Source organism: Streptomyces atratus, assembly GCF_014648655.1.
Taxonomy (GTDB): domain Bacteria; phylum Actinomycetota; class Actinomycetes; order Streptomycetales; family Streptomycetaceae; genus Streptomyces; species Streptomyces atratus.
Map to the genome: position 1 here is coordinate 227,808 of NZ_BMRN01000002.1, position 57,671 is coordinate 285,478.

Sequence of the window (57,671 nt, forward strand, 5' to 3'; positions counted from 1 at the left end):
GCACGGTGCGCCGCTGGAGGGGGTCACCGGCGGCCCGATCTGCCAGAGTGCCGCCGCGCAGTTCGAGGAGAACCGGCTCTCGGCCGTGGAGGCACGGATACAGCTCGATATCGCGATCGACGGATACGCCCAGGCTGTCAGCGAGTTGAAGATGCTCGCCTACCTCGCCCCCTGGCGGGAGCGGCTGTTCGAGCTGCTGATGGTGTGCCTCTACCGCCTCGGTCGTCAGGCCGAGGCCATACAGACCTACAACCAGCTGCGCAGCCGTCTGGTCGAGGAGTTCGGGATGGAACCCTCGCCGAGCGTCAAGAGCTGCATGATGGCGATCCTCAACCAGGACCCGGCGCTCGGCGGCGCCGAACGGCTCGTGGTGGCACGTACTCCGCTGGCCGGTTCCGCGGTCGCGTCCTGACCCGCAGTCCCGGCGCGCCGCTCCCCGCCCCACCCCCACGCATCCCGGAAGCGATTGTCGATGACGGAGGATTTTCTCGTGACGAAGCCCGACCGGTCCCCTTCGCCGAATGCGCCGAAGACGGAACTCGACGAAGTGCGCGATCTGATTCTGCGATACCCCGGAGTCGCCCGTGTGCGACTGGACCACACGTCCGCGGGCCGGCTGACTGCGTGCATCCAGGGCTGGGAAAATGCGAATGACCTGTCACCCGCCGGGCCGCTGAGCGAACTCGCCGAGATCAATCCGCACGAGACACGCTTTCTCTACGACGAGATATTCTCCGCCGAATCCTACTTACAGGGCGGCATCACCCTGCGCGAGGACGCGGTCGTCTTCGACGTGGGCGCGAACATCGGAATGTTCAGCCTCTTCGTCGGGGCCCGCTGCCCTTCGGCCAGTGTCTTCGCGTACGAGCCGGTGCCCGATGTCTTCGATGTGCTGCGCCGCAACGTCGAGCGGCACGGAGTGTCAGCACGGCTGCTCCCCTTCGGGCTGTCCGACCGGGAGCAGGAGATCGTCTTCAACTTCTACCCGGGCATCTCGATCATGTCGTGCCGCAGTGACTACGCGGACCTGGACAACGAGGTCGATCTGATCAAGCAGTACGTCGTGAACACCCGGGAGGCCGGTGCCGCGGGCCGGGACGATCATCTGGCCCAGGTGGAGGCCCTGGTCTCCAAGGACTTCGAACTCACCGAGCGGCGCTGCCGGCTGCGGCCGCTCTCCGATGTGATCGAGGAGACCGGAGTGACGCGCATCGATCTGCTGAAGATCGATGTGCAGCGGGCCGAGCTGGATGTCCTGCGGGGCGTCGCAGACCGTCACTGGCCCTTGATCCAGCAGATCAGCATGGAGGTCCACGACGAGAAGGGCACCCCGACCGAAGGCCGGGTGCAACTCGTGCGGGACCTGCTGACCGCGAACGGTTTCCGGGCCACCGTGGCCGAGGAGGACCTGCTGCGTGGCACCGGCCGGTACGCCGTGCAGGCGGTGCGCCCCGAGTACGCGGACGATCCCCGCCCGGTGGTGGCCTCGGCCGAGTCCGGCAGGCCGCGCCTCGACCCCCGGGCCATCGCCGACTGGCTGGCCGCACGCCTGCCTGCCGGACGCCTTCCGGACGAGGTCGTGCTGGTCGACGCCCTGCCCCCGCAGAGCTGAGCGACCGGGCCGCCGCCCGCACAGCTGAAAGACCCCCGGGCCTGCGGGCCAGGGGGTCTTCCGCGCGGCGAGAGGGCAATCCGTCAGGCGGTGGCCTCCCCGGGCACCGCATCCAGCAGGGCGTCCAGTTCCGCCAGTGCCAGGTCTGCCGCCGCGGCGGCGGCAGCGCTGTCCGGGTCGCCGGCCAGGCCGAAGAACGAGTTCAGCAGCTGGCCTTCGGCGGCCTCCAACTGCTCCGGTGTCGGTCCCATGACAAGCTCCCGGGTCTCGGAACGGATCGGTTTGCTTACTCCGTACGTCACGAAGGGACGGCGGGCCGCACCGGGCAGGTGCGGCGCGTCCTCAAATGGCGTTGGCCGCCTTGAAGATGTGAAGAAGCCCGCTCAACCGGGCCTCGCCCTGGAAGGCCACGTACTCCGGCAGCACCAGCGGTGCCCACTTCTGCTTGTACGCCAGCTGTGTCTGAGCCGGGTACACGGCGGCGCCGTTGGCCAGCATCCACCGCATGAACCAGGCGAAACCCCTGCTGGATCCGGGTACTTCGTACTCCTCGGCAAGCCCGGTGAACGGGGTGAAGCCGAAGTGCAGCCAGTCGGCCCCCTCGGCGACGAAGGTGTCGATGGCCGTCCTGTTGATGGCCTCCATGATGCCCGGCACCTTGTCCGGAAGACGGCGGCTGAGGTCGTGCAGCCAGCCGCTGCGACTGCCGTGGGCGGGGGAGTAGGAGATGTACCCGACGGGCTTGCCGTCGATCCGGCCCACGAAGAGCCGGCGCAACGCCTGTGCCTCGCCGCCCAGTTCACCCACCAGGAACTCCAGCGGCTTGGCGTGCTCGCCCTTGCTGCCCAGCCAGGCGCGGTCGACCTCCGCCACCGCCTCCGCGCACTCCGCCAGCGGGCTCTCCGTCACGGTGAGCCCGGCCCGGAACGAGCGGGCGATCTTGTTCCGCAGCTGCATGAAGCGCGTGCCGCGCAGGCTGAAGTCGGCCAGGTCGATGGCGTACGAGGCGCCCACCTGGTTCACGGTGAAGCCCTGTTCGGCGTACAGGCCGGTCTCCGCCCGCTGGAGCTGGACCGACACGACCAGGCGCTCCTGGGCCGCGGCGAAATCCAGAAAGCCCTTCAGTAGCCGGCCTGCGGCCTCCGGGGGAGAAATGGGGCCGCCGAACTGCACCAGATACGGTCCGGAGGTCCGGTACACGATCACTCCGGGCAGCCCCGGCAGCGAGAAGCGGGCATTTCCGCTGCTGAGGGCCAGGAATCCGCTGGGATTGTCGCTGAACTCCGCCACCGCGCGGAGCGTGTTGTCGAAGTCGGTGCTGTCTGCCGTGACACTGGAAGTCATCCTGCACGCCCCACGAGAATAGACGGGTAATGCGGTCTGCCGCCGCGCAGCGGGAAATCAGAAAGATCCGGCCCTGCTCCTGATGGAGTGCAGGGCCGGATCCATTGCTGCGTGCTGCGGAGAGGGCAGGATTCGAACCTGCGTGGACCGTTGCGGGCCCGACCTTGCTTGCGCGCGGTCCCCGATAAACCACTCCGGGCACCTCTCCGTGTTCCCGGTCCGGTTTCCCGTCCCGTTCACAAGTAAGAGTCTGCCAGAGGGGCCTGACATGGCTCTGACGCCCCGCTGATGGTGTGCCGGGCCGGGCGGACCCGGCCCGGCGCACCATCACATGCGCCGCAGGCCCACGTACTGGAGCGCACCCATGGCCGCCACCACCAGGCCCTGGAACACGATCCATCCGTCGCCGATGTTCGTCGCGGTCAGCGCGTCCACGGCGACCGTCGCGACGCTGGCCACGGCCCAGGTCACGTTCAGGGTGATGATGGCGAGGACAGCGCCGCGGTTGATGTTCTCCTGGCGGGAGACGACCAGCACCCACAGGGCGTACACGGTGAGGAACACACCCACCGGGTACTGCACCGAGAGGTTCACGCCGAGGAACGAGTCGAGGACCGTGGCGAGCACGAGATATCCGATGCCGTTCGCACCGGTGAGGATCACGTCCGCCACGAGGGCGAAGCGGAGAAGGCCGTCGGAACGGGCGGCGCCCGTCACCGGGACCGTACCCGCGTTCTGGGACGACGTCATGAGGTCTTCCTTTCGTTGTCGTGCTGCTGATGACCTGGAGGTGGGGGCTGAGTGGCCCCGGAGGTACTCCCCGTATCGGGGGACACCGGGGCGGGCGAACCGAGGAGGAACCGGGTCTCGGTATTCGCCGGCAGGAATGATTCGAGCGCGATACCGCCCAGTGGACCGGAGGGGAGATCGGAGAACAGGGTGCCGGGGCGCTCGCCGAACGAGGTGACGATGTGGAAGAACGTCAGCAGGTGCCCCTCCCGGTACAGCTCGATGGGCAGAAGCAGCCGGTCCGCTTCCCCGGAGCCGTCGAATTCGGCATCCGCCGATCCGGAGAATTCCGCGTCCCGCCCCGATGGAAGGTCGGCTATGGACACTTCCAATTCCCGGAGGCGTTCGTCCCCTGTGATTGCGCTCCAGCGCCGCAGCATGCGCATGACGTGGTATCTCACCTGAGCGAGATTGGTCAGATGCGGCGCCAGCCCGTCCGGGTGAAGAATGATGCGGAGAAAATTGGCGGGCGCCAGGAGATGACCGGCGACCTCACTCATCAGTGTTTCCATCGTGTGATTGAGGGCCACGATGTTCCAGCAGCTGTCGGTGACCATGGCCGGATATGGCTCATGACCGGTCAGCACCTTCTCCAGAACCGGGCGGGCATCATCCGGCAGCGGGGGAACGCTGTCGTACCAGCGCAGCCTCCCCGCCGCGGTCGCGCGGTCGACGAGCTGCTGCCGGTGCGCAGGCGGCAGCCCGAGGGCCTGGGCGATGTGGAGAACCGTCTCGGCATCGGGCGTCTGCTCGCTGGCCTCGATTCTCCTCAGATGGTTGAGGGAAAAGCCGGCCCGCTCGGCAAGTACCTGCTTGCTGAGCGATCTCTGGCGCCGCAGGTCACGCAGGAGCAGCCCCAGGACTCCGTCGTCTTCTGTGGAACGCATGCCCATGCGGGGACGGTAATGACCGGCACGGGGCCACCTCAATTACCTCCCAGGTAATGCTCGTAGGGGCTGCACCGGCTCGCGGGACGTGTCGGGGCCCGCCCGCCCCAGCCGGAAAAGGGGAGCCGCGAAAGCAGCTCCCCTTTTCCGGCCTCACCATGTCAACGCGTACCGTCCGCGGTCCTCTCGGTACCGACCGCCTGGGCGATCATCCGTTCCATCGGAACGGCGCCCACCCGCCCCGAGACCAGGAACGCGAACACCATCGTCGCGACCATGATCACCGTGCCGAGCCACACCATCGTCCCGACCGGCACGGTGTACGCCCCCACGGTCCGCACCACGCACTCACCCAGCAGCGCCGCACCCCACACCGTCGAGAACCGCATCTCCGCCCGCCGGAACGCCGCCGACCGAGCCGAGAGCCGCTGCCAGGCGCTGTCCTTGGCGGCATCGCCCTTGGTCAGCCACGGCCGCACCCCCGCGCTCATCATCGGCTGTCCCTTCAGCGCGGTCACCAGAATGACGATCCCGATGATGCTGCTCACCCCGCTGTCCTTGGCGAGCATCAGCCGCGGGTCACCGACCACCAGACTCGTCAGCAGCCCGACCGCGTTGACCGTCACCATCAGTGCCGCCAGCCCGTTGAGCCGGCGCTTCTGGACGACACCCCACACGGTGCGCACGGCCGGCACCACGCTGCTCCAGGCCAGCGCGGCGAAAGTACCCATGCCCGCCGCCTTCAACGCGTAGTACGAGACGAGCGGCACCCCCACATCCACGAGCAGCGGCATCACGCTGTCCAGCAGCGCCTTGCGCGGAGCGAACGGGGCGGCGGCGACCGGAGCATCTGCGACAGGGGCGGTGGCTGTGGCGGCCGGGCTGGTCATGACGGGTTCCTCTCCCGTATCGGCGGGCGCCTTCGCGGCCCCGCTCTCGATACGTACAGACTGGCCGCCGGAGCCCGGTGCCCGGCAGAGCCGCGTGTACCGAGGTCCGTATGACGAATGTCAGTCCCTGCCGGTGACAGCGGCTGCTCACCGATCGAGGGAGGCCGGGGGCTCCGACGCACCCGAAACTCGCTCGCCGCGCCGGTCGTACCGGTGCTGTGATGAGGCCATGACCGCCCCGACCAGGCCACAGCACGAGATCCGCGCCCAGTACACGGATACGACCGTCACCGTCTACCAGGCGTACGCCCCGTTCATCGGCCTTCCGGCCGCACGCGACGGGCGCTTCCCGGAAGTCTGGAAGCGCGACCGCATGACATGGATCAAGCCGAGCTTCCTGTGGATGATGTACCGCTGTGGCTGGGCCACGAAGGAGGGCCAGGAGACCGTTTTGGCCGTCGAGATCACCCGTGAGGGCTTCGACTGGGCCCTGGCGAACTCCGAACTCTCGCATTACGTGAGGGGAGTTCACCCCGACCGCGCCGCCTGGCAGCGCAACCTGCGCCGGAGCCCGGCCCGTGTCCAGTGGGACCCCGAGCGCGACCTCCGCCTCAACCGGCTGCCTTACCGTTCCCTCCAGCTCGGGCTCTGCGGTGAAGCGGCGCGGCGATACGCGGACGAGTGGACGGTGTCGATCCGTGACGTCACCCCGCTCGCCCGGCAGATCCACGAACGGGTGCGGGCCGGGCGGCTCGACGACGCGGCGGAACTCCTGCCGCGGGAGTCCCCGTACCCGCCGTCCGGCGCCGCGCTCCCGGCGGGGGCGACAGCCTGACCCGTAACCCGGGCAAAAGAGTTAATACCCCATAAGGAACATGCCTGGCGTTACGCTCCGCGCATGACCCACCACGCCATCCTCCTGGCGGCATCCGGCCTGAAGATCGACTGGGCCAGGATGCCGACGTACAACACAATCATGGCGGTGGCCGCCGGTGTCGGGCTGTTGCTCGTGGTGGCGCTGGGGCGTCAGCTCCTTGCGCCCGAGCGCATCATCACCCCCGACGGCTGGGTGCTGGCGTTCGGGGCCGTCGGCTTCATTCTTGTCACCACCGGCCTCCATATGACCCTGACCTGGCCGCTCGCCGGACAGGGCTTCCCGTTCGACAACGTCATCTTCGGCGAGCCGGCACTCGCCTTCGGCGTCTTTCTGCTGGCCGCGTCCTTCTACCTCTGGAAACGCGGCGCCGAACTCAACAGCGCCGACCGCATCGTCCGCACGGCCCGCGTCGCCTCGCCCATCTCCGTCTTCGTGTTCGGCCTCGGGCTCGCCTGCTTCGGGATCGCCGCCGCGGGCTGGAAATACACCCTCTTCGCCGCGCCGCCCGAGGAACCCGTCTCCGGAGAATTCGCGAAGTGGCCGATGGTGGAAGCGAGCTTCATGTCCGGGCTGTACGTCCTCGTGGGCATCGGCGCACTCCTGTTCCCGTTCGCGCTGCACCGGCCCAAGAGCTGGATGGCTCCGGTCATCGGAGTCGTCTGGGGTCTGGCCGGACTGGCGTTCCTGTTCTTCGGAGGCCTCAACTACTTCACCCACATCGGCCTCATCGTCAACACGATGTGAGTCACTCAGGACCGCGGTGGGCCCGGTCGGACGGCCGGGCCCACCGGGTCCCCCCACCCCGTGACGGCCACCACCTCGCGCGCGATGTCCGTCACCTTCCGCCCGTCCGTCGCCACCCGGACCGTGTCCGCCGGTGAATGCTCGTCCAGGAGACGGGCCTTGCGGACACTGTTCGCCACCTCACGGTCCAGTTCCGAGCCGATCTCGCGTCCCGAGAGCCGGCCGTACGTCGTGGCGTCGGAGGCGGTGAGCAGGACGCGGACGATCCGCACGTCCGCACCCATCGCACGCTCGAACATCGCCGCCGACTCCGGCAGCACACTCACCGTGTTCGTGTAGATCAGGCGCCGGCAGCCGAGTTCCGCGAAGTTGGACCAGACCGCCGTCAGATTGCGCTCGGTGATCCCCGCGCGGTGCGGATCGCCCTCCGGCGCCGGATGGACCTGGCCCATCAGATCGCCCTCCACGACCGCGTGCGCCGCCTCCACGGCCTGCAGTTGCGCCGAGACCTCCCAGGCCACGGTCGACTTGCCGACGCCCGCGCGCCCGCCGATGAGCAGTACCTCTGCGTGATTCATGTCGGCAGGGTGCCAGCCCACTAGGGCTCCCACGATCCGATTGCGCGGCCGTGTCGAACGCGCCCGCCCGAACGGCACGGCATACCGCGCATGGAGTACGGCGGGGGAGTGCCGTACACCGCAAGAAGGCCGGAGAGTTCCCCCTGGCGGCTGCCTGCGCACGGCGACTGTCGGCTTAGGGTCGTGAACCATGGAGACCCCTATTGCGCGTACGTCCCGGTGGCGGCGACCGCTGCCCCGTAAACGCGGCCGGTGGGCCGCGGGCCTCGCGGCGCTCGTCGTGCTGGCCGGTGCGGGCACCTGGACCGCAACTGCCGACGACGGCGGGGCCGCCGTGCACCGCCAGGACCGGATGATGCGCGTGGACGGCGTGTCCATCGACACCTCGTACTTCGCCACCGGGGGGACGCAGCGCAGGCCCGCCGTGCTGATCGGGCACGGATTCGGCGGCAGCAAGAACGACGTACGGGCGCAGGCCGAACAACTGGCCGGTGCCGGGTACGCCGTGCTGACCTGGTCCGCCCGCGGGTTCGGGAAGTCGGGCGGGGAGATCGCACTCAACGCCCCCGACCGCGAGGTCAAGGACGTGTCCCGGCTGATCGACTGGCTGGCGGACCGGCCCGAGGTGGAGCTCGACGCCAAGGGCGACCCCCGGGTCGGGGTCACCGGGGCCTCCTACGGCGGAGCCGTCTCGCTCCTCGCCGCCGGGTACGACAAGCGCGTCGATGCCATCGCACCGCAGATCACCTACTGGAACCTGGCCGACGCCCTCTTCCCCGACGGGGTCTTCAAGAAGCTCTGGGCCGGAATCTTCGTCACCACCGGTGGCGGCTGCCAGAAGTTCGAGAAGCGGCTCTGCGACATGTACGAACGGGTCGCCGTCAGCGGGAAGCCGGATGCCGCCGCCCGAGCGCTGCTGACCGAGCGTTCCCCGAGCGCCGTCGCCGACCGGATCAAGGTGCCCGCGCTCATCGTGCAGGGGCAGTCCGACTCGCTCTTCCCGCTCGGCCAGGCCGACGGCATGGCCGAGGCGATAAGCGGCAACGGCGCGCCGGTCGCCGTCGACTGGATCGCCGGTGGGCACGACGGCGGTGACCTGGAGACCGACCGGGTGCGGCAACGGATCGACGGATGGTTCGACCGGTATCTGAAGGGCGACAAGGGCGCCGACACCGGGCCCGGCTTTCGCGTCACCCGGACCGGAGGTATCGACTCCACCGACGGGGCCGCCCTCACGCGCGGGGCGAGCAGCGATACGTATCCGGGGCTGAGCAGTGGAGGAGAAACGATCGACCTCGGGCGTCGGACGCAGTCGTTCCGTAACCCGGCCGGGGCCAACCCGCCCGCCATCTCGGCCGTTCCCGGCGTCGGCGGCGGGCTCTCCCAGCTGTCGTCCCTCGGCGTCGGCCTCTCGATCGACTTCCCGGGGCAGTACGCCCGCTTCGACTCGGCCCCGCTGGACAAGTCCCTGCGCGTCACCGGCTCACCGACCGCGCGTGTCGTCGTCGATGCGGAACGGGGCGACGCCGTGCTGTTCGGGAAGGTGTACGACGTGTCGCCGGACGGCAAGCAGCAGGTGCTGCCCTCCCAGCTGGTCGCACCCTTCCGGATCCCGCAGTCTCAGCAGGGCAAGGGCGTGCAGCTGACGCTCCCCGCCATCGACCACCAATTCGACGCAGGACACCGGCTCCGCCTGGTCCTCTCCGCCACCGACCTCGGCTACGCCTCACCGGCCGAGCCGACGACGTACAAGGTGACCGCAGACGGCCCGCTGAGCGTCCCCACCGCCCCCGCCCTGAAGACCGCAGCGGCCACCTTGCCCTGGTGGACCTGGGGGCTCCCGGCCGGCGCCGTCGTGATCGCCGCCGCGTTGCTTTTCACCGCCCGCCGCCGCACTGTGACCCCCGCACCCGATCCGACGCTCGCCGGTGTCCCTCTCCAGATCACCGGCCTGTCGAAGAAGTACGCCAGGTCCGCCGACCGGTACGCCGTGAAGGAACTGTCCTTCCGGGTCGAGAAGGGGCAGGTGCTCGGCCTCCTCGGACCCAACGGCGCGGGCAAGACCACCACCCTGCGCATGCTCATGGGGCTCATCACGCCCGACGACGGCGAGATCCGCGTCTTCGGGCAGGCCATCCGGCCGGGAGCGCCCGTGCTGTCCCGGGTCGGCTCGTTCGTCGAAGGAGCCGGCTTCCTGCCGCACCTGTCCGGGCGCGCCAACCTGGAGCTGTACTGGCAGGCCACCGGACGGCCCGCCGAGGACGCCCACATCGAGGAGGCCCTGGAGATCGCCGGGCTTGGTGAGGCACTGGCCCGCGCCGTCCGTACGTACTCGCAAGGCATGCGGCAACGGCTGGCCATCGCCCAGGCCATGCTCGGGATGCCGGACCTGCTCATCCTCGACGAACCGACCAACGGACTCGACCCGCCCCAGATCCGCGAGATGCGCGACGTGATGATCCGGTACGCGGCCGGGGGCCGGACCGTCATCGTCTCCAGCCACCTCCTCTCCGAGGTCGAACAGTCCTGCACCCACCTCGTGGTCATGGACCGCGGCCGGCTCGTCCAGACGGGCCCGGTCGCCGAGATCACCGGCTCCGGCGACATGCTGCTCGCCACCAGCGCGCAGGACATCGCCGAACCCCTCGTGGGGAAGGTCGCCGCACTGCCGGGGATCGGCTCGGCCGTCCGTACGGACGACGGCCGCGGACTGCTCGTACGGCTCGACGGCGCCACCTCGTCCGAGCTGATCGCCGAACTGGTGCGGCTGGACATGCCGTTGACCGGTGTCGGGCCGCACCGCCGCCTGGAGGACGCGTTCCTCACCCTGATCTCCGGAGGCTCCGCATGAGTGCCGCAGTCGATGCCACAGAAGCCGCCGAGGCCCCCGGCTACCGCGCCCGGCGCACCCTGCCGCTGCGTGTCGAGGCGGTACGTCAGCTGCGCAGGCGCCGCACCCTGCTCATGGGCGGGGTGCTGGCGGCGCTGCCGTTCATCCTGATCGCCGCGTTCGCGATCGGCGGCACGCCGTCCTCCCGGGGCGGCGGTGACCGGCTGACCCTGATGGACACCGCGACCGCGTCCGCCGCGAACTTCGCCGCGACATGTCTGTTCGTGTCCGCCGGTTTCCTGCTCGTCGTCCCGGTGGCGCTGTTCTGCGGGGACACCGTCGCCTCCGAGGCCAGTTGGTCCTCGCTGCGCTATCTGCTGGCGGCGCCCGTGCCACGGGCCAGGCTGCTGTGGAGCAAGCTCGTCGTGGCGCTCGGCTTCAGTCTGGCCGCGATGGTGCTGCTGCCGCTCGTGGCGCTGGCCGCGGGAGCCGCCGCGTACGGCTGGGGGCCGCTCGAACTTCCCACCGGCGGGGCGCTGGCGGCCTCGGACACCGTGCCGCGCCTCGCGCTCGTCGTCGCGTTCATCTTCGTCTCCCAACTGGTCACCGCCGGGCTGGCGTTCTGGCTGTCGACGAAGACCGACGCCCCGCTGGGCGCGGTCGGCGGGGCGGTCGGGCTGACCATTGTCGGCAATGTGCTGGACGCCGTCACCGCGCTCGGGTCCTGGCGCGAATTCCTGCCCGCGCACTGGCAGTTCGCCAGGGCTGACGCGCTCCAGCCCGATCTGGAATGGGGCGGCATGGCGAAGGGCGCGGCGATCTCGGTGACCTATGCCCTGATCCTGTTCGCCTTCGCCTTCCGGGGGTTCAGTCGTAAGGACATCGTGTCCTGAGCTTGACGTTCCGCCGATTTCCCGGCCTCCGTTGCCGCATCGAGATTCATCCGCAACGTCTTCGTCTGCTCCCCGGCACCGTCTCGCACGTCACATTCACAAGTGCTGACACGACGACGTTGGGGGCAGGGCATGGAACGCCGGACACGGAAGTACGTACGGACCTGGCGTGGGGCCCTCGGCGTGCTGCTGACGGGCGGGGTGCTGCTCACCGGGTGCTCGGGGGCATCCGACGGAACGGAGTACTCCTCCGCCGACCGCCGGGCCGCCCCGGCCCCCGCACCCGCCGCGTCGGGCGGTGCGGCCGACAACGACGGCGCGAAAGGTGCGGACGGCTCGAAGAAACAGGACGGGCTGCGGGAGTCCGCGCCGCCCGACTACCTGTCCACCTTCGCCCTGGACGTCGACACCGCCTCGTACGGGTATGCGCGCCGCACCCTCGCCGACGGCAACCTGCCGGAGCCGGCCACCGTGCGGCCCGAGGAGTTCGTCAACAGCTTCCGCCAGGGCTACCGGCGCCCGGCCGGCAACGGCTTCACCGTGAACGTCGACGGCGCCCGTGCCGGGGCCGACGGCTGGTCGCTGGTACGGGTCGGCCTGGCCGCCCGGGCGGCTCCCGCCCGTGACGAACGCCCGCCCGCCGCGCTCACCTTCGTCGTCGACATCTCCGGCTCGATGGCCGAACCGGGCCGCCTCGACCTGGTGAAGAGGTCCCTGGGCATCCTCACCGACGAACTCCGCGACGACGACTCGGTCTCCCTGGTCACCTTCAGCGACGAGGCTAAGACGCTGCTGCCGATGACCCGGCTGCGGGACCACCGCGGCAGGATCCGCGACCGGGTCGACTCCATGGAACCCACCGACTCCACGAACGTGGAAGCAGGCATCCGGCGCGGGTACGACGAGGCCGTCGACGGCCGGGTCAAGGGCGCCAACAACCGGGTCGTCCTGCTCTCCGACGCCCTCGCCAACACCGGGGAGACCGATGCCGAAGCCATCCTCGAACGCATCGACTCCGCCCGCCGCGAGTACGGCATCACCCTCTTCGGCGTCGGCGTCGGCAGCGACTACGGCGACGCGCTGATGGAACAGCTCACCAACAAGGGCGACGGCCACACCACGTACATCGCCGACGAGACCCAGGCCCGAAAGGTCTTCGTCGACCAGCTGCCCGCACACCTCGAACTGACGGCGCGCGACGCCAAGGCCCAGGTCGCCTTCGACCCGAAGACCGTCGAGAAGTTCAAGCTGATCGGTTACGAGGACCGGAAGGTCGCCGACGAGGACTTCCGCAACGACCGCGTCGACGGCGGCGAGGTCGGCCCCGGCCACACGGTGACGGCGCTCTACGCCGTACACCTCCGGGACGGCGCCTTCGGGCATGTGGCGACCGCGACCGTGCGCTGGCTGGACCCCAGGACCCGGGCCCCGCACGAGCAGACGGGGGCGGTCGGGACGGAAGCGATCGACGGTCCGCTGTGGGGCGGCGACAGCAAGCGGCTCCAAGTGACGGCGGTCGCCGCCTACTTCGCCGAGGCGCTGCGCGGGGGCCGGCTGCCGGGCGCGCCCGGACTCGGTGAACTCGCCTCACGGGCTGACACGTTGGCCTCCGGGACCGAGGACGATTCGGTACGGAAGCTGGCGACCGCGATCGGACGGGCCGACCGGCTCAAGGGCGGCGGGGACGACAACGGGTCCGGGGGCGCGCCGGAAGGCGAGATGGACTGACCGGGGGAGGCGTCGGGCCGCACCGGCATATGAAAGTGGGCTGTGCGGCCCGTCCGCCGACGCCATGATGTGCACCATGTCCTCCCTGTTGCCGACGCTCGCCGTGATCACGACCGGCCTCTATGCCGGCTTCCTGCTGACGTTCCTGATCGCGATCATGCCCGGCATCGCGGCACTGCCGGACGAACGGTTCACGGCCGCGATGCGCCGCTTCAACGAGAAGGTGCCCTCACCGGCCTTCCTGGTCCTCTTCCTCGGTGTGATCGCGCTCCCGGCCGCCGTGGTCGTGGGAGCCGACGGCGACGCGGACCGGGCGCTCGCAGTGGCGGCGCTGGTCTGCGCGGTCGGCAGCCACCTGATCACGATCACCGGGAACATCCCGCTGAACAAGGCACTCGCGTCGTCCGAGGGCGGCGGTGACAGCGCTGCCCGCGAGGCGTTCGAGTCCCGCTGGAACAACCTCCACCGGGTCCGGACGGCCCTGTCCCTCGCCGCGTTCGCGCTGCTGGCCGTGGCCGCCGGGTAGGGCGACGAGGTCGAGGTCGCTGCGGCCGGGCCGGTGGTCCCCCGGCGCGAGGGAGCCGTGCGCCCAGACCGCTTCAAGGGGCACGGCGCGACCGGCGTCGGCGATGAAGCGGTCCAGGAGGAGCCGGGTGGGCTGCGCCTCGTCGGCATGCATGGCACCGACTGCGGCACGGGTGCCGGGGCGCCGAAATGACGGACGACCGGATCAGGCCTCCGTACCGGGACCGAGGTGGAGGAGCTGTGACGGTCCGCCCGGGAACGCAACCCTCGGACGGGACCGCCGGTCTGAGTCTGCAAAGTGCCGGCGCGACGCATGATGTGCCCCCGCACTCCCGTACATCCCGGAAGCCCACCGAGCCCCGCACCCACCCCCCTCATCGCTCATCGAACGAAGGAGCCCACGTGGCAACCCGCGCTTTAGGAATATCCGTGGCCCTCGCCATCGCCGTGGCGGCCGCCGTGACCACCTTCCCCGCCGTGGCCCAGGCGTCGACGCCCGCCCCCGTGACAGCCTCCGCGACCCCTGCGGCGGCTGTGCCCGCCCCGACCCCGCGCCGCGACGACTTCAACGGGGACGGCTACCCGGACGTGGCGTTCACCGCGCCCGGTGCCACCGTCGGGGGCGCGGCGAAGGCCGGGTACGTGGGTGTGGTGTACGGCTCCAAGAGCGGTCTGAAGACCTCCACCAAGCAGGTCTTCACCCAGGACTCGCCCGGAATCCCGGACACCGCCGAGGCAGGGGACGCGTTCGGCAGCTCGATGGTCTCCGCCGACCTGGACCGGGACGGGTACAGCGACCTGGTGGTCGGCGCGCCGAAGGAGGCGATCGGCTCGTTCAAGTCGGCCGGTTCGCTCACCGTCATCTGGGGCGGCGCGCACGGGCTGTCGGGTGGCGCGACCCTCCTGACGGGCGACGAACTGTACGACGAGATCGGCGGCAAGGCCGCCGTCGGCGACTTCGACGGCGACGGCGCCCCGGACGTCGTCACCCTCGGGATGGGCAACACCCACATCCTGTCCGGCCCGTTCGAACGCGACGGCAGCGCGGCCGCTCCCGTCAGGGAGATCCTGGACATGGACGATCTGCGCCACCTGGACCTCGCCGCGGGCGACTTCAACGGTGACGGCCGCGACGACCTGGCCGGTGTCGTCCACGACGGCGACGAGTTCGACGCCCGGCGCATCCTCATCCGTAACGGCGGTGCCACCGGCCTCAGCGACAAGTACACCGTCGTCAACAGGCCGAATGGCTACCGCCTCCAGGGCGGCGAGACCATCGCGGCCGGCCACATCAACGGGGACAAGTACGCCGACCTCGTCGTGGGCCGCACGATCGAGGGCTACGACAGCGATCTGGACTATCCGCTCGCCCTGGGCGGCATGATCACCTACGTACCGGGCAGCGCCACCGGCCCGCGGGGCGACCGGGCCAAGGTCTTCAACCAGGACAGCGCCGGTGTCCCCGGTGTCGCCGAAGTGCACGACGGATTCGGCGCGTCGCTGTCGATCGGTGACATGAACGGTGACGGCTACGGCGACATCGCCGTCGGCGTGCCCTACGAGGACCTCGGCACGACGAAGAACGCGGGTTCGGTCCTGGTCCTCCCCGGCACCGCATCCGGTCCCACCGGGAAGGGCACCGTGGGCTTCAACCAGGACACGGCGAACGTCCCCGGGGCGGCCGAGGCGAACGACGGGTTCGGCGGCGCCGCCAAGCCGGTCGACGCCAACCGCGACGGCCGCACCGAACTGGTCGTCGGCGCCCCCGGCGAGAACGCGCACGCGGGCTCCCTGTGGGTCTTCCCGACCACGGCCTCCGGTGTGACGGCCAAGGGATCGTTCACGTTCGGCCACGGGACGCTGGGCACGGTGGCGACAGCCGCGGGGCTGGGTTCGTCGTTCAACCGCTGACACAGGTTCTCTGCCGCGCGTCACGATCACGGCCGGGGGTAGGGCCGGCCCTACCTCCGGGACTCGGGCAGCACGGATGTACCCGCCCCGAGACCGTCTCCTACGGTGAGGCCATGCGCCCTCGCACCGTGTGGCAGGCCCTGCCGACCGCCCGCTATCTGCTGACGTCCTGGCCCTGGAGGTCGGCCGGTTACCTGGTCAGCGGTGCTCTGGCCGGCGCGGCCGTCCTGGTGCTGATCGTGATCGGCGTGGCCGTGGGCGGTGCGCTGTCCCTCGCACTGATCGGACTGCCGCTGCTCGCCCTCCTCGCTCTGACCGGGATTCCGGTCGCGGCCCTGGAGCGGCGCAGGCTCCGCCTCATGGACCGCATCCCGGCCCCCGACCCGCACCGCCGGCCGGAGGAACCGGGGCTGTGGAGCTGGACGACGTGCCGGTTCCGGGAGCGGGCGACCTGGCGGGAACTCGGGTACGTGCTGCTGCTTGGCGTGGTCCTGTGGCCGCTCGACGCCCTCGCGGTGGGCGTCTGCACGGTCGTCCCGCTGGCGGTGGTGAGCACTCCCGTGGTGATGGAGGTGTACGGGGACGGCGCGGAGGCCCGGGTGGTGAAGCTGTGGACGGTCACGACGTGGCCCGAAGCCTTCGCGACCGCGGCGGGCGGACTCGTCACTCTGATGCTCGGCTGCTACTTCCTGGGCCTGCTGGCCGGAGCGAGGTCGGAGCTGACCCGCTACCTGCTCACAAACCGATCAGCCGAGCCGGACGCCCGGGTCGTGGAACTCACCCGTTCCCGGGTCAGGTTGGTCGATGCCTTCGAGGCGGAGCGCCGCCGTATCGAACGCGATCTGCACGACGGGGCCCAACAGCGCATTGTCGCGCTCACCATGATGCTCGGGCTGGCCCGTCTGGACACTCCGTCCGGCCCCCTGGCCGACCAACTGGCCCGGGCCCACGAAGAGGCCGGCAAGGCACTTTCGGAGCTGCGCGAGCTGATCCACGGCATCCATCCCCAGGTCCTCGCCGACTACGGCCTCCGGGCCGCAGTCGCCGACGCCGCCGATCGTTCCGTGATCCCCGTCGACCTGGACCTCGAACTGCCCGGCAGATTCCCCGAAGCCGTCGAGGCAGCCGCGTACTTCGTGGTCTGCGAGGCACTGGCCAACGTCGCCAGACACAGCGGCGCGCACCGCGTCGCAGTCAGCGGCGGCCACGCCGGAGGCCGGATGTTCCTGGAGATCCACGACGACGGACGGGGCGGTGCGAGCACATCCGGCGGCGGCAGCGGACTGACCGGCTTGGCCGACCGGGTGTCCGTACTGGATGGCAGACTTTCCCTGTCCAGTCCGGCCGGGGGCCCGACCCGATTGCGTGTGGAGATTCCTTGCGAGTGGACCGATCGCTCCGCGTAGTTCTGGCCGAGGACAGCGTGCTGCTGCGCGAGGGTCTCATCGGCCTGCTCACCCGCTTCGGCCACGAGGTGGTCGCGGCCGTCGGCGACGCGGAGGCGCTCACGGCGGCAGTGGCCGAGCACGGCCCGGACATCGTCGTGACCGATGTCCGGATGCCGCCCGGCTTCCAGGACGAGGGCCTGCACGCGGCGGTGAGGCTCCGCGAGAAGCAGCCCGCCCTCCCGGTACTGGTCCTGAGCCAGTACGTGCAACGTACGTACGCCGCAGACCTCCTCGACTCCGGGGACGGCTCGGGCGTCGGCTATCTGCTCAAGGACCGCGTCGGCCAGATCGAGGAGTTCACCGACGCCCTGCAGGAGGTCGCCGACGGCGGCACGGTCGTCGACCCGGAGGTCGTACGCCAACTCCTGCGCCGCCGCCGCGATCCACTGGAGCGCCTCACCGCCAGGGAGCGCGAGGTGCTCGCCCTGGTGGCCCAGGGCAGGTCCAACGGTTCGATCGCCCGTGACCTGGTGGTCTCCGAGGCCGCGGTGGGCAAGCACATCGGCAACATCCTTGCCAAGCTGGACCTCCCGCCGGCCGACGAGACACACCGCAGGGTGCTGGCCGTACTGGCCTTCCTGCGCGCGTAACCACAGGCTGTGGCGGCCGTGCTGAAGAACCTCGAAGAACGCGGCCCGGTCACCAGGTCGGCGCACCCGTGGCACCAGAAGATCCGGGAGACCCGGCTCACCGGCACCGGCCGCGAAACAGCACGCCTGGCCGACGAACGGGCCGTGCGCATCGAACACCGCCTCGCCGACGAGTTCACCCCCAGGAACGCGACACCCTGCGAGGGCTGCTCGCGCGCTGCGTCACAGCCATCGAGCAGGACTGAAATCAGCCCCGGCCGGCCAACCGGAGGGGCTGAACGGTGCTCGCGGAAAGCTGTGGCCGACAGGTCAGGTGTGTGCCGTTCGCCCACTCGGCAGGCCCGCGTGGTGCGGCAGCGAACCGGCATGTGCCAACGAAACGCCCGCGGCGTGACCCGAAGAAGCGGCGGTCGTGCGCGGCAGCGTCGTTACGCTGCCGAAGGAGGGCTGGGGCGAACTGCCCGTCCACACCGCCGAAACCGAAGTCGGCGGTCTTGGACCGACGACGGTCGGGCCCACGAGACCCGCGACCTCAAGGGCCGCGCCGCAGGCGACACCCGCCCGGTCCCCGCCGTAAAAAAGGTGAGGGGCGGGGCAACCCTGCCCCCGCCTCATGGGTCACACAGGCGTCACCTGTTTCACCTGTTTCACCTGTCTCCCATTGGTCCGGAAAGGGCCCCACTCTCTGTGATGACTCGTACCCGGCTGACCGCGCTGGCCGCGACGGCCGCCCTCGCCGCCGCCGGCGGCCTGATCACCGCCGCCCCGGCATCCGCGGCCGTCACCTGCACCTCTCCCGTCTGGAAGGCGCAGTACTTCGCCAACTCCACCTTCAGCGGCACGCCGAAGCTGACCGCCTGCGACTCCGCCATCGGCGAGAACTACGGGTACGGCGACCCGCCCGGCGTCACGCTGCCCAAGGACAACTTCTCCGTCCGCTGGTCCCTCACCCGGGACTTCGGCTCCGGCGGCCCCTTCCGGCTCTCCGCCGCGACGCAGGACGGCATGCGTGTCTACGTCGACGGCGTGCGGAAGATCGACCTGTGGAAGAACGTCTCCACCACCGCCCGCAAGACGGTCGACCTGGCCATCCCGGCGGGCAAGCACACGATCCGCGTGGACTACGTTGCCTGGACCGGCCTCGCCCACGCCGGGTTCACGTACGCCCCGCGTACCGAGGCCGCCGTCGACACGGTCAAGCCGCTCGCCCCGGCCGGCCTCACCGCCGCGTACAACCGGGACACCACGAAGACCACCCTGCGCTGGGCCGCGAACAAGGAGATGGACCTCGCCGGTTACCGCGTGTACCGCCGGCTGAGCACCACCCAGTGGGCGAAGGTCAGCGGCCCGTCGCTGCTCACCTCCCCGTCCTTCGGGGACGCGACGCCCGCCACGGGCCAGACCTTCCTGTACGAGGTCCGCGCCGTCGACAAGGCGGGCCGCGAGTCCGCCGGCAGCCTCGACGCCACCGTTGCGACCGCGGACCGCACGGGCCCGGCGGCGCCGACCGGTCTCACGGTCACTGGCGACGCGTGGTGGGCCACCCTGGCCTGGCAGGGGGTCGCCGACGCCGCGAAGTACGAGGTGTACGCCGCCTCCGCGGCCACCGGCCCGTTCGAGCTGCTGGGAACGACAACCACGACGTCGTACCGCACCGACGCACCCGTGAACACCGCCCGGTACTACCGGGTGCGGGCCCTCGACGCGCTCGGCAACCCGTCGGGGTACGCCGCCGTCACCGGCGACGGCCTCGACCGGACGCCGCCGAAGTCCCCGACCTCCCTCGGCTCCGTCGTCCGCGTCGGCTACACCGACGTGTACTGGAAGCAGCCCGACGGGTTCTATGAGGACTTCGACAACGGCGGGACCTACCGTGTCTACCGCTCGCCCGGCAAGACCCTCGACCCGGCCGCGCTCACCCGCGTGACCTGCGCCGAGGAGAGCGACGAGACCAGCACCGGCGGCATCTGCCGCGACCTGGACATGCCCGCGGGCACGTACGTGACGTACGCGGTCGCGGCGGTGGACCCGGCCGGCAACGAGTCGGCGCTCTCCGCCCCGCTCGTCGTCCGCACCGGCGACCGCGTCGCGCCCGGCCCCGTCACCGGCGTGAAGGCCACCCCGCGCGCCGACGGCGTGCTGGTGAGCTGGGCGGCCTCGACCGAGGACGACGTCGAACGCTACGACGCCTGGACCGGAGCCCGGCAGGCCGACGGCACGGTCAAATGGCTCGGCACCAGCGACTGCCGGGAGGGTACGAGTGACCCGCTCGCGGTCGTCTGCGGCGACCTGCCGGACGGCGAGACGTACGTGTACGCGGTCGTCGCCAGGGACCGCTGGGACAACGCGCTGCCCCCGAGCGACCCGAAGGTCACGGTTGTCGAGGCCACCGAGCTGGACGTCCGGCCGTCCGTGACGGTCCCCCGGGACTGGGACCTCGGCAGCATGAGCTGAGGCACCGTGATCGGCGGACCCGACGCGCACGGGCCGTCCATCAGCTGGCGGTGCGACAAGACGGCTGAGTGCGACACCGTCGCGGGCTACCGGGTCAGCAGGTGGAACGCGGCCACGAGGGCGTACCAGCCGCTGCACGCCGGACTGCTGTCGCCGGAGCCCCGCGCCTATACGGACACCACGGCCGCGCGGGGGACCACGCACTTCTACACGCTGGAGGCGGTGCGCGCCGACGGCAGCGTCGCGGGCACGCACATGTGGAGCTGCGTCTTCCAGGACCGCGTCCAGTCAGAGGCTCGCGCCGAAGTGGCTGCCCAAAGGCCAAGGCCGTGAAGTTACGGCTTGAGTGTGACAGTCCAGGCGGCTGTGATCTGTGGGTTTGCCGGACGTAGGAAGCGGAGCCCCGGTAGAACTGGCAGTCGATCAAGACAACCGTTCACTCACCGGAAGCTCTGCTGTCCGGACAGTCTGCCATCACGCGTGTCGTCACGGTGGCCGAAGGGCTCTATGCGCCGGGCCACCTGGGCGAGTTGACCGGGATCGTTCCGTTCGAGCTGGTCGATGCCGTGCTTGTCGAGTGCGGAACCGTCCAGCAGCGGCTGCGGAAACTGCCCGCACGGGTCGTGGTCGACCTGTCATCGACCTCGTCGGCGGGCTCCCCGTCGTGACCTGGGACGGGTCCCGCGCTTATACGTTCGCTACGCCGCCCTCGCTACGGTGCTGTGGCCTGCAAAAAGGCCCTCCCGAGGGAGGGCCTGATGTCGTACGGGCAGAGCGCCCCCGGCAGGACTCGAACCTGCGGCCAAGCGCTTAGAAGGCGCCTGCTCTATCCACTGAGCTACGGGGGCCGGGTGGTGGCCTCGGTGGCCTGGAGCCCTGGGGCCGGGCCGGTCGATGACCCGCCGGGACAAGGATAGGGCTCCGATCGCCTCGACCCGGTTGCTTCACCTGCGTGGCACGATGTGGAGGTTCGGTGAAGCGAACCGATAATCGCAGGTAGGTGGGATTCCCGCATCGCTTTTGACGCCTCGCGCCCCGGGTGTTGTGCACTCGTTATGCCTGCGCCCCACTCGTCCCCTCTGTCCCGACTCCGTCCCAGCGGGAGAACCGGCGCGCAGAGGTGGCTATACGCTTCAAAAAGGCGCCAAAATTGGGCATTCTTCGCATGTGGTGACCTTGGACGTACGGCCTCAGCTCATCGACGCACTTTCCGCCCTGCGCGACCGTGTCGCTGCCGTGCGTCTTCCACTTCCGCTGCCGGGGGCCGCGCGCGCCCGCCAGACCCGTAGCGAGCTGCTCGCCCAGCTCGACGACTATCTGCTTCCCCGGCTCAGAGATCCTGAAGCGCCCCTGCTCGCGGTCATCGGCGGGTCCACCGGGGCGGGGAAGTCGACGCTCGTCAATTCGCTGGTGGGGCGGCTGGTCAGCGAGGCCGGGGTGCTGCGCCCGACCACGCGGACGCCCGTGCTCGTCTGCCATCCGGATGATCACCACTGGTTCGCGGGGGTCCGTGTACTGCCGCAGCTCACCAGGGTCTGGCTGCCCCCGGAGGAGAACGGGGACCCCGGTCGGTGCGACGAGCTCGACGGGAGCGAGGAGGCGGACGGGATCGCGCTGCGTGTCGAGACCGCCACCGGGCTGCCGCGCGGGCTCGCGCTGCTCGACGCGCCCGATATCGACTCGCTCGTGGTGCGGAACCGGGTCCTGGCCGCCGAGCTGATCTGCGCCGCGGATGTGTGGGTGATGGTGACCACGGCCTCCCGGTACGCGGACGCCGTGCCGTGGCACCTGCTGCGTACCGCCAAGGAGTACGACGCCTCGCTCGTCACCGTCCTCGACCGGGTGCCGCACCAGGTGATCGCCGAGGTGTCCCGGCAGTACGGGGCGCTGCTCACCAAGGCGGGCCTCGGTGAGGTGCCGCGCTTCACCATTCCCGAGCTGCCCGAATCGGCCGGCGGCGGCAGCGGACTGCTGCCCACCACCGCGGTCGCCCCGCTGCGGGCCTGGCTAAGCCACCGCGCTCAGGACCCGGCGGCCCGTCAGCAGGCGGTCGGGCGCACGGCGGCCGGGGTCATCGACTCGCTGGACGTACGGATGCCCGCGCTGGCCGGGGCCGTCGCGGCACAGTACGCGGCGGCCGTGCGGCTGACCGGTGTGGTCGAGGACGCGTACCGCACGGAAGGCGCCCGGGTCCGGCGGCGGCTGCGCAACGGCGGCGTGCTCGCGGGGGACGCCCGGACCCGGTGGCGTGGGTACCCGATGTACAGCAACTCCGAGGAACTCCTCGAAGCGCTGGTGGAGAGTCTTGCCGCACTTCTGCAGTGCGCGGTGGCCGCAGCCGACGAACAGATCCGCACGACCTGGCAGCGCGATCCCGCGGCCGGGGTGTTCGGCTTCGAGGATGTCGGCCGGGAGGCCGGGGGATGGGGGCCCGCCGAGGACATCCGGGGCCGGATCGCCATGGCCGTACGGCGGTGGTGGCGGGTGCTGGAGGAACTGGCCGAGGAAGAGGTGCGCCGGCTCGAACGCAACTCCGCACCCGACGCCGAGACAGTGGTGGCGCTCCTGGCCGCCGCACTGCTCGGCGGTCGCCGTACCCGCGGCGCCGGGGAACAACTCGCCGAACGGATCGGGGCCCAGGGTGCGCTGCGGCTGCGCGACAAGGGCGGCGCACTGCTCACCAACTGCCTCGACCGGGTGCTGGACGGCGAGCGCGACCGGCGGCTCGCACCGCTCGACGCACTCGATGTGGCCCCCGAGCCGCAGGCCGAACTGATTGCCGCGCTGTCCGTACTGCAGAAGGAGAGGTGGCAGCGATGACTGCCGTCATTGACGAGGGGCCCGGCCGGGGCGAGAGTCCCGCTTCTCACGAGGACCGGAACCGGAATCACCGGAGCCGGCGCCGGACACCCGACGACCTGCGCACAGCCGTGCCGGAGGCGGGCCGGGACTGGAACGACGGGCTCATCGCCCGGCGCGCGGCCGCCAAGGAGGAAGGCGCCGAGACCGGGAACGCCCCGAACGACGAGGTACGGCTGCCCCAGGTCGAGGCGTACGTACCGTCGAGCGGTCCGCTCCGGCCGCGGCTCGACGCGCTGCGTGAACTCGTCGGGCTGTCCAGGGCCAGGCTCGACCGGGCCACCCTCGCCGAGGCGGGACGCGTGCTCGACGAAGCGGCAGCCCGTCGGCGGCTCTCCTCCAGGCACACCGTCGTCGCCATCGCCGGAGCGACCGGCAGCGGCAAATCGACCCTGTTCAACTCCCTCGCGGGTGCCCAGATCTCCGACACCGGTCTGCGCAGGCCGACCACCTCCGCCCCCATCGCCTGCTCCTGGACCGACGGGGCCGCCGGGCTGCTGGACCGGCTCGCCATTCCGGGACGGCTCAGGCGCAGGCCACAACCGAGCGGTACGGACGCCGACGAGGCACTCCAGGGGCTCGTCCTCGTCGACCTGCCCGACCACGACTCGGCGGCGACCGGGCACCGTGATCAGGTCGACCGGGTGCTTGCGCTGGTCGATGCGGTGATCTGGGTCGTCGACCCGGAGAAGTACGCGGACGCGGCCCTGCACGAGCGCTACCTGCGGCCGCTCGCCGGGCACGCCGAAATCACGTTCGTCGTCCTCAACCAGATCGACCGGCTGCCCGGCGACGCCGCCGACCAGGTCCTCGACGATCTGCGCCGACTGCTCGACGAGGACGGCATGGCGCTCGGCGAACACGGCGAACCGGGCGCCACCGTCATGTCCCTGTCCGCACTCAGCGGCGAAGGCGTGGGTGAACTGCGCGAGATGCTCGGCCGGTTCGTCCACGAGCGCACGGCAGCGGCGCGCCGGCTGTCCGCGGATGTGGACGCCGCCGCGGCGAGGCTCCGTCCGGTGTACGTCGCCGAGGGGCGGCCCGGTCTCGGCGAAGGGGCCCGCGAGGAGTTCGCCGACCGGCTCGCGGAGGCCGTCGGAGCGGCCGCGGCGGGACAGGCGGCCGAGCGCGAGTGGCGAAGGAACGCCGGCCGGGCGTGCGGCACGCCATGGCTGCGGCTGTGGCGCTGGTACGAGTCCAGCCGGCGGCCGGGAAGCCTGGAGTGCCCGGCGCAGCCCGCACCCCCCGAGGAGCAGCTCACCGCCCGGCAACGCGTCGAACAGGCCGTGCGGACGGTGGCGGACGAGGCCGCCGGCGGGCTGCCCGGCCCCTGGGCGCAGGCGGTCCGCGAGGCCGCGGTGAGCGGTGCGGAAGGGCTGCCGGAGGCGCTCGACGAGCTGGTGGGAAAGGCCGGCAGTGCGGACGGGCGGGGGTGGGCGGTGAGCTGTTTCTCGGCTGGTGCGGCAGGCGGTGCGCAGGGTTCGGTCGGTCCGGGCGGTTCGACGGTCGTGGCGACCGGGGTGGCCGGGGCCTCCGGTGTGGCGCACAGCGGTCGCGTGGGCGGGAAGCCGCCGCGGCCCAGGTGGTGGCCCGCCGCCGTGCTGGCACAGGTATCGATGACGTTGCTGCAGATCTTCGGCGGTCTCTGGCTGGTGGGCCAGATCGTCGGCGCACTCGAACCGGGATTCCTCACGCCCGCACTGGTGATGCTGGCCGGGATCATCGGCGGTCCGCTCGTGGAGTGGTCGTGCGCGGCCGCGGCACGGGGGCCCGCCCGACGGTACGGGCAGGAGGTCGAGCGGCAGTTGCGCGAGGCGGCGGCGGCGTGTGGGCGGGCACGGGTGCTCGATCCGGTGGCGGCAGAACTCGTGCGGTACCGCGAGGTGCGGGAGCGGTACGTGACGGTGACGGAGTTTTCCACAACTGTTCGGTAGTCCACAGGCATCAGCAGGATTTCCGCCTTCCCTTCAACCTGGGATCGGTGGCCGCGCGGGTGCGGTCGCTGGAGCCGAAGGCCGAAGGGGAGGCGGAGTCATGAATGACACCTTGGTGACACTGGTGGGAAACGCGGCGACGGGCGTGGAGTTCCGGGAGACCGCGACCGGCGGAATGGCGCGATTCCGGTTCGCGGTGACGCCGCGCCGCTGGGACCGCGAGAAGCAGTTCTGGACGGACGGGCACACCAGCTTCTACACCGTGTGGGCCTGGCGGACTCTGGCATCGAATCTGTCCGGTTCCGTATCCGTCGGAGAACCACTCGTCGTGCACGGCAGGTTGAAGGTGCGCGAGGAGGAACGGGAGGGCGGGCGCAGGACGTTCGTGGACATCGAGGCGGTTGCGGTGGGGCACGACCTGACCCGGGGAACGGCTGCGTTCCGGCGGGTGATGAGGGGCGATCCGGGGTTGATGACGCGCTCGGGGAGCGTGGGGAGGACGGGTGACTCGGACGGGTCGGGACGCTCGGGTGAGTCGGAGGGGGCGGGTGGGCCGGATGGTTCGTACGACGTGTCACGCGCCGAACGGGTCGAACGGGTCGAACGGGCTGGGCGTGCCGGGCGGCGCGAACGGGAGGAAGGGGGTGAACAGAGCGAAATGAGCGAGCGCGCCGAACGGAGCGATCGAGCCGGACGGCAGGGAGCCAAGCGGTCGACAGTGCGTCAAAAAGGTGGCCAGGAGCTTGCCTCGGTGCCATGACCGGGCCTGCGCGGATCGGGGCGGACCGAGGGGCGCGGAGCCGGGCATGCGATTCCGGCGATAACGATTCCGATTCGGAACGGTTGTACGACGGTATGACGGGGGACTGTTCATCGCTTCGTACTTAGGATTCCCAGTACTCACGGGGCACTTGAGTCGACTGGCGGGACAATCCCCCACACGCGCATCAGGCGCGGAGGGTCTCGCCCGGAGGGGAATTCTGTGTTTTCTGCTTATTCAGCGACCGTTTCGTCGTCCACGGAGACGACCAATTCTCCACGGCGGCGGGGCATAGCCCGGCTGGCCGCTTCGGTGGTGGCATCCGGTCTGGTCATGGCAGGCGTCCTCGTCGGCGCGGGCGGTGCGGTCGCCGACGAGGCGCCGCAGCATCAAGGTGGCGCGGCCGCGGTCCTGGACGGGCTGAAGACCTACGACCGTGCCGTGCTCCACGCGGACGGCCGGAATCGGGAGCTGCCCGCCGGGCTCTTCGAGATGACCGTCGACGGCGGTGGCAAGCTCAAGACGTACTGCATCGACTTCCACAACCCCACCCAGAACCAGGCGAAGTACCTGGAGACCCCCTGGGACCAGACCTCGCTCGGCGGCAACAAGAACGCGGGCAAGATCCGCTGGATCCTGGAGCACTCCTACCCGCAGGTCGACGACCTCGCGGCGCTCGCCAAGCAGGCCGGCACCGGGCCGCTCACCGAGAAGACCGCGGCGGCGGGCACCCAGGTCGCCATCTGGCGCTACTCGGACAACGTCGATGTCGACGCAACCGACGGCCAGGCCGAGAAGCTCGCCGACTGGCTGGAGCACAACGCCGTCGACCAGGCCGAGCCCAAGCCGTCCCTCGCCCTGGACTCGGCCGCGGTCTCCGGCAAGTCCGGTGAGCGGCTCGGGCCGGTCACCGTCCGTACCAATGCCGGCCAGGTCTCCGTGACCCCGCCTGCCGACGCCGCCAGCGGTGTCAAGGTCACCGACAAGAGCGGCAAGCCCGTGACCGCGGCGGCCAACGGCGCTGAGCTCTACTTCGACGTACCGGCGGGCACGGCCGACGGTTCCGCCTCGCTGACCGTCCAGGCCACCACGTCGGTGCCGGTCGGCCGGGCCTTCGCCGGGGTGACCAAGAGCCAGACCATGATCCTGGCCGGCTCCAGCGAGTCCACGGTCTCCGCGACCGCCACCGCGACCTGGGCCAAGCAGGGTGCGATCCCGGCGGTCTCGGCGAAGAAGAACTGCGCCAAGGGCGGCGTGGACGTCACCGCGAGCAACAAGGGCGACGAGGCGTTCACGTTCGAGCTGGCCGGGGTGAAGCACACCATCGAGGCGGGCAAGTCCGAGACGGTGACCGTCCCGGTCGCCGAGGACCAGGCGTACGACTTCACGATCACCGGCCCCGGTGGCTTCTCGAAGACGTTCAAGGGCGTCCTTGACTGCAAGACCAGCGGCAGCGCCACCGGCGGCAGTGGCACTGACACCCAGACCGGCGGTGACAAGCCCGCCCCGGCCACGACCGGCGGCGGCTCGACCGGGTCCACCGGCGACCTCGCCGAGACCGGTGGCTCCAGCGCCACTCCGGTCATCGCGGGCGTCGCGATCGCCCTCGTCGTCGTCGGCGGCGGCGCGGTCTTCTTCCTCCGCAAGCGCAAGACGCAGTCCTCCGCCCAGTAATCACGGAGTGACGAACGGCAGACAATCTGTCACGCCTGCCTGATGGTGGCCCCGGTACGCGGACGCGTACCGGGGCCGTCGCATGCCGGAAGACGGGGGCGGTGCGTGCCGGGAGGCGGGACGGGGTGTACCGGGGAGCGGACTGGTTTCCATCCCGGGATGGACGTCAGGCAAGATGGGGTGTATCTGCCCACACATCGATAGCCGGACGGTTTCTCTTGGCTGAGTACATCTACACCATGCGCAAGACGCGCAAAGCGCACGGCGACAAGGTGATCCTCGATGACGTCACCCTGAACTTCCTGCCCGGCGCGAAGATCGGTGTCGTGGGCCCCAACGGCGCCGGTAAGTCCACGGTGCTGAAGATCATGGCGGGTCTGGAGCAGCCGTCCAACGGTGACGCGTTCCTGTCGCCCGGTTTCAGCGTCGGCATCCTCATGCAGGAGCCGAAGCTCGACGAGGCGAAGACGGTCCTGGAGAACGTCCAGGACGGCGCCGCCGAGATCATGGGCAAGCTCAAGCGCTTCAACGAGGTCGCCGAGCTCATGGCGACCGACTACTCCGACGCGCTGATGGAGGAGATGGGCAAGCTCCAGGAGGACCTGGACCACGCGGGCGCGTGGGACCTGGACGCCCAGCTGGAGCAGGCCATGGACGCCCTGGGCTGCCCGCCCGGCGACTGGCCCGTGGTCAACCTCTCCGGTGGCGAGAAGCGCCGCGTCGCGCTCTGCAAGCTGCTGATCGAGGCCCCCGACCTGCTGCTCCTCGACGAGCCCACCAACCACCTCGACGCCGAGTCGGTGAACTGGCTGGAGCAGCACCTCTCGAAGTACGCGGGCGCCGTGGTCGCAGTCACCCACGACCGCTACTTCCTGAACAACGTCGCCGAGTGGATCCTGGAGCTCGACCGCGGCCGCGCCCTGCCGTACGAGGGCAACTACTCCACGTACCTCGACAAGAAGGCCACCCGCCTCAAGGTCGAGGGCCGTAAGGACGAGAAGCGCGCCAAGCGGCTCAAGGAAGAGCTGGAGTGGGTCCGCTCCAACGCCAAGGGCCGGCAGACCAAGTCCAAGGCGCGTCTCGCCCGTTACGAGGAGATGGCGGCCGAGGCGGACAAGATGCGGAAGCTGGACTTCGAGGAGATCCAGATTCCGCCGGGCCCGCGGCTCGGTTCCATCGTCGTCGAGGTCGAGAACCTCTCGAAGGCCTTCGGCGACAAGGTCCTCATCGACGACCTGTCGTTCACGCTGCCGCGCAACGGCATCGTCGGCGTCATCGGTCCGAACGGCGCGGGCAAGACCACGCTGTTCAAGATGATCCAGGGCCTGGAGACCCCGGACACCGGCTCCATCAAGATCGGTGACACGGTCAAGATCTCCTACGTCGACCAGTCCCGCGCCAACATCGACCCGAAGAAGACCCTCTGGGCCGTCGTCTCGGACGAGCTGGACTACATCAACGTCGGCCAGGTCGAGATGCCCTCGCGGGCGTACGTCTCCGCGTTCGGCTTCAAGGGCCCGGACCAGCAGAAGCCGGCCGGTGTTCTCTCCGGTGGTGAGCGCAACCGCCTGAACCTGGCGCTGACGCTCAAGGAGGGCGGCAACCTGCTGCTCCTCGACGAGCCCACCAACGACCTCGACGTCGAGACCCTCTCCTCGCTCGAGAACGCCCTGCTGGAGTTCCCGGGCGCCGCTGTGGTCATCTCCCACGACCGCTGGTTCCTGGACCGCGTCGCCACGCACATCCTGGCGTACGAGGGCGACTCCAGGTGGTACTGGTTCGAGGGCAACTTCGAGTCGTACGAGAAGAACAAGGTCGAGCGCCTCGGCGCGGACGCGGCCCGCCCGCACCGTGCCACGTACAAGAAGCTCACGCGAGGCTGATCGTCTTGGCACGTCACATCTACAACTGCCCCCTGCGATGGTCGGACATGGACGCCTTCGGCCACGTGAACAACGTGGTCTTCCTCCGCTACCTGGAGGAGGCGCGCATCGACTTCATGTTCCGGCTGGCGCCGGGGGACGGCTCGCCGTCCTTCTCGGGCGGGTCCGTCGTGGCCCGGCACGAGATCGACTACGTACGGCCGCTGGTCCACCGGCACGAGCCGGTGACCGTCGAGTCGTGGGTCACGAAGATCGGCGCCGCGTCGCTGACGATCGCGTACGAGATCAAGGACCCGGACCAGGTCTACGTACGGGCCTCGACCGTCGTCGTGCCGTACGACCTGGCAGAGGAGCGGCCCCGGCGGATCTCCGCCGAGGAGAAGCTCTTCCTCCAGCAGTACCTGGCCGAGGAGCCTGCCGCAGCATGACGGTGCCCGTGCGGTCGCTGGAGTTCGCCGACGCGAGGGAGGCCGCGGATCTCGCGGCCTTCCTCGGTCGGCTGCTCCGCTACGACCGGGCAGCCGCGGTGCGGATGCAGGCCGGCGGCAGTGCGCTGGCCGTGTTCGGCAGGCCGCCGTCGTTCGAGGTCCTGGCGATCCGGGCGGCGCGGCTGGCCGAACCGCACGACTTCGACGTCACGGTGTCCGCCGGTGAACTCCTCGAATCCCTCGACGTCGAGGGCACGGCAGCCGGTTCGGGCGCCCTGCCCGCACCCGTCACCGGACCGCCGTGGACGGGTGTCCTCCCGCCCCGCGGCGGCTGGCACGAACTGCCGGGCCTGCCCGACCCGGTCTCCCTGCGCACAGCGGTCACCGCCGCGGTGGCGGAGTTCCGCTCCCGCGACGAGGCCCTGCCCGAGGACCGCCGCACCCGGGCGGAGCGGGACCTGATCGGCCGCGAGATCTGGTCGCGCACGGTTGCCGATACCGAACTTCCGCTGCGGGCCGTGCACGCCGCCCAGTCCCTCGGCTTCCTCCGCCCGGCGCCGGACTTCCCGGTCGCCCTGCTCGCGGCAGGGGCCTGGCTGCGGCTGCGCACCCCGTTCGGCTCGATCGCCCTGCGCGGTCCGGGCAGCGGACTCGGCACGCTCGCGGTGACGGTGGGCGCGAGCTGAGCGACGGCCCGACGACAGGCCCCGTCCGGACAGACCGACGGACCCGTCCGGACAGACCGACGGACCCGTCCGGACAGACCGACGGACCCGTCCGGACAGACCGACAGGACTTATCCGGTCAGGGCCCTGTCCACCAGCCGGAGCGCGGCCAGGTCCTGGGCGTCCTGTGCCGGGTCGCCCATCCGCAGGGTGAACGTGGCGCTGGTCGCGGCCCGCGCACCGTCCGGCGTCACCCCGCTCTCGGAGACGATCCCCAGATGGGTTCCGCCGTGGAACCAGATCCCGCCGCTCCTCCCGGCCACCGGGCGCCAGGCGATGCCCAGTCCGTAACGGACCCCCGGCGCGGCACTCCAGTCCTCGGCCACGACCGTCTCCTTCATCGCGGCCAGCTGGGCCGGGTGCAGCAGCCGGCCGCTCATCAGGGCGCGCAGGAAGACACCGTGGTCGTGGGTGGTGCTGATGACGGAGCCGTCCGCCCCGCCGCCGGAGGCCAGCGTCGTGTCGGTGGGCCGGGCGCAGCCGGGGAACCAGGTGTACGCGGTGGCCGTGGGGCGGGGCACGTACGGCGAGGTTCCCGGCGTGAACGTGTGGCGCAGGCCCAGGGGTCCGATGATCCGGTCGTGGATCTCCTGCGCCCAGGAGTTTCCGGTCACCTGCTCGATGATCAGGCCCGCCACCACGTAGTTGGTGTTGGAGTAGCCCCAGCGCCGTTCCCGGGCGGGGTGTTCGGCGTTCGGTACCCACAGGGGCGGCCGACTCAGGGCCGCCTTCAGCTGGTCCTCGGGGGCCGTGGTGCGGAACCGCGATCGGTGGTAGCCGTCCGGGGTGAACGCATCGGCCGAGTCCGGTGAGACGGCGAGATAGTCGTTCAGCCCGCTGGTCTGGCGCAGCAGATTGGCGACCGTGATCCTGCGGCCGTCGTTGCCGTTGCCCCGCACGGCGCCGGGCAGCCACCGCTCGACGGTGTCCGTGAGCGCGAGCCGCCCCTCGCCGGCCAGTTGGAGGGCGAGCGTGGCCGTGAAGGTCTTGGTGTCGCTGCCGATCCGGTAGTAGGCGTCCCGGGGGACCGGGTGGTGCGGGGCCCGCAGGTCGGCTGATCCGGCGCGGGCCGTCGTCCGGCTGCGGGCGCTCTGCACCTCGGCCAGTACGCCGGTGGCGCCGGTGGCCCAGATCGCGTCCACATCGCTCTGGAGACGGCTGCGGAGCCCGGGGGCGCGGTGGGGTGCGGCGGCCGTCGCCGCGGGTCCGGACGCTCCGGTGAGCAGGGCCGCTGCCGTGGCCGCCAGGCCCGTACGTCTGCTGATCACCGGTCCTCCCCGGTGCGGGGGCAGGTCAGGTCGGCGCCGGGCAGCGTGCCGTCGCGCAGATAGTCGTTGACGGCTCTGTCGGCGCAGGGGACGGGGGTGAGGCCGTCGAGTCCGCGCCCGTAGACCCCGTGCGAGCGGATGTCCGCCGTCACCAGCCGTGAACCGGTCAGCCGGTGGTGCAGAGCCAATGCCCCTTCGTACGGGACGTTGTTGTCGCGCCGGGCCTGGAGCATCAGTACGGGTACGTCGTTGCCGATCACCGTGGCGGGCTCACGGGATGTGCTCGTCCAGAACGCGCACGGGGCCATCATGCTGTTGACGATCGGGCCGAAGACGGGCTGGGTGGCGCGGCTGCGCTCCATGTTCTTCCAGTACGTCTCCGGGTTCTTCGGCCAGCCACCGGCCGGCCAGCCGTTGTCGCCGCACATGAAGAGGGCCCCGCCCAGCATGCTGTCCGCCAGCTCGGGCGACGCGAGCAGTTCGAGCATGGCGGCGAGCTCCGGGCCGGGCTCGACCGGCCTGCCCGCGGCGGCATCGGTCAGGTCGCGCACTGTACCGGCGAGCGCCGGGTCGTACTCCTCGTGCTGGATGAGCTGCCTCAGCACCAGCCGCAGCAACGGCGCGTCGAGCCGGATGCCGGAGACGGTGACCGGGCGCTGCTCGGCCCCGTCGAGCAACTTCTGGACATTCGACCGCACTTGGGCGGGCGTCCTGCCGAGCCGGTAGGTGCCGTCGTGCCGTGCGGTCCATCCGGCCCAGGCGTCCAGTGCCTCTTCGAGCGGCTTGCCCGCCCGCTGGAAGAGTTCGTACTGGGTGGCCGTCGGGTCGGTCGAGGAGTCGATGACGATGCGGTCGGCGCGGCGGGGGAACATCTGGGTGTAGACGGCGCCCAGATCGGCGCCGTACGAGACGCCGTAGTACGACAGCCTGCGCTCGCCCAGCGCCGCGCGGATCGCGTCCATGTCGCGGGCGACGTTCCTGGACGTGGCGTGCGGGAGGAGCCGTGCATTGTCCCCGTGCTCCCGGCAGCGGTGTGCGGTGTCGCGGGCGGACCGTACCGACTGTTCGAAGTCCTTGCGGCGGGTCGTGGTCGGGCCGGGCGTGGGCGGCGGGGCGGCGGGGTCGCAGGCGATGGGGGTGGACTCGCCGAGGAAGCGGGGATCGAAGCCGATCAGGTCGTAGCGGTCCGCCACATCCTTCAACGCGGGCCGCAGATAGAGGGTGCCGGCGAGTCCGGTGCCGCCCGGACCGCCCGGATTCGACAGCAGGATGCCCCGCCGCTTGCCGTGCTTCGGGTCGGCCTTGATGCGGGAGACCGCGATCCGGATCGTCGGGCCGCCGGGATCGGAGTAGTCGAGGGGAACGGTCACCTTCGCGCACTGCGCGCCCGCCTCGTTCAGTTCCTGCTGCTGCGGCGAGCAGGGGCCCCAGACGAGCCGCTGGTGGGCGGGGGCGGCCGACGCGGGCACACTGCCCGCGAGTAAGCAGGTCAGGCCCAGGCCGGCGGTGACCAGTGAGGCGACGCGCATTGTGCTCCTCGGATCAGGTGGATGACTCCCGCACGACGCTAGGGGGGTACGCGGCGCGGGAACATCGGGCCACCCGGCCGAAGCGACCTGGGGTCAGCACCACCAACTGCCGTCACGGGCGCGGCTGGTCGTCCGGCCAGACCCCGATGTGGTCCTGTTCCAGTTCCAGCATCACGCGGTGTTCCATCCCGAGCGCCTCCGTGTAGTCGGCGGGCAGTTGCAGCCGGCCCGCGCGGTCGAGCATCGCGTACTCGCGGGCCACTTGTGACTCCAGGCCCGTCGCCGCGTCGACCTCGGTGCGGCGCAGCACCTCGGAGGACGTACGGCCGTCACGGATGGCGACCGTGCGGCGCACCTCGCTCGCCACCGCCTGGTCGTGCGTGACGATCACGATCGTGGTGCCGAGCTCCTCGTTGGCGCGGCGGAACGCGGCGAAGACCCGCTCGCCGGAGGCCGAGTCGAGTTCACCGGTCGGTTCGTCGGCGAGCAGCACCGACGGATTGTTGGCGAGCGCGACGGCGATCGCCACCCGCTGCTGCTGGCCGCCGGAGAGCTGCTGCGGGCGCCGGTCGCGGCACTCCTCCAGCCCCAGCATCCGCAGCAACGACTCGGCGCGCTCGGTCCGTTCACGGCCCCGGCCCCGGCCGCGCAGCTGCATCGGCAGGGTGATGTTCTGTGCGGCGGTGAGGTACGGGAGCAGATTCCGGGCCGTCTGCTGCCAGACGAACCCGACGATGTCCCGGCGGTAGCGGAGCCGTTGCTTCGGCCCCATCGACAGCAGATCGCACCCCGCGACCTTCGCCGACCCGGCCGTGGGCACATCGAGGCCCGCCAGGATGTTCATCAGGGTCGACTTGCCACTGCCGGACGCACCGACCAGGGCCATCAACTCGCCCTCGGTGACCAGCAGATCGAGGCCCTGGAGGGCCTGCACCTCCACCCCGTCCGCGGAAAAGATGCGGACCAGCCGGTCGCAGGCGATCAGCGCGTCGTGCCCGTAGGAGGGCCGGTCGCGGCGTGCGGTGGCCCGCTGTTCGAGCTCGGCCAGCGTGGTGTCGGTGGACGGCGACGTCATCGGGGGTCTCCTGCCCTGAGTTCGGTGATCGGTCCGCGGCTTCCGGCCCACCAGGCCTGGACGGCGGCCACGGCGGCGGTGAGGACGACCACGCCGAGCGCCGGAAGCGTCAGCGACCACGGGTCGGCCCGCAGCGAGGCGGTGTCGTCTGCGCCGGCTTCCGGCCCGGCGGAGAGAGCCAGGCTCACCAGGTCGACGCCCGGCGCCAGCAGGGCGGTCGTCGCCCATCCGACGAGCAGCCCGCCGACGGCGGCCAGCAGCGCCTGCGGCATCGCTTCGAGGCCGAGGAGCCGTCTGCCCTGCCGGGAGGTGAGCCCCATGGTCCGCAGCCGGGCCAGCAGGGCGGTGCGTTCCGGCGCGGTCTGCAGCAGCGACAGCAGAACGGCGAGCAGGGCGTAGCCCGCGCCGGCCGCGATCGCCGCCGCGTAGATCTTCTCGGCGCCCCGCTGCATGGGGGTGTCGGCGAACGCCTCGCGTGCCTCGGAGCGCAGCCGCACGGAGACGTCCTTGCCCGCGTGGTGCGCTGCCGTGAGCAGTGCCTTCGCGTCCGGGGAGCCGCCCGTGACCAGCAGGGTGTTGGTCTGCCGGCGGGTGAGCGACGCGGCGTCGACGATCAGGAAGTCGCTGTCGGAGACGGCGGGAGTGCGGGTGACGGTACCCGCCACCCGCACCGTGAAGTTCCCGGCCGCCGCGGAGAGGTCACGCGGCTGGTGGCCGAGCCGCTCGGCGACGGACGGCGAGGCGATGACGGGCAGCACCGGGTCCTTCGTCGGTGCGGACTTCTTCGCTGCCGCGGAGGCCCTCAACCGGTCGGCGGGGAAAGCCCCGAGGCCGGTCGCGCGGGCCAGCCGGGCATACGTCGCCGGGTCGACGCCCACCAGGGTGGCGTCCTTCGTGCGCTGGTCCCCGGTCCCGTCGGCCGGCAGCACCACGTCGTACTCGATCTGTACACGCGCCACCTCCCGCACGCCGTCCGCTTTCCCTACCTCCCGGACCAGGCGGTCCGGCAGCGGCACGGAGTGGCCCGGGCCGCTGATCCGGGCGTCCGCGCCGATCGCGCGCGCCGCCGCGTCGTCCCGCGCGTCCGCGATGCCTGCGAGCACCGAGCCGCCGAACGCCGCCGTGGTCAGCGCGATCAGCAGCGCGAGCAGTGGCAGCGTGCCGCCCGCCGAGGTGCGCCCGGCGCGGGCCAGCGACAGGAATCCGACCGCGCCGCGCCGCCGGGCGACGGAGCGCGAGGCGAGACGCAGCGGCAGCGGAAGGAGCCGTACGAGGACCAGGGCGGCGATCAGACCGACGAGTACGGGGGCGGCGCTGACCAGCAGATCGCCGCCGGAGCCCGTACCGCGTCGGCGCAGGGCGACGACCGCGCCGACGGCCAGCACCAGCAGGGTGAGTTCGGCGACCGTGCGCTGCCGCGACGGTCGGGTGTCCATCAGGTCGTCGCGGGCTCCGTGCAGCCGCGCCCTGCGGTGCGGCAGCGCCGTACACAGCGGCAGGGCGACGCAGACCAGTACGGCGACGGCGACCGCGCCGGTGACCGAGGGCCACAGCCGGGCGTCCCCGACGGACAGTACGGCGATCAGCAGACCCAGCGCCGCCGCGGGCACCGTGGTCACCACCGTCTCGGCGAGCAGCCGGCCGCCGATGCCGAGCAAGGATCCGCCGCGTGAGCGCATCAGTGCCAGTTCGCTGCGGCGCCGGCCGCCCATCAGCCCGATGGTCATCAGCAGGACGACGGCGGCGACGGCTCCGATGCCCACGGCGGCGACCATGACGACCGGGCCGATCGCCTGACGCAGGGTGTCGTACCTGGTGAGGATGGTGTCCAGGTCGGTCGTGAGCGCGGCGTTGTCGCCGGCCACCGCACGCAGGTTCACCAGTCCCGGACCGCCCTCCAGCGAGGCGATCGACGAGCGCAGGGCCGCCACGTCGGTGACGGTGAGGGGGGAGGCGTCCGGTGGGATCCGCCAGAACGCCTCCGGCTGACCGGCGGTGGCGAGCAGCGCGGGCGCGGCGTCCGGCGGCAGCAGGACAGCCGCGATCCAGTAGTAACGCGGGATGTCATTCGTCGGTTTGGCCACCAGGGACGGGGTCCGGAGCAGCGGCTGGACCGACCAGTAGGCGGCCGCAGGACGCTTTGGGGTGACGATGCCGGTGATGCGCACGGTCAGCGGTGTTCCGCCCTGCGTCGGTACGGAGATGGCCGAGCCGACCTTGATCCGCAGGGCTTTCGCGGTCTCCTCGGTGACGGCGCCCTCCACCTCCGGCGTGCCCGCCGTGACCGTGCCGTGGATGGCGGGCCAGGTCCCGGCGTGCAGGGTGGCGTGGTCCGGGAGGTCCGACAGGGTCGAGTAGGTCAGCTCGGGGTCGATGAGGGACGGCCGGGGCAGCCAGCCCTCCTGCGCGGAGATCGGTTTCCCGGTGTGGAAGCCGTACGCGGACTGGGCGGTGTCGGGCCGCACCACGTCGGGCAGCCCGGACAGCACCGTGCGATGGACGGACGCCAGCGACGCCGCACTCACCGCTTTCTCACGCAGGGGCTGGGGCACCTGCAGATCGGGCTGCGGCGTGCTCAGCTCCAGCACACTGAGCCGGGGGTCCGCGGCGGCGATGTCACGGCGCAGCCCCTCGTTCTCGTAACGGTCGACGGCACGCGGGAAAGCGGCGGCGAGGAACGTCGTCAGCAGCACCAGCAGCCCGAGCGCCCAAGCCGTGCCGGGAGCGGTACGCAGCCGGGTACGGACCCAGGGCGCACAGGCGGCGGCGGGGGCGCGACGGTCTCGAACGGAACGCGCACTCATGTCAGTTGTCCCCCTGGTGGCGCAGCGAGGTCGCGGGGTCGGCGCCGCGCAGGGCGAGAAACACGACGATCAGCAGCGGCAGCGCGGCGACACCCGCCAGCAACGCGGCCACCTGCCCGGCCGGCAACTGCACCAGCACCGGGGGCACCGGCGCGGTGGCCTGCCCGGTCAGCACGATGAGCGGCACGACGGCGCGGTTCAGTACAGCCCCGAGCGCGGCCCCGACCAGCAGCGCGATCGCGATCAGCACGCCCTGCTCGGCGGCGATCATCCGGGTCAGCCGTCGGCGCGGCGTCCCCAGCGCCCGCAGGACGGCGAACTCGGCGGTCCGCTCGCGCTGCGCGCCGACGGCGCTCACCGCGAAGCCGACCGCGGCCAGGGCCGCAGCGACGACCGCCACCGCGGGCAGCGCGGACTGCGGCCCGGCGCCCAGCGGATCGCTGACCAGCTCCCGCGCGATCTCGTCGCGCACCTCGACCTGAGCCGGATCGGTGTAGGGCTGTGCCCGCAGCGTGGCGGCGACCTTTTCGGCCTCTCCGGGGGCGGTGCTCAGCCACCACTCGACGGGGGCGAGCACGGCGCCCGGACGGTGCGCGAGGACCTGGCCGACGGCCCTGAGGTCGAGCAGCAGCGCGCCGCCGTCCCGGGCCCGGTCGGAGCCGGTGAAGGAGGCATCGGCCCCGGTACCGGGGCCCGTGGTCGGCAGCCGGCGCACCGCTTTCAGGATCTTCACCCGGACCTTCTCACCGGCCAGCGTGACATCGACGCTCTGCCCCTCCTTCGCCCCGGCGGCCCTCAGATACGCGTCGGTGGCGACGGCGTTCAGCGCCGGGGCCCGGGGACGGAGCGCGGCGGCCCGTACGGAGAAGGAATGCGTCGCATCCATCGGGTCCATGCTCGAGCCGGTGTCGTATCCGAAGGCCAGCACGCTCTTCGCGGAGACCGTCGCGTGCACCGGATCGCCGGGCTGCTCCCCATCGGATCCGGCGGCGGTCTGCGTGGCGTCCCAGGCGAACCCGTCGGGCACCGGGACCGCCTGTTCGGTGCCGTCGGCCATCACGGTCCTGAGGGCGCCGATGTCGACCCGGTGGGACTCGCTCCGGCCGGTCGGCGGGTTGCCGTCCAGCTCGAACCCGGTCACCGCGAGATCACCCGCGGCTGCCACCGCGAACGTGAACGGATGCGTTTTCCCGTCGACGGGTATGGCTCCGGCCGGTATCCGGTACGGGAAGCCGTAACGATCCTCCAGCAGCACGGTGACGAGTGGCGCGGTGCCGGACGGCGACGGCCGCGCGGGCGCCCCGGCCACCGTGATCCGCACGTCGAACCGGACCTGTTCGCTGCGCTGCGGCAACAGCAGCCCGGCCCGTGCGGTCCTCGGCGGGGCGAGCGAGTCGAACAGCCGCTCCCGCGGCCCGTCGTCGAGGTCGCCGCGCATCAGCATCCGCTCGTCGGCGTGCGCGGTGTCCAGGGCGAGGATCTCGGCGGTGCGTTCACCGGAGAGATCCAAGGTCGTACGGAACGCGGGCGCCGCCTGCCGTACGCCCGGCAGCCGCGCGTACGCGCCCGCCTTCGCCGGATCGTCCTCGACACTGCCCACCACGCGCACCGACGCACCGACCCTGAAGTCCGCCTGGTCGCCCTGCGAACGGTCCCAGGAGGCGCGCTGTCCGATCGCCAGCATGCCCATGGCGACCGACAGGACCAGCAGCAGCACCGGCCCTGCATTGCGCAGTGGGCGCCGGCTGAACTGCCAGCCGGCCAGTGCCGTGATCAGCCCCCGGCCGCCCGCCGCACGGCGCTCCGCGAGCCGGGCCGCGGGCGGCAGCAGACGCAGTGTCAGTACGGTGCCCGCGAGCAGCAGCAGGGCGGGAGCCGCGACGAGCAGCGGATCGACGCCGAGACCGCCCTGCCGGTCACCGCTCAGCGCGCCGCCGCCGGAGCCCGTGGTCTGACGGTCGAGCTGCCAGTAGGCCACCGCCGCGATCACCAGCAGACCGATGTCGGCGCCCGCCCGGAGCGGCGCGGGCAGCGCGGCGGCACGGCGGGAACGACGCTCCCCGGCACCGGCCGCCAGCGCGGGCGCCACGACGGCCAGCGCACACGTCAGCGCGGCGACGGCGGAGACCAGCCACACGGTGGCGGTCGCGCCCCCGTCGAGCCGCAGCCCGATCCGGGACAGCGCGCCGCGGTCCGCGAGCAGCCGGGTCAGCGGCCCGGCGAGCAGCGGGGCGAGGAGCGCCGCGGGCAGCGCGAGCAACAGCGCCTCGACGGCGGCGAGCGCGGTGACGCGTCCGCGCGATCCGCCGCGGGCCCGCAGCAGCCGGGTCTCCCCGTCGCGCTCACTGCTCAGCAGCCGGGCCACCAGCAGCAGCGCGTAACCGGCGAGTATCACCAACTGGACGGCCACGATCATCAGCGTCGAGCGGGAGACCAGCAGCGCCCGGTCGATCTGCTCCAGTACCTGGGGGAGTGAGGTCCGCACGGTGGCCCCGCTCCTGAAACCGGGGGCGGCCTGCAGCTTCTTCGGAGCGGTCGTGGCGGCGCTGTGCAGCGACGCAGTCCGGCCCGTGGTGACGGTGCGGAAATCTGCGGTTGCCAGCCAGGACATCGTGCCGGAGCTCATCCGTCCGGAACCGAGCACGGCAGGGTCGGTGAGCAGCGGACCGTACGTCGTGAAGGCGACCTTGCGGATGCCGCGCCCGCCGAGTTCGTCCAACTGCCAGTACGGGTCGGCCTGGTCGGACGCCTCGTACACGCCGGTGATCAGGACGCGCACCGGCTTGTCGTCCAGCCGGTCGGTGAGGGTGAGCCGCGAACCGGGCCGCAGCTTCAGGACCCCGGCGGCGGTGTGCGGCAGGGCGACCTGGACGGGATCGCCGGACCTTCCGTTCCCGGCCGCGGGCATGCGGCCCGCGGTCAGCCGGACACGGCTGCGGTCGAGCGCGGCGAAGTGGGTGAGGTCCGGGTCGCCGCCCCGGACGCCCGAAGCCTGTGGACCGTCCGGCAGTGCGTACGAACCCGACGTCTCCAGGGTCCGGACGGTCACGGGCAGGCCGTCGAAGGCGTCGCGGGCGGTTCTCCGCGCGGTCGCGTCGGCCGCGTCCCGCTGCGCGGGCATCACCTGCGCAGACACGACGAGGGAGGCGGCGGACGCCGACCGATGCGTGAGGGCGTGGCGCAGCGCCGCGTCGCCGACGGAGCCGGAGAACGCGGTGAGCGCGGCCAGTACCGAGGCGGTGAGCAGGATCGCGAGGACAGCGGCGGCGAGCAGGAGCCGATAGGCCCTCACCCGGAGAAAGACAAACCCCGTCACACGTGCCCCCCTGGACCCTCACCGCACACACGCCCCCCGACGATGTAGGGATGCTTTCAGGAAGTACGTGCAGTTGGAAACCGCTTGTGAGTGCACCTTGATGGGATTGTGACCGTTAATCGGATACGGAGGAACGCATTCCGCACCCGGTGCGGGGGACAAGGGTGTGTTCTCAGCCCTCGGTGTTCACCATCGAGGCGGCGGCATAGGTGAGGTAGTCCCACAGCTGCCGCTCGTGCTCCGGCGCCAGTCCGAGCTCGTCGAGGGCGACCCGCATATGGCTCAGCCACGCATCGTGCGCCGCCCGGTCCACCCGGAACGGAACATGCCGTATCCGCAGCCGGGGATGTCCGCGCTGCTCGCCGTAGGTACGGGGCCCACCCCAGTACTGCATCAGGAACAGCCTGAACCGCTCCTCGGCCGGGCCCAGATCCTCCTCCGGATACATCGGCCGGAGCAGCGGGTCCTCGGCGACCCCCTGATAGAAGCGGTGCACCAGGCGCCGGAAGGTCTCCTCGCCACCGACCTGCTCGTAGAAGGTCTGCTCCTGCAGCGTGTCGCGCGGAATCTCTGTCACCCGTCCATCGTCGCAGACGCACCGGCCGAGGACCGGGGTCCTAGGTCCCGTCCTCGACCTGCCGGCCTGCCGGCCTGTCGGCCTGCCGGCCTGTCGGCCTGCCGGCCTGTCGGCCTGTCGGCCTGTCGGCCTGTCGGCCTGCCGGCCTGCCGGCCTGTCGGCCTGCCGGCCTGCCGGCCTGCCGGCCTGCCGGCCTGCCGCGCGTCGCCCGGCACGACAGGACCTGTTCCGGCCCGGTTCCTGGCCCCGGGGCCCCCGGCGCAGGAAGGTGGAGGTATGGACGACGCGTACCCGGATCGGTTCGCCGCGGCCGCCGCCGAGGAGCGATGGGCCATGGTGCGCGGGATCGTGGCCGGTGGGGCGCTGGGCGACCCGCAATGGCTGGCCGCGTTCGAGGAGGTGCCGCGGCATCTGTTCGTGCCGTACTACTTCGTGGGCGGGGGATTCGACCGCCTGTGGTGCGAGGACCCCGACCCGGTCAGGCGGGCCCAGTGGCTGCACGGGGTGTATGCGGACGGGGCGCTGGCCACCCGGATCCGGGACGGTGAGCTGATCTCGTCGAGCAGCCAGCCGTCGCTGATGGCCCGGATGCTCGAAGAGCTGGACGTACGGGAAGGGCAGCGGGTCCTGGAGATCGGCGCGGGCAGTGGCTACAACGCGGCGCTGCTCGCGCACCGGCTCGGTGACGACGCCGTGACCACCGTCGACCTCGACCCGGAGATCACCGAGTCGGCCCGTCGGCATCTGGCGGCGGCCGGATACCGCCCGGCGGTGATCACCGGGGACGGGGCACGGGGCTGGCCCCCGCGCGGCCCGTACGACCGGATCATCGCGACCTGCACCCTGCCGTGCGTACCGCAGGCCTGGCTGGACCAGTGCACGCCCGGCGCACGGATACTGGCGCCGTTCGCCACCGGACTGATCGCGCTGCAGGTACGGGAAGGGGCGCACGGGAAGTACGCCGAGGGCCGGTTCCTGCACACGCCCGCGTACTTCGTACCGTTGCGCGGCACACCGCCGCGGCCCGTGCGGCGTCCGCACGCCGGCGCACTGCCGAGGCGCGTCAGCGAGAACGAACTCTTCCGGTTCCTGCTGGCGCTGACCGAGGCCACCCTCGACCCGCGCGAGGCCCTCTCCCTCTGGCAGCGCGAGCGGCACCCCGAACGGGAGAGGTTCGGCATCACGGTCCGGGACGGGCGGCAGTGGGCCTGGCTGGACGACCCCGAAGGGCCGTACGCCTGGCCACTGCCCAACGGGTAGCGCGGGTCAGTCCCGGCGGATCGTGATCGTCGTCCACGCCCCGACGTGCACCTGGTCGCCGTCCTGGAGCGGGACGGGGACATAGGGCTGGATCGGGTCCTCGGCGCCATTGAGCGTGGTGCCGTTGGTGGAGTTCTGGTCGACCACGGCCCAGCTGCCGTCGGGCTGCTGCACCAGCACCGCGTGCTGGTGCGAGACGCCCGGGTCCTCCGGCGGCACGGACAGATCGATGTCGGGGGACTCGCCGGTGCTGTGCCTGCGGCGACCGATGGTGATCTGGTTGCCGGTCAGCGGAAGCTGCTGTTCCGGGGAGTACGCGGGCAGGTTGAGCCCGGTCGCCTCGGGGCCGCTGCGCTGCATCATCGCCAGGAAGTACTCACGGTCCGGGGCGATGACCGCGGTCCAGGTCGCGGGCGGCTGGTTCTGGTTCCGACCCGGGAACGGCGGCTGCTGCTGCGCCGGGGCCGGCGGCTGCGGGGCCTGCGTCCGGGACGGCGGCGACAGCATCCAGTCGTCGTCATCGCCGGACTGCGGCCCCTGCGGCGGGGCCGGTGGCTGGGGGGCCTGCGGGGCGGATGGACCGGGCCGCTCGAACCCGGGCGGCGCCGGCTGCTGCTGGAACGGCGGCGGCGGTGCGGTCTGCTGCTGGAAGGACGGTGGGGGCGGCGGCCCCTGCTGCTGGAACGGATGCGGCGGCTGCGGTGACTGCGGACCCGGTGACTGCGGACCCGGCGCCGGGGGCCCGGGCCGGCTTCCCTGGTCGGGGGAGAGCGGTTCGGCCGGCCGGTTCACCTGCGAGGGCCGCGAGCCCTGGTACTCGAACGGATCACGCTGCTGCTGAGGGCCCGGCGGCTGCTGTGCCTGGAAGCCGGGCGGCAGGTTGAGTCCGGGCGGAGGGCCGGGAAGGCTGTGGGACGGCGCCAGCGGCGTGTACGACGTCGCGGTGTTCGTGAGGAAGTTCCAGCGGCACTCCTCGCAGAACGGCGCCATGGCCTCACGCGGTGTGCGGCACTGCGGGCAGAGCTCGGCCTGCTGGGTCGCGTCGGGGCCCTGCGGGTGGCCGTAACCGGGAGCGGGCGGCGGGGGAGGCGGCGGGGGGACTGCACCCGCGGGCGCGCCCGCCCCGGCCATGCGATGGCCGCAGACCTCGCACCAGTCATCGGAACCCGACTGGTGTCCGTTCGGGCATGTCGGCATGTCGGCGCTTCCCCCTCTCCTCGTCCGGCCCCGGGGGCCGTCATTTGTTCTTGCTCTTCGCCACCCGGCGGATCGCTCCGGCCGGGCGGCTCGACTGTGCGGCTGTGTGGTTATTTCTTGACGCGAACGGTCTTGGTCGAGCGTGTTTCGAGTGTCATCGAGTCGGCTTCCGCGACCTTCGGCTTCAGTCGCACAGTACCGGTCGCGGCATCGACGACGTCCACCACCTTCGAAAGCAATTTCGCAGTGTCCTCGTTCCCGGACGCCGATGCCAGCTGCACCGCACGGCCCAGTTTCGCCGTCGCGCCGTCGAAGTCTCCCGACTTGCGGGCATCGAGCCCCTGCTGGATGACTTGTGCCAGTTCCGCCTGGCCCGTGTAGTGCGCGACCTGCGGGTTGATCGAGGTGGACGCCGCCATGTCCTCCGTCCACACCGCCCGCACCAGGCCCTGCGAAAGGGTCTGCGGGGCCCCGCCCGACGGGTCGGGGAGGATCAGCGAGACCCTGGACGCCAGCATCTCCTGCCCGATGCCGGCCTCCGGCACCTTTACGCACACGTGGTAGTCGCGGGACTCGTCTCCCCAGGAACCCGTGGGATAGTCCCCGGCGCGGGGGCCCGCCTCGGTGCGGCGGTCGGTCAGATCGACGACCGCCGGTGCGACCTGTTTCACAAACTTGATCTCGACCCCGACGGGCGTCCAGAGCCGCAGCGCGACATCCGCGACCTCCTTGCCCATCGCGTTCTCCATCATCTGCGTGAAGTCCGCGGCCAGCCCCGCCGGGTCGGCGACGATGTCGGCCGTGCCGAGCAGCGCGGAGGCTATGGCTGTGACCTCTTTCACCTCCCAGTCGGTGCCGACACCACGGGCGTCACAGGTGAAGCGGCCCGCGCAGGATTCGAGCGCGGCCCGCAGATCCTCCGGCGCCTCGTGCTCGTTGCGGCCGTCGGTGAGGAGGATGCCGTGCCGGATCTCCACATCGGCGGCGCCGAGCAGCCGGTCCGTCAGCCGCAGCCAGGTGCCGATCGCCGTACCGCCACCGGCGCTGAGCGCACGCAGGGCCTCCTTCGCCTGGGCCTTGGTCCGCGCATCGGCGACGGCGAGCCTTCCGTTGCCCGGGTAGACCTCCTTGGCGACGTGCGTCCCGCCGACCACGGCGAACGAGGTGCCGTCGCGCAGGGTGTCGATGGCCGCGGCCGTCGCATCGCGGGCGTTGCGCATCTTCGTCGGCGGATAGTCCATCGAGCCGGAGCAGTCGACCATGATCACCACGGCGGCTTTCGGCGCCTGCCCCGGTACGTGCGTGGGTGTTGCGGCCACACCGGACAGCGGGACGCCGCCGGTGGTACCGCCTCCGGTCGAGGTGACCGTGACGATCGCGTTGACCTCGCGACCGCCCTCCGGCAGATATTCGTTCTGGTACACCTCGACGGAGAACTGCGGCACGTTCGACTTGGAGAAGTTGGCCATCCGATGCGCTCCTTGAGGCTCCAGGTGTCAGATGAAGACAGCTGTGAGGGCAGAAATGCGGGTGAAAGCGGGCGAACGCGGGCGAGGGTGTCAGGGGTGGGGTGGGTGGACAGAAACGGAATCAAGCGATACGGAACGGGACTCATGTGTTGCCGCAGGCCGATCCTGCCCCCTGAGGCGGTACCGCGAACGGCAGCAGAGCCACTGTTACGTTGTCGTGGCCCCCACCGTCGAGCGCATGGCCCACCAGCACCTGGGCGCCGTGCAACGGCCGCAGCTGGGCATCGGCCGGCACCGCCGCGGCCATCTCGGCCGCCGACTCCGCGTAGTTCCACAGGCCGTCCGTGCACACCACCACGAGACCGGACCGGTCCGGTTTGAAGGACGCGGTGTGCGGCTCCAGTTCGTACGCGTCGGCGCCGAGCCACCCCGTGATGGCGTGGGCGCGCTCGTCCGCATACGCCTCGGCCTCGTTCATCAGGCCCGCCGACACCATCTGCGCGGCCCAGGAGTCGTCCTCGGTCAGCCGGGCGGGCGGGTTGGTGCGGTCGTCCGGCACCCAGTAGACACGGCTGTCGCCGACCCAGCCGACGACCAGCAGACCGCCCGCCATCACCGCGCCGACCAGAGTGCACGCCGGGGCGTTCCGGTGGCGGTGCGGGTCGTGCTCCATGGCCTGGCCGGGCTCCTCGGCCAGGGAGTTGACCGACTCCGAGGCCGCGACGATCGCCTCGTGCATCGCCTGTTGCGGATGGGTACCGCGCGGCAGCGACTCCAGAAGCGCTTCGTTGGCGGCGCTCGCGGCGGCCGCCGACGCCTCGTCGGGGCGGCTCGCCGATGAGACGCCGTCACAGACGATCGCGACGACGGCCGGTGAACCGTCGGGCAGGGCGGTGGTCGACACCGCGAACGAGTCCTCGTTGCGGTGGTGGCGCAGACCCCGGTCGCTGACGGCGGCCACCGAACCGAGCTCCTGCTCCATGTGGTCGCGCTCGCGCGGCTGGGCGTGACCGCAGTTCTCGCAGTAGCCGTCGTTGTCGACACGGCCGGCGCGACAGGCGACACACAGTTTGGTGCCGGCCGGTGGCGTGGAGGGCAGCTCCGCGGCAGGGGTACGGGGGTCCGGTGCGGGCGCAGACGCCTCGGCGGACGGCGTGGATGCGGGTGCGACCCCAGGTGCGGCCCCGGGCGCGGCCAGCTCGAAGTCGCCCGATCCGCCGGGCTCGTCGAACCGGACCGCTGCCGGGCGGGCCGCCGGAGTGCGGGCGGCGGCCGCCGCGCCGTTCTCCGCCGGCACGGCCATGGCGATCGTCGGGTGGTCCTGCGGTGGTTCGGGAACGGCCGACAGGTCGTACCCGCACGCACCGCAGAACAGGTCCCCCGGCTCCAGCGGCTCTTCGCAGCCGGGGCACTTCGACAAGGCCGTCTCCTGGGGATTCTGCGACATTTTCACACCCATGTCCGGGGGCGGAAACGGTTGGCCCGCTCCACCAGTTCGATCCTCTCGTCGCCGGGCTCTGCAAGCCGGGCGAGCATCCGGTACGAACGCTCCAGCCCGAAACGCAGGCCGCGCTCGTCCAACTCACTGCCGAGCAGCGTCCTCGGCCCGGGCGACCCGGCAGGCGCGTGCGGCTGCGGGGCCGAGGGCAGGGCCGCTGGACTACCGGAGAGTACCCAGTCGAGCGCCGTCCCCAGCACCTCTGTCGACAACTGCTCGCGGCGCACCGCGTCCAGACCGAGACCGGCCAGCCCCGAGACCAGGTCGGCGGCGGCCGTCAGATCGGCGATCAGCGGCTCGCCCGGGGACCGTTCACGCAGCCGCGCCCGCACCGCGGCGACCCTGGCCGCCGTGCAGTGGATCGACGCCTCCGGCACGGACTCCAGCGTCGTCACGGCGCCGACCCGGTCCCCGGCGGCGATCTGCACCCGGGCCAGGCCGAACGCGGCGCTGACGAAGCTCGGGTCGGTCGTCCACACCAGGCGGTAGTACTCGGCGGCGTTGTCCAGCTGGCCCAGGACCTCCGCGCAGATCCCCAGCGCCAGCTTGGGCGCCGGCTCGCCGGGGAACGCGTCGTACACCGCGTCGAAGGAGAGCGCCGCGTTCTCGTGGTCACCGGTCACCAGCGAGGTGACGCCGCGGTACCAGACGACCCGCCAGTCGTCCGCGTACTGGCCCTCCAACGCTGTCAGGGTCTGCCCCGCGGCGCCGAGTTCGTGCATCTCCAGACGGGCCCGCAGCTCACGCAGCCGGGTCTCCAGCGAGGCCGCGGGTACGGCGTTCAACGCGGCAATCAGTTCGGCGGGGGCGGTGGCCATCAGTCCGGCGAGGAAGCCCGCGTTGGGGTCGCTCGCATCGACCCGGGGCACGGGCAGCGCGAGCGAGGTGGCCCGTGCGTCGAGCCCGGCCAGCCGGGGGCCGTGCGGGACGTACGGCCCCGACGGCGTACCGGGATCGGCGGCCGGCACACGGGGGGCCGGAATCGCGGCCCGGGGCTGCGCGTACGAGAAGGCCGCGCCGCTCCGGCGGGCCTCACCGCTCCGGCCCGCCTGTACGTGGGTGGGCGGCGCGGCCGGCGGACCGGCACCCGCCGCGGCGTAACCGGGTGCGGGCGGAGCACCCGCGGGCGGCACGGCGGCTGCGCCCGGGGCCGCACCGGCCACCGCCCCGTTCCGCCGCCGCCCGAAGCGCCCTGAGGACGCCGGAGCGACAGCCCGTGCCCCCAGCCGCGACACATCATCCGTCAGCTCGGCGAACAACTGCGTGTCCGTGACACGTACTTCCGTACCGAACAGCGTCGACAGCGCAGGCCGCGGTCGCCCCGTCTGCAGCGACACCACCTCGCGCAGCACACCCGTCAGCTGCTCCGCCATCTCCGCCGCAGAGGCGAACCGCCGCGCCGGATCAGGGTCGGTGGCCCGTACCAGCAGCCGGTAGAACGACTCATAGGTCCGGAACACCTCGATGTTGTCCGGGTCCGGCAGCGAGTCCACGAAGACGTTGGTGTAGCCCTGGAAGTCGAAGGTGAGCACCGCGAGCGTCCGCGCGACCGTGTACAGATCGGAGGCGACCGAAGGACCGGCCTCCGCGACCTCCGGCGCCTGATACCCCACCGTGCCGTAGATGGCCGACTCGTCGTCGTCCATTCTGCGGACCGCGCCCATGTCGATCAGCTTCAGCTGGTCCTCGGTCTGTATCGCGTTGTCGACCTTGAAGTCGCAGTACAGCAGGTTGCGGCTGTGCAGATGGCCGAGCGCCTCCAGCGCCTCGATGCCGTACGCGCACGCCTGCTCGACCGGCAGCGGATCGCGCTTCCCGGCCGGGGTACGGCGCTCGTTCGCGATCTCCTTGAGCGCCTTGCCGCCGACGTACTCCATCACGATGTAGCCGTCGAGCGAGCCGGTGCGCTGGTCGAGATGCTCGACGAAGTTGTAGATCCGGACGATGTTGGAGTGCTCGATCTCGGCGAGGAAGCGGCGCTCCGAGATGGCGGCCGCCATGGCGTCCTGGTCACCCGTGTCGAGCAGGCCCTTGAGGACCACCCAGCGGTCGGACACCGCACGGTCGACCGCGAGATAGACCCAGCCGAGCCCGCCGTGCGCCAGACAGCCCACGACCTCGTACTGGCCGTGCACGATGTCGCCCTCGTGGAGCTTGGGCACGAAGGAGTACGGATGGCCGCACTTGGTGCAGAACCCCTCCGTGCGCCCCGCCCGTTCGCCACGTGCCCGGCCCACCGGGGCCCCGCAGTCCGAACGTGAACAGAAGCGCTTGCGCTCCGGCACCTCCGGGTTCTCCATCACCGCGGAGCGCGGGTCGGGACGCGGCACGTCCGGCACCTGCACCAGGCCCACGCCCAGCCTCCCCCGGCCGGACGACGCGCCCGTGGACGAACCGGAGGAACGGACCGACACCGAACGGGACGTGGTACCAGCGGACAGCGAGCGCGAGAGCCGCCCCGAAACGGAACGCCGCGAGGTCGACGAGCGGGACGAGGATCGCGAGGACGCCCGGGACGAGGCCCGTGAACTGCTGTTGCTGTCCCGACTGCCCCCGCTGCTCGCGCCACCGACGCCCGCGATCCCGGTCGGCGGCGAACTCACCATGCCCGTCGGCGACACGACCGGAGCCAGACCGCAGGTGTCGCAGTACAGCTCACCGCCGCCCACGTCCTCGTAATTGCCCTCGCACGCGGGGCGCTGGCACTGCGTACTCATGGTCCGTCCCCCTGTTCGCCCCGCCGCCGCGGCGGCCCCTCCACCTTGCACATGCCTGTCATCGCCGGTCCTCCGGTCCCGAGGTCCGGCGTTGGGAAAGCAATTCGGCCGCCGCCTCCTGATAGCGCAGCACCGCCTGCGTGGCGACCCGCAGATCGCACGGTGCGCTCCACAGCATCCGGCGTGCCGCGTCGTACCGCTCGATCAGCAGCGGGTCCTCGGCCATCCCGTGCCGGGCGACCTTCGCCTTGTACGCGTCGAGCCTGCCGCGCAGCTCCGCCCGTACGGCCAGCGGGGCCGTGACCGCGGTCAGCGACTCCCGGGCCCGCAGCAACTCCTCCTCGGCCTCCCGCTCCAGCGTCTCCAGGAGCGGGGAGAGCCGGTGCCACTGGGCATGTCTGCGGTACTCCGAAGCGGCGGCCAGCCGCTCCTGGAGCGCGGTCGCCGGTCCGCTGACCGCGGGCACCTCGGAGGCGGCGATCTTCGCCAGCACTTCGCCGCGCGCGGACCGGGCCTCGGTCAGGGTGCGGTCCGCGCGGGAGAGGACATCACGCAGGTGGACCAGACGCTGCTCGGCGTCCTGCCGGACCGCGAGCACCGCCTCGATCTCGCGGCGTACGTCGTCCAGGGCACGGGCCGCCCGGTCGTAGCGCGTGGTGTCGGGGCGTCCGCCGCCGGGCGCCGAACTTCCGGGGCCCGACAGCCAGAACGCGAGCGGGTCGGAGATCACCTGGACCCGCAGCGTGGTCAGTTCATGGGTGATCGCCTCCAGGTCGTCGCCCGCCGGGTGCTCTCCGGGCCGAACGCCGACGGAGTGCGCCAGCGAGCGGGTGCGGTGCAGCTCGGCGGCGAGGAGATCTATCCGGGCAGGCAGTGCGGACCACACGGAGTCGGAGGCGACGACCATGTCCAGCGAGCGGGCATACAGGTCGTTCATCCGGGCGACCAGCTCCTCCAGCGTGAACCGCTCGGAGAGCTTGGCCGGGCCGGTGATCGACGGATCGGGGCGGCCGACCACATGTGCCACGGTGACACCCTGGCCGCGCAGCAGCTCGGTGAGGGCCACCAGGTCGTCCCGGTTGGGGTGGCGCCGGCGGGCCCGCACCGCGCGGGCCTCGGCCAGCGCCCCCGCGTAGGCGTCGAAATACCCCCACAGCAGCGTGATCGACTGCTCGGTGGAGGCCCAGCGTTCCTTGGTGACACCGGTCAGATCGGCGCCCTCCAGGAGCCGGCGGCCCGCGTGGTCCTGCAGGGCGAGGAGCGAGGTCTCGATCGCCTCGTGCTCCGCGCCGAGCCGGGCCAGCGCACGGTCCGCCTCGTCCCGGTCCATGACCGGGCCGGGGGGCCTCCCCGCGTAGCCGGGGAAGGAGCCCGCGACGCCCATCGATCACCTCTCCGCTCTTCCTGCCGGGACGGGCCCGGCAGGATCAGTGCCACTGTCTCGCCGGCCCGGTCCGCGCCGTCGCGCACACCTGACCGGCCCGGCGCTAGTTGCTCCGGTACTTGGGGGCCGGCGGCGCCGATATCCCCGGCAGACCGGCCTCCAGCCACTTCCGGTACGACACCATCCAGGGGCTGTCCGCACCGCCCCTGCGGTAGTCGACCAGCACCTGGTTGACCCGGGCCACCAGATCGTTCGCACCGCGCTTCGTCGCCACGCCGTAGTACTCGGTGGTGAACGGCTTGTCACCCTTGAGCTCGACCGCCGGGTCCTGAGCGGCCTGGCCGGCTGCCAGCGCGTTGTCCGTGACCACCGCGTCGACCTCGCCCAGCTGCAGCCGCACCAGGCAGTCCAGCTGGTTGGGGACGGTGAGCCGGTCCTCGTCCGCCTCGGTGCCGTCGTGCTCGTCCTTGAAGACCGAGCCGAACGACTGCTTCTCCAGCGCCTCGTACGCGGTGGAGCCCTCGGCGGTGCAGATCCGCTTGCCCGCCAGGGACTTGTCGAACCCGGTGATCGGCGACTCCTTCGGCGCGAGGACCTGCTGCCCGGTCTGGAAATAGGCCGTGGAGAACGAGACCTGTTCCAGCCGGGCGCAGTTGATCGTCATCGTCCGGACGACGACATCGACCTTGTCGTTCTCCAGGGCGGCGATCCGCTGATTGGTGGGGATGGCCCGGAAGATCACCGCGTCGGGATCGCCCAGGATGTCCTTGGCGATGGCCCGCACCAGATCGATGTCGAAGCCTTCGAGCTCGCGGTTCTCCGGATTGCGGTATCCCCAGCGGAAGCTGTTCTGGTCGACGCCCGCGATCAGCTTTCCGCGCGCTTTGATCTCCGCGACGTCCGGGCCGTCGGCGCTCGACGGCGGCAGGCTGGCCTCCGGGTCCGTGCAGTCGTCGGCCCGGGCCTGCACCGCCTGCGCCGTACCCGGCCCCGAAGCGTCCCCGCCGAAAGCGCCGGCACCGCCGTGGGAGAGCGGCACCAGGGTGAGCGAGGCCGTCACCGCGCAGGCCACGGCCATGCCCGTCACCCCGCCCCAGCCGCGCAGCCTGCCGCGGGTGGACCCAGGGCCCGTGCCGGGTTTCCCGCCGGGCTCGCGGTGCCTGGGGACCCCGTTCCCCGATCCGGCGGGAAACTCGGCACGGGCCCTCACGCCCGTGCGATTCCTGGTCATCGCTCTCCCTCTCACCGGTACTCCGAGAGCCTGCGGTTGACCCCGACGATCGCGGCGAGGGCACCCAGCGCGGCGAGCGCGGCGGCCCCGATCGGCAGCCCGCCCAGGGCCCCGCGCCCGTCCTTCGCGGCCCGGGTGAACTCGCCCTGCTCATGGGCGAGCGCCTGCTTCAGCGCCTCGTCCACCCGGTTGAAGGACTCACCCGTCGAGTCCCTCGGCCCGATGATCTGCTTCAGCGCGCCTTCGTAGTCGCCGTTGTCGTCGGTCGTGCGGGCGGTTCGGTGGCGGCCCTGCCACTCGGAGACACCGTTGATGGCGTTCGCCACCGGCCCGCTCCCCCGGGAGTCGTCGGCGAGCTTCCTGGCTTTCCCCAGCTCTTCACCGAGGGCCTTCATGCCCGTGTTGTAGTCGGTCTCGTACTTGTCGTTCTTGCCGTCCGGGGTGAGTACCGCGCCGCGGGCGACAAGAGTGAGGTTCTCATTGGCGCGCGCCTTCAGCGAGTCGATCCGCGCATGATTGAGGACATCGAGGGACTGCTGCCCGTGCACATCGGCGTCCAGCAGTTCGGACCGCGCCACCGTGTGCCCCACGGCCAGCCACAGCAGCACCACGGCGGACGCGGCGGTCGCGACGAGCAGGCCGTGGTTGAAGACCCGGTTCGTCCTGCGGTAGTTGCGCCGCTGCGCCCAGAACAGTGCGGCCAGCGCCACGACACCGAGCCCGAGCGAGAGGAACGGCCAGGCCCTGGCCGAGTCGTTGTCCCGGTCGAGCCGGCCGGTCTCCGCCGTGTACAGCCGCTCGGCGGCCGGCAGCAGTACGTCGGTCATCTTCTGGTTCGCGTACCGGAGATAGGCGCCGCCCAGCGGCAGGCCCTGCCGGTTGTTGGCACGGGCCCGCTCGATCAGGCCCGCGTAGCGGGGGAGTTCCTCGTTGAGCGTGGTGATCTCGTGCCCGGAGCTCGTCGACGCGTCCGTGTTGGCCGCGGCCTTCACCAGCAGCCGGGACGCCTCCTTGATGTCCTTGTCGTACCGGTCGTGGACATCGCGCGGCTCCTGCGCCCCGGCCAGGAAGCCGCTCGCCGCCGCGGTGTCGGCATCGGCCAGCGAGCGGTAGATGTCAGCAGCGTCGGCGCTCAGCGGCTGGCTGCGGCTCACCACGTCGTCGGCCGCGGCCGCCCGGTCGGCGATCTCGAACGCCGTCACGGCCCCGAACGCCACGACGAGCAGGGCCAGTACGGCCCCGATGATCTGGAGCCTGCCCGGTTCGGTCGTCGCCGCGGCCCGCAGCCGGTCCGTCGTCGCGGACCAGGGACCGCGCTGCGGCGGAGCGGGTACGGCCGCGGGCGCGGGCGGCTGAGCCCGCGCGTGTTCCGGCGCCGTGCGTACATTCGGCGGGTATGTCACTCGACCTCCCCCTCGGCACTGACGGTGGCCCGGCCCCCCGGCCGATCGGAGGACTGGTACCCGGCCAGAAGTATGGCCGCAGGGACCGACATCCACACCAGGAACGCCTGGATCCTGCACCGGTCCACGGATGGTAGTCACACGCATTCGATCAAGGCCTGAGCCGCCGATCAAGCCGATCGGCGGACCAATCCCCGAAGCGGACCGATCTCCCCACTCATGAACACGTCCGGGACAACTGAACGGTTCCCGTGCGCAAGGGGCGTCCTGCGACGCGAAACGCCGCAGGACGCCCCTTGCGCCGGAAAGCCGTCTCAGCCGTACTGCGCACGCAGCCTCTCGTGCACCCCGGCAGCCGCCCCCATGTGATCCAGGCCGAGCAGCGCGGCCCCCAGGACCGGAGGCTCCGTCACCACCCGGACCACCGCCTTCGGGGCACGTACCGCGAGGAGTTCGGCGATCTTGTCGTCCAGCTGCGGGTGACGGGCCGCCAGCACCCCGCCGCCCAGCACCACCGGTGCCTCCTCGTCCAGCAGACCGAGCCGGGTCAGCGCGACCGACGCCATCGCGACGACCTCCTGGGCCAGCCGGTCCACCAGTGCACCCGCCACCGGGTCCCCGGCCGCCGCGGTCGCGAAGAGCACCGGAGTCAGCTCGTGCCTGCGCTCGAACTCGACCCGGCCCAGATGCAGCGCCTCGATCAGCGCGTACATCGAGTCGAGCCCGAAGTGTCCGGGCAGTGCACGGGCCAGCTCGGTCGGCTCACCGCGGCCGTCCTCCGCCCGCGAGGCGAACCACATCGCCTCCTCGGCCAGCCCCGAACCGCCACCCCAGTCACCGGATATCCGGCCTATGGCGGGGAAGCGCGCGGTCCGCCCGTCCGGCACCATGCCGACACAGTTGATCCCCGCACCGCAGACGACGGCCACACCCCGCGGCTCGTCCACCCCCGCACGCAGAATCGCGAACGTGTCGTTGCGCACCTCGACCGTGGATGCCCAGCCACGGGCACGCAGAGCCGCCGCCAACTGCTCCTCCTCCACCGGAAGATCGGCGTTGGCGAGACAGGCCGACACATGCGCGACGGAGTCCACCGGTTCGCCGGACAGCTCCAGCGCCCGGCCGACGGCCGCACCGAGAACGTCCACGGCCGCCTCGATCCCCACGACCGGCGGCTGGAAGCCACCGCCGCGGGCCGTCGACAGCACCGTTCCGTCCTCACCGATCAGTGCCACATCGGTCTTGCTGTTCCCCGCATCGATCGCGAGGACCGAAGCGTTCACGCCCACGCCAGGTGCTCCCGGTTGTGCGCGATCAGCTTGTCGGTGAGCGCCTCGGCGTACTCGAACTGACCGATCAACGGGTGCGCGAGCAGCGCCTTGAACACCCGATCCCTGCCGCCGCGCAGCGCCGCTTCCAGGGCGAGGTCCTCGTACGCCGTCACATGGGCGATCAGACCGGCGTACAGCGGGTCCAGCTCAGGTACGGCGAGCGGGGTGGCGCCCGTCCCGTCGACCCTCGCCTGCACCTCGATCACCGCGTCGTCCGGCAGGAACGGCAGCGTCCCCCTGTTGTACGTGTTGACCACCTGCACCGGGGTGCCGCCGGAGCCGAGCAGCGAGGACGCCAGGTCCACGGCCGCCTCCGAGTAGAAGGCACCGCCGCGCTTGGCGAGCAGCGCGGGCTTCTCGTCCAGCGCCGGGTCGCCGTACATGGCGAGGAGTTCCTTCTCCATCGCGGCGACCTCGGCCGCGCGGGACGGCTTGGTGCCGAGCTCCCGTACGACCTCGTCGTGCGCGTAGAAGTAGCGCAGGTAGTAGGAGGGGACGACGCCGAGCCGGTCGACGATCGCCCGGGGCATGCGCAGGTCGTCCGCGATCGCGTCGCCGTGTTCGGCGAGCAGCTTCGGCAGGACGTTCTCGCCGTCCGGGCCGCCGAGGCGGACCCCGAGTTCCCAGGTCAGGTGGTTGAGCCCGACATGGTCGAGGTGCACCTCACCGGGTGTGACATCGAGGAGCCTGGCGAACTTGCGCTGGAAGCCGATCGCCACGTTGCACAGGCCGACGGCCTTGTGCCCGGCCTGGAGCAGCGCCCGGGTCACGATGCCGACCGGGTTGGTGAAGTCGATGATCCAGGCGTTCGGGTTGGTACGGCGGACCCGTTCGGCGATGTCCAGGACGACGGGGACGGTGCGCAGCGCCTTGGCGAGGCCGCCGGCCCCGGTGGTCTCCTGGCCGACGCAGCCGCACTCCAGCGGCCAGGTCTCGTCCTGGTTGCGGGCGGCCTGGCCGCCCACGCGCAGCTGGAGCAGGACCGCGTCGGCGTCGGCGACACCCGCGTCGAGGTCCGAGGTGGTGACGATCCTCCCCGGGTGGCCCTGCTTGGCGAAGATCCGCCGCGCGAGGCCGCCGACGAGTTCGAGACGGCCGGCCGCCGGGTCGACGAGCACCAGCTCCTCGATGGGCAGCGTGTCCCGCAACCGGGCGAATCCGTCGATCAGTTCAGGTGTGTAGGTGGACCCGCCACCAACTACTGCGAGCTTCATAGTCAGCCCTTTACTCCGGTCAGTGTGACGCCCTCGACAAAAGCCTTTTGAGCGAAGAAGAAGACGAGGATCACGGGGGCCATGACCAGTACGGTCGCGGCCATGGTCAGGTTCCAGTCGGTGTGGTGTGCGCTCTTGAAGGAATCCAGGCCGTAACTGAGCGTCCAGGCACCCGGGTTCTCCGACGCGTAGATCTGCGGGCCGAAGTAGTCGTTCCAGGCGTAGAAGAACTGGAAGAGCGCGACGGCGGCGATGCCCGGCTTGGCCATCGGTACGACGACCTTCAGCAGGGTGCGCAGCTCACCGCAGCCGTCGACCTTCGCCGCGTCGAGGTACTCGTTCGGGATGGTCAGCAGGAACTGCCGCAGCAGGAAGATGGAGAACGCGTCACCGAAGGCCATCGGGATGATCAGCGGCCAGAGCGTGCCGGACATGTCCAGCTGCTTCGCCCAGAACAGATACATCGGGATGACGACGACCTGCGGCGGCAGCATCATCATCGAGATGACGAGCATCAGCGAGAGATGCCGCCCGCGGAAGCGGAACTTGGCGAGCGCGTACGCCACGGGCAGCGACGAGACGACGGTGAGGACGGTGCCGAGCCCCGCGTACAGCAGGGTGTTGCGCCACCAGGTCAGGAAGCCGTCGGTCTCGAAGACCCGCCGGTAGTTGCTCCACTCGAAGGGGTGCGGCCACAGATCGCGGGTCAGCGCCTGCTGGTCGCTCATCAGCGAGGTGAGCAGCAGGAAGACGAACGGCAGCACGAAGAAGAGCGCGGCGGCGACGCCGAGCGCGTGCACCGCGATCCAGTTCAGCAGCGACTTGCGCCGCGCGACGCGTTCGGCCGGGGTGGCCGGGCCGGTCGCGGGGCCGGCCGTCTTCACGGCGTCGAGAGTCTGCGCCACGTCACTCACCTGCCTGGATCAGTCCGCTGCGGCGCCGCATCAGCAGTGCGGTGAACGCCATGGCGAGTACGAAGAGAACGAGCGCGACCACGCAGGCGGAGCCGTAGTCGAAGCGCTGGAAACCGAGGTTGTAGACGACCTGCGGCAGCGTCAGTGTCGACTTGTCGGGATAGCCCGGTTCGAACTGCTGCCCGGAGCCGCCCATCACACCCGAGGCGACCTTCCCGGCCACGAACGGCTGGGTGTAGTACTGCATCGTCTGGATGATCCCGGTGACCACCGCGAACAGGATGATCGGCGAGATGTTCGGCAGGGTGACGAAGCGGAACCGCTGGGACGCGGTCGCCCCGTCCAGCTCCGCCGCCTCGTACTGCTCCTTCGGTACGTCGAGCAGCGCGGCCATGAAGATCACCATCAGGTCGCCCACCCCCCACACCGCGAGTGCGGTCAGCGCCGGCTTGGACCAGGTGGCGTCGGTGAACCAGCCCGGCGTGGGCAGGCCCAGATCGCCGAGGATCGAATTGACCGGCCCCGTACCCGGGTTGAGCAGGAAGACGAAGCCGAGGGTCGCCGCGACCGGCGGGGCCAGATACGGCAGGTAGAACAGGGTGCGGAAGACACCGGTACCCGTCTTGATCTTGGTGATCAACAGCCCGACACCGAGGCCGAACACCACCCGGCAGGTCACCATGACGACGACCAGCCAGAGCGTGTTGCGCAGCGCGGGCCAGAACAGCGGGTAGTCGTTGAAGACGTACGACCAGTTCTTCAGCCCGCTGAACTCGGGGGCCGTGAAACCGTCGTACGAGGTGAAGGAGAAGTAGACGGTGGAGATCAGCGGGTAGGCGAAGAAGACGCAGAACCCGATCAGCCACGGCGACATGAAGGCCGCTGTCCGAAGCGCCGACCGGCGGCGCTTTGCACGGAGTGTGTACGTGGTCATCGCGGCGCTACTTCGCCTGCGCGATGGCTGCGTCGATCTCCTCGGCGGTGTTCTTCAGACCCGCCTCGATGTCCTTCTGCTTGCCCTTCTCGATGTCGAATCCGAGGTTCTGCAGGGACACCAGGTACGCGCCGCCGTTCACCGAGGGCGGGGTGGTGGTGCTCTTCGGGTTCGCGGCGATGTCGAG

45 protein-coding genes, 2 tRNA genes and 3 pseudogenes (2 of these 50 cut by a window edge) are annotated in these 57,671 nt (G+C 71.2%); 23 read left to right on the forward strand and 27 right to left on the reverse strand.

Annotation, left to right across the window (positions count from 1 at the left end):
* Together IEZ15_RS04050 and IEZ15_RS04055 are read left to right on the forward strand one after the other, a co-directional pair.
* Positions 1–412 carry the 3' portion of an AfsR/SARP family transcriptional regulator gene (locus IEZ15_RS04050; RefSeq protein WP_189274301.1) on the forward strand. Its footprint begins 359 nt before the window's first position, so 412 of the gene's 771 nt are visible here — the last part of the coding sequence; the start codon falls outside the window, past its left edge; it ends in the stop codon at positions 410–412.
* A 78-nt stretch (positions 413–490) separates the two neighbouring features.
* On the forward strand, positions 491–1,612 hold the full coding sequence (locus tag IEZ15_RS04055) for an FkbM family methyltransferase (RefSeq protein WP_229845734.1): 1,122 nt from the start codon (positions 491–493) through the stop codon (positions 1,610–1,612).
* A gap of 83 nt (positions 1,613–1,695) precedes the next feature.
* Here IEZ15_RS04055 and IEZ15_RS04060 read toward each other — a convergent pair whose 3' ends face one another.
* The 6 genes from IEZ15_RS04060 to IEZ15_RS04085 all read right to left on the reverse strand — a co-directional run bounded on the left by IEZ15_RS04060 (position 1,696) and on the right by IEZ15_RS04085 (position 5,522).
* The gene (locus IEZ15_RS04060) at positions 1,696–1,863 is read right to left on the reverse strand and encodes an ABC transporter ATP-binding protein (protein WP_114244567.1); all 168 of its coding nucleotides are present in this window, start codon (positions 1,861–1,863) and stop codon (positions 1,696–1,698) included.
* A 91-nt stretch (positions 1,864–1,954) separates the two neighbouring features.
* Entirely contained in the window at positions 1,955–2,956 is a 1,002-nt protein-coding gene (locus IEZ15_RS04065; protein WP_189274303.1) for a DUF2156 domain-containing protein, read from the reverse strand.
* A gap of 117 nt (positions 2,957–3,073) precedes the next feature.
* A tRNA-OTHER gene (locus IEZ15_RS04070) sits at positions 3,074–3,164 on the reverse strand.
* A gap of 119 nt (positions 3,165–3,283) precedes the next feature.
* Entirely contained in the window at positions 3,284–3,706 is a 423-nt protein-coding gene (locus IEZ15_RS04075) for a hypothetical protein (protein ID WP_189274304.1), read from the reverse strand.
* Entirely contained in the window at positions 3,703–4,632 is a 930-nt protein-coding gene (locus tag IEZ15_RS04080) for a helix-turn-helix domain-containing protein (protein WP_194535960.1), read from the reverse strand. The genes IEZ15_RS04075 and IEZ15_RS04080 overlap by 4 nt, the downstream gene beginning before the upstream one ends.
* A 161-nt stretch (positions 4,633–4,793) precedes the next feature.
* Entirely contained in the window at positions 4,794–5,522 is a 729-nt protein-coding gene (locus IEZ15_RS04085) for a VC0807 family protein (protein ID WP_189274306.1), read from the reverse strand.
* Positions 5,523–5,751: 229 nt separating this feature from the next.
* On the opposite strand from IEZ15_RS04085, the gene IEZ15_RS04090 reads away from it, so the two are divergent.
* Both IEZ15_RS04090 and IEZ15_RS04095 read left to right on the forward strand, forming a co-directional pair.
* Positions 5,752–6,357: a DUF4291 domain-containing protein gene (locus tag IEZ15_RS04090; protein ID WP_189274307.1), complete on the forward strand. Its 606-nt coding sequence runs from the start codon at positions 5,752–5,754 to the stop codon at positions 6,355–6,357.
* A gap of 63 nt (positions 6,358–6,420) precedes the next feature.
* On the forward strand, positions 6,421–7,143 hold the full coding sequence (locus IEZ15_RS04095) for a DUF981 domain-containing protein (RefSeq protein WP_114244561.1): 723 nt from the start codon (positions 6,421–6,423) through the stop codon (positions 7,141–7,143).
* A 5-nt stretch (positions 7,144–7,148) separates the two neighbouring features.
* Here the strand turns inward: IEZ15_RS04095 and IEZ15_RS04100 are convergent, their stop codons facing one another.
* Positions 7,149–7,721 carry an AAA family ATPase gene (locus tag IEZ15_RS04100; protein ID WP_189274308.1) on the reverse strand — a complete coding sequence of 191 codons (573 nt, stop codon included), beginning with the start codon at positions 7,719–7,721 and terminating at the stop codon, positions 7,149–7,151.
* A 190-nt stretch (positions 7,722–7,911) separates the two neighbouring features.
* Between IEZ15_RS04100 and IEZ15_RS04105 the strand changes: the two genes are divergently transcribed.
* The 4 genes from IEZ15_RS04105 (at position 7,912) to IEZ15_RS04120 (ending at position 13,698) form a co-directional block, all read left to right on the forward strand.
* Complete coding sequence (locus tag IEZ15_RS04105) at positions 7,912–10,572, forward strand: alpha/beta fold hydrolase (RefSeq protein ID WP_189274309.1); 2,661 nt, start codon at positions 7,912–7,914, stop codon at positions 10,570–10,572.
* Positions 10,569–11,444, forward strand: coding sequence for an ABC transporter permease (locus tag IEZ15_RS04110; RefSeq protein WP_189274310.1), 876 nt, complete (start codon positions 10,569–10,571; stop codon positions 11,442–11,444). Before IEZ15_RS04105 ends, IEZ15_RS04110 begins: the two co-directional genes overlap by 4 nt.
* A gap of 132 nt (positions 11,445–11,576) precedes the next feature.
* Positions 11,577–13,172: a vWA domain-containing protein gene (locus IEZ15_RS04115; protein ID WP_189274311.1), complete on the forward strand. Its 1,596-nt coding sequence runs from the start codon at positions 11,577–11,579 to the stop codon at positions 13,170–13,172.
* Between the two features lie 76 nt (positions 13,173–13,248).
* Positions 13,249–13,698: an anthrone oxygenase family protein gene (locus tag IEZ15_RS04120; RefSeq protein ID WP_189274312.1), complete on the forward strand. Its 450-nt coding sequence runs from the start codon at positions 13,249–13,251 to the stop codon at positions 13,696–13,698.
* On the opposite strand, the pseudogene IEZ15_RS44450 reads toward IEZ15_RS04120, so the two are convergent.
* A pseudogene (locus tag IEZ15_RS44450) lies at positions 13,696–13,782 on the reverse strand (nucleotidyltransferase domain-containing protein); the annotation flags it as partial. The gene IEZ15_RS04120 and the pseudogene IEZ15_RS44450 sit on opposite strands and share 3 nt — an antisense overlap.
* Between IEZ15_RS44450 and IEZ15_RS46350 the strand changes: the two are divergent.
* The 7 genes and pseudogenes from IEZ15_RS46350 to IEZ15_RS04150 all read left to right on the forward strand — a co-directional run.
* The gene (locus IEZ15_RS46350; protein ID WP_268250340.1) at positions 13,756–13,890 is read left to right on the forward strand and encodes a hypothetical protein; all 135 of its coding nucleotides are present in this window, start codon (positions 13,756–13,758) and stop codon (positions 13,888–13,890) included. The pseudogene IEZ15_RS44450 and the gene IEZ15_RS46350 overlap by 27 nt on opposite strands.
* A 209-nt stretch (positions 13,891–14,099) precedes the next feature.
* The gene (locus IEZ15_RS04125) at positions 14,100–15,608 is read left to right on the forward strand and encodes an FG-GAP-like repeat-containing protein (protein ID WP_189274313.1); all 1,509 of its coding nucleotides are present in this window, start codon (positions 14,100–14,102) and stop codon (positions 15,606–15,608) included.
* A 113-nt stretch (positions 15,609–15,721) separates the two neighbouring features.
* Positions 15,722–17,014 carry a sensor histidine kinase gene (locus tag IEZ15_RS04130; RefSeq protein WP_189274314.1) on the forward strand — a complete coding sequence of 431 codons (1,293 nt, stop codon included), beginning with the start codon at positions 15,722–15,724 and terminating at the stop codon, positions 17,012–17,014.
* Positions 16,987–17,646 carry a response regulator gene (locus IEZ15_RS04135; RefSeq protein ID WP_189274315.1) on the forward strand — a complete coding sequence of 220 codons (660 nt, stop codon included), beginning with the start codon at positions 16,987–16,989 and terminating at the stop codon, positions 17,644–17,646. Before IEZ15_RS04130 ends, IEZ15_RS04135 begins: the two co-directional genes overlap by 28 nt.
* 690 nt (positions 17,647–18,336) lie before the next feature.
* Entirely contained in the window at positions 18,337–20,100 is a 1,764-nt protein-coding gene (locus IEZ15_RS04140) for a fibronectin type III domain-containing protein (protein WP_189274316.1), read from the forward strand.
* A gap of 6 nt (positions 20,101–20,106) precedes the next feature.
* Entirely contained in the window at positions 20,107–20,433 is a 327-nt protein-coding gene (locus IEZ15_RS04145) for a hypothetical protein (RefSeq protein ID WP_189274317.1), read from the forward strand.
* A gap of 122 nt (positions 20,434–20,555) precedes the next feature.
* Positions 20,556–20,729, forward strand: a pseudogene (locus tag IEZ15_RS04150) (transposase domain-containing protein); the annotation flags it as partial.
* 146 nt (positions 20,730–20,875) lie between these two features.
* On the opposite strand, the gene IEZ15_RS04155 reads toward IEZ15_RS04150, so the two are convergent.
* Positions 20,876–20,948, reverse strand: a tRNA-Arg gene (locus tag IEZ15_RS04155).
* Positions 20,949–21,276: 328 nt separating this feature from the next.
* Here IEZ15_RS04155 and IEZ15_RS04160 point away from each other — a divergent pair.
* From IEZ15_RS04160 to IEZ15_RS04190, 7 genes and pseudogenes are all read left to right on the forward strand, one after another.
* Complete coding sequence (locus IEZ15_RS04160; protein ID WP_189274688.1) at positions 21,277–22,920, forward strand: dynamin family protein; 1,644 nt, start codon at positions 21,277–21,279, stop codon at positions 22,918–22,920.
* Entirely contained in the window at positions 22,917–24,893 is a 1,977-nt protein-coding gene (locus IEZ15_RS04165) for a GTPase (RefSeq protein ID WP_189274318.1), read from the forward strand. The genes IEZ15_RS04160 and IEZ15_RS04165 overlap by 4 nt, the downstream gene beginning before the upstream one ends.
* Positions 24,894–24,993: 100 nt before the next feature.
* Positions 24,994–25,365 (forward strand): annotated as a pseudogene (locus IEZ15_RS46980) (single-stranded DNA-binding protein); the annotation flags it as partial.
* A gap of 510 nt (positions 25,366–25,875) precedes the next feature.
* Positions 25,876–27,327 carry a Cys-Gln thioester bond-forming surface protein gene (locus tag IEZ15_RS04175; RefSeq protein ID WP_189274321.1) on the forward strand — a complete coding sequence of 484 codons (1,452 nt, stop codon included), beginning with the start codon at positions 25,876–25,878 and terminating at the stop codon, positions 27,325–27,327.
* Between the two features lie 218 nt (positions 27,328–27,545).
* Positions 27,546–29,210, forward strand: a complete 1,665-nt coding sequence (ettA, locus tag IEZ15_RS04180; RefSeq protein WP_114244551.1) for an energy-dependent translational throttle protein EttA — start codon at positions 27,546–27,548, stop codon at positions 29,208–29,210.
* Between the two features lie 5 nt (positions 29,211–29,215).
* Positions 29,216–29,638: an acyl-CoA thioesterase gene (locus IEZ15_RS04185; RefSeq protein WP_114244550.1), complete on the forward strand. Its 423-nt coding sequence runs from the start codon at positions 29,216–29,218 to the stop codon at positions 29,636–29,638.
* Complete coding sequence (locus IEZ15_RS04190) at positions 29,635–30,324, forward strand: DUF8010 domain-containing protein (RefSeq protein ID WP_189274323.1); 690 nt, start codon at positions 29,635–29,637, stop codon at positions 30,322–30,324. Before IEZ15_RS04185 ends, IEZ15_RS04190 begins: the two co-directional genes overlap by 4 nt.
* A 110-nt stretch (positions 30,325–30,434) precedes the next feature.
* Here the strand turns inward: IEZ15_RS04190 and IEZ15_RS04195 are convergent, their stop codons facing one another.
* The 6 genes from IEZ15_RS04195 to IEZ15_RS04220 all read right to left on the reverse strand — a co-directional run bounded on the left by IEZ15_RS04195 (position 30,435) and on the right by IEZ15_RS04220 (position 40,932).
* Positions 30,435–31,631, reverse strand: a complete 1,197-nt coding sequence (locus IEZ15_RS04195; RefSeq protein WP_189274325.1) for a serine hydrolase domain-containing protein — start codon at positions 31,629–31,631, stop codon at positions 30,435–30,437.
* Positions 31,628–33,160 carry an alpha/beta hydrolase gene (locus IEZ15_RS04200; protein ID WP_189274327.1) on the reverse strand — a complete coding sequence of 511 codons (1,533 nt, stop codon included), beginning with the start codon at positions 33,158–33,160 and terminating at the stop codon, positions 31,628–31,630. Before IEZ15_RS04200 ends, IEZ15_RS04195 begins: the two co-directional genes overlap by 4 nt.
* 112 nt (positions 33,161–33,272) lie before the next feature.
* Entirely contained in the window at positions 33,273–34,235 is a 963-nt protein-coding gene (locus IEZ15_RS04205; RefSeq protein ID WP_114244546.1) for an ABC transporter ATP-binding protein, read from the reverse strand.
* A complete protein-coding gene (locus tag IEZ15_RS04210) occupies positions 34,232–37,039 on the reverse strand; it encodes an FtsX-like permease family protein (RefSeq protein WP_189274329.1) in 2,808 nt (935 codons plus the stop codon). The genes IEZ15_RS04205 and IEZ15_RS04210 overlap by 4 nt, the downstream gene beginning before the upstream one ends.
* A gap of 1 nt (position 37,040) precedes the next feature.
* Entirely contained in the window at positions 37,041–40,355 is a 3,315-nt protein-coding gene (locus IEZ15_RS04215) for an FtsX-like permease family protein (RefSeq protein ID WP_189274331.1), read from the reverse strand.
* 172 nt (positions 40,356–40,527) lie between these two features.
* A complete protein-coding gene (locus tag IEZ15_RS04220) occupies positions 40,528–40,932 on the reverse strand; it encodes a globin (protein WP_114244543.1) in 405 nt (134 codons plus the stop codon).
* 276 nt (positions 40,933–41,208) lie between these two features.
* Here IEZ15_RS04220 and IEZ15_RS04225 point away from each other — a divergent pair, with 276 nt between their 5' ends.
* Entirely contained in the window at positions 41,209–42,192 is a 984-nt protein-coding gene (locus IEZ15_RS04225) for a methyltransferase domain-containing protein (RefSeq protein ID WP_189274333.1), read from the forward strand.
* 6 nt (positions 42,193–42,198) lie between these two features.
* Here IEZ15_RS04225 and IEZ15_RS04230 read toward each other — a convergent pair whose 3' ends face one another.
* From IEZ15_RS04230 to IEZ15_RS04285, 12 genes are all read right to left on the reverse strand, one after another.
* A complete protein-coding gene (locus tag IEZ15_RS04230) occupies positions 42,199–43,389 on the reverse strand; it encodes an FHA domain-containing protein (protein WP_189274335.1) in 1,191 nt (396 codons plus the stop codon).
* Positions 43,390–43,499: 110 nt separating this feature from the next.
* Complete coding sequence (locus IEZ15_RS04235) at positions 43,500–44,858, reverse strand: vWA domain-containing protein (protein WP_189274336.1); 1,359 nt, start codon at positions 44,856–44,858, stop codon at positions 43,500–43,502.
* A 142-nt stretch (positions 44,859–45,000) separates the two neighbouring features.
* Positions 45,001–46,311, reverse strand: a complete 1,311-nt coding sequence (locus tag IEZ15_RS04240) for a protein phosphatase 2C domain-containing protein (RefSeq protein WP_189274338.1) — start codon at positions 46,309–46,311, stop codon at positions 45,001–45,003.
* The gene (locus IEZ15_RS04245; RefSeq protein WP_189274340.1) at positions 46,308–49,073 is read right to left on the reverse strand and encodes a serine/threonine-protein kinase; all 2,766 of its coding nucleotides are present in this window, start codon (positions 49,071–49,073) and stop codon (positions 46,308–46,310) included. The genes IEZ15_RS04240 and IEZ15_RS04245 overlap by 4 nt, the downstream gene beginning before the upstream one ends.
* A 58-nt stretch (positions 49,074–49,131) precedes the next feature.
* Positions 49,132–50,457, reverse strand: coding sequence for a hypothetical protein (locus IEZ15_RS04250; RefSeq protein WP_189274342.1), 1,326 nt, complete (start codon positions 50,455–50,457; stop codon positions 49,132–49,134).
* Between the two features lie 103 nt (positions 50,458–50,560).
* The gene (locus IEZ15_RS04255) at positions 50,561–51,535 is read right to left on the reverse strand and encodes a glutamate ABC transporter substrate-binding protein (protein WP_229845748.1); all 975 of its coding nucleotides are present in this window, start codon (positions 51,533–51,535) and stop codon (positions 50,561–50,563) included.
* A gap of 164 nt (positions 51,536–51,699) precedes the next feature.
* On the reverse strand, positions 51,700–53,091 hold the full coding sequence (locus tag IEZ15_RS04260; RefSeq protein WP_373302489.1) for a GlnX family signal transduction membrane protein: 1,392 nt from the start codon (positions 53,089–53,091) through the stop codon (positions 51,700–51,702).
* A 314-nt stretch (positions 53,092–53,405) separates the two neighbouring features.
* Positions 53,406–54,380, reverse strand: coding sequence for an N-acetylglucosamine kinase (locus IEZ15_RS04265; RefSeq protein ID WP_189274346.1), 975 nt, complete (start codon positions 54,378–54,380; stop codon positions 53,406–53,408).
* Positions 54,371–55,636 carry a 6-phospho-beta-glucosidase gene (locus tag IEZ15_RS04270; protein ID WP_189274348.1) on the reverse strand — a complete coding sequence of 422 codons (1,266 nt, stop codon included), beginning with the start codon at positions 55,634–55,636 and terminating at the stop codon, positions 54,371–54,373. The genes IEZ15_RS04265 and IEZ15_RS04270 overlap by 10 nt, the downstream gene beginning before the upstream one ends.
* Positions 55,637–55,638: 2 nt before the next feature.
* Positions 55,639–56,541, reverse strand: a complete 903-nt coding sequence (locus IEZ15_RS04275) for a carbohydrate ABC transporter permease (RefSeq protein ID WP_189274350.1) — start codon at positions 56,539–56,541, stop codon at positions 55,639–55,641.
* A 1-nt stretch (position 56,542) separates the two neighbouring features.
* A complete protein-coding gene (locus IEZ15_RS04280; protein ID WP_189274352.1) occupies positions 56,543–57,484 on the reverse strand; it encodes a carbohydrate ABC transporter permease in 942 nt (313 codons plus the stop codon).
* Between the two features lie 7 nt (positions 57,485–57,491).
* A protein-coding gene (locus IEZ15_RS04285) for an ABC transporter substrate-binding protein (RefSeq protein ID WP_189274354.1) crosses the window boundary here: on the reverse strand, positions 57,492–57,671 show its 3' portion. The gene runs 1,155 nt beyond the window's last position; only the last 180 of its 1,335 coding nucleotides appear in the window; its start codon lies beyond the right edge, outside the window; it ends in the stop codon at positions 57,492–57,494.

Excerpts from the sequence above, each read along its gene's own strand:
- IEZ15_RS04140 (WP_189274316.1), top strand. The coding sequence starts at position 18,337 with ATGACTCGTACCCGGCTGACCGCGCTGGCCGCGACGGCCGCCCTCGCC.
- IEZ15_RS04060 (WP_114244567.1), bottom strand. The coding sequence starts at position 1,863 with ATGGGACCGACACCGGAGCAGTTGGAGGCCGCCGAAGGCCAGCTGCTG.
- IEZ15_RS04190 (WP_189274323.1), top strand. The coding sequence starts at position 29,635 with ATGACGGTGCCCGTGCGGTCGCTGGAGTTCGCCGACGCGAGGGAGGCC.
- IEZ15_RS04235 (WP_189274336.1), bottom strand. The coding sequence starts at position 44,858 with ATGGCCAACTTCTCCAAGTCGAACGTGCCGCAGTTCTCCGTCGAGGTG.
- IEZ15_RS04080 (WP_194535960.1), bottom strand. The coding sequence starts at position 4,632 with ATGCGTTCCACAGAAGACGACGGAGTCCTGGGGCTGCTCCTGCGTGAC.
- IEZ15_RS04200 (WP_189274327.1), bottom strand. The coding sequence starts at position 33,160 with ATGCGCGTCGCCTCACTGGTCACCGCCGGCCTGGGCCTGACCTGCTTA.
- IEZ15_RS04085 (WP_189274306.1), bottom strand. The coding sequence starts at position 5,522 with ATGACCAGCCCGGCCGCCACAGCCACCGCCCCTGTCGCAGATGCTCCG.
- IEZ15_RS04120 (WP_189274312.1), top strand. The coding sequence starts at position 13,249 with ATGTCCTCCCTGTTGCCGACGCTCGCCGTGATCACGACCGGCCTCTAT.
- IEZ15_RS04075 (WP_189274304.1), bottom strand. The coding sequence starts at position 3,706 with ATGACGTCGTCCCAGAACGCGGGTACGGTCCCGGTGACGGGCGCCGCC.
- IEZ15_RS04090 (WP_189274307.1), top strand. The coding sequence starts at position 5,752 with ATGACCGCCCCGACCAGGCCACAGCACGAGATCCGCGCCCAGTACACG.
- IEZ15_RS04110 (WP_189274310.1), top strand. The coding sequence starts at position 10,569 with ATGAGTGCCGCAGTCGATGCCACAGAAGCCGCCGAGGCCCCCGGCTAC.
- IEZ15_RS04280 (WP_189274352.1), bottom strand. The coding sequence starts at position 57,484 with ATGACCACGTACACACTCCGTGCAAAGCGCCGCCGGTCGGCGCTTCGG.
- IEZ15_RS04130 (WP_189274314.1), top strand. The coding sequence starts at position 15,722 with ATGCGCCCTCGCACCGTGTGGCAGGCCCTGCCGACCGCCCGCTATCTG.
- IEZ15_RS04115 (WP_189274311.1), top strand. The coding sequence starts at position 11,577 with ATGGAACGCCGGACACGGAAGTACGTACGGACCTGGCGTGGGGCCCTC.
- IEZ15_RS04205 (WP_114244546.1), bottom strand. The coding sequence starts at position 34,235 with ATGACGTCGCCGTCCACCGACACCACGCTGGCCGAGCTCGAACAGCGG.
- IEZ15_RS04210 (WP_189274329.1), bottom strand. The coding sequence starts at position 37,039 with ATGAGTGCGCGTTCCGTTCGAGACCGTCGCGCCCCCGCCGCCGCCTGT.
- IEZ15_RS04225 (WP_189274333.1), top strand. The coding sequence starts at position 41,209 with ATGGACGACGCGTACCCGGATCGGTTCGCCGCGGCCGCCGCCGAGGAG.
- IEZ15_RS04270 (WP_189274348.1), bottom strand. The coding sequence starts at position 55,636 with ATGAAGCTCGCAGTAGTTGGTGGCGGGTCCACCTACACACCTGAACTG.
- IEZ15_RS04105 (WP_189274309.1), top strand. The coding sequence starts at position 7,912 with ATGGAGACCCCTATTGCGCGTACGTCCCGGTGGCGGCGACCGCTGCCC.
- IEZ15_RS04230 (WP_189274335.1), bottom strand. The coding sequence starts at position 43,389 with ATGCCGACATGCCCGAACGGACACCAGTCGGGTTCCGATGACTGGTGC.
- IEZ15_RS04165 (WP_189274318.1), top strand. The coding sequence starts at position 22,917 with ATGACTGCCGTCATTGACGAGGGGCCCGGCCGGGGCGAGAGTCCCGCT.
- IEZ15_RS04100 (WP_189274308.1), bottom strand. The coding sequence starts at position 7,721 with ATGAATCACGCAGAGGTACTGCTCATCGGCGGGCGCGCGGGCGTCGGC.
- IEZ15_RS04095 (WP_114244561.1), top strand. The coding sequence starts at position 6,421 with ATGACCCACCACGCCATCCTCCTGGCGGCATCCGGCCTGAAGATCGAC.
- IEZ15_RS04250 (WP_189274342.1), bottom strand. The coding sequence starts at position 50,457 with ATGGGCGTCGCGGGCTCCTTCCCCGGCTACGCGGGGAGGCCCCCCGGC.
- IEZ15_RS04065 (WP_189274303.1), bottom strand. The coding sequence starts at position 2,956 with ATGACTTCCAGTGTCACGGCAGACAGCACCGACTTCGACAACACGCTC.
- IEZ15_RS04245 (WP_189274340.1), bottom strand. The coding sequence starts at position 49,073 with ATGAGTACGCAGTGCCAGCGCCCCGCGTGCGAGGGCAATTACGAGGAC.
- IEZ15_RS04255 (WP_229845748.1), bottom strand. The coding sequence starts at position 51,535 with ATGGCCGTGGCCTGCGCGGTGACGGCCTCGCTCACCCTGGTGCCGCTC.